The sequence below is a fragment of the Sphingomonas flavalba genome (genome assembly GCF_004796535.1).
Lineage (GTDB): Bacteria > Pseudomonadota > Alphaproteobacteria > Sphingomonadales > Sphingomonadaceae > Sphingomonas_L > Sphingomonas_L flavalba.
On the sequence record NZ_SPHY01000012.1, the window covers coordinates 1 to 56,017 of the forward strand.

55 protein-coding genes (1 of these 55 cut by a window edge) are annotated in these 56,017 nt (G+C 68.2%); 27 read left to right on the forward strand and 28 right to left on the reverse strand.

The features are described 5' to 3' along the window. The 10 genes from coxB to E4A53_RS11325 all read left to right on the forward strand — a co-directional run. Positions 1-1,031: cytochrome c oxidase subunit II (gene coxB, locus E4A53_RS11285; protein ID WP_136163220.1), on the forward strand; the 1,031-nt coding region annotated here is incomplete at its 5' end. 2 nt (positions 1,032-1,033) lie between these two features. After that, positions 1,034-2,722, forward strand: coding sequence for a cytochrome c oxidase subunit I (gene ctaD / locus E4A53_RS11290; protein WP_136163221.1), 1,689 nt, complete (start codon positions 1,034-1,036; stop codon positions 2,720-2,722). 54 nt (positions 2,723-2,776) lie between these two features. Continuing rightward, positions 2,777-3,694, forward strand: a complete 918-nt coding sequence (locus E4A53_RS11295; RefSeq protein ID WP_136163222.1) for a heme o synthase — start codon at positions 2,777-2,779, stop codon at positions 3,692-3,694. Continuing rightward, positions 3,691-3,822 (forward strand): hypothetical protein, encoded by a 132-nt coding sequence (locus E4A53_RS15015; RefSeq protein ID WP_275401804.1) that lies wholly within the window; start codon positions 3,691-3,693, stop codon positions 3,820-3,822. Before E4A53_RS11295 ends, E4A53_RS15015 begins: the two co-directional genes overlap by 4 nt. Next, a complete protein-coding gene (locus E4A53_RS11300; protein WP_136163223.1) occupies positions 3,819-4,373 on the forward strand; it encodes a cytochrome c oxidase assembly protein in 555 nt (184 codons plus the stop codon). Before E4A53_RS15015 ends, E4A53_RS11300 begins: the two co-directional genes overlap by 4 nt. 35 nt (positions 4,374-4,408) lie before the next feature. Then, positions 4,409-5,230: a cytochrome c oxidase subunit 3 gene (locus tag E4A53_RS11305; protein ID WP_136163224.1), complete on the forward strand. Its 822-nt coding sequence runs from the start codon at positions 4,409-4,411 to the stop codon at positions 5,228-5,230. Then, entirely contained in the window at positions 5,190-5,591 is a 402-nt protein-coding gene (locus tag E4A53_RS11310) for a DUF983 domain-containing protein (protein WP_136163225.1), read from the forward strand. The genes E4A53_RS11305 and E4A53_RS11310 overlap by 41 nt, the downstream gene beginning before the upstream one ends. Further along, positions 5,588-6,157 (forward strand): SURF1 family protein, encoded by a 570-nt coding sequence (locus E4A53_RS11315; protein WP_136163226.1) that lies wholly within the window; start codon positions 5,588-5,590, stop codon positions 6,155-6,157. Before E4A53_RS11310 ends, E4A53_RS11315 begins: the two co-directional genes overlap by 4 nt. Positions 6,158-6,218: 61 nt before the next feature. Then, positions 6,219-7,616: a threonine synthase gene (thrC, locus tag E4A53_RS11320; protein WP_136163227.1), complete on the forward strand. Its 1,398-nt coding sequence runs from the start codon at positions 6,219-6,221 to the stop codon at positions 7,614-7,616. Further along, positions 7,613-8,485, forward strand: coding sequence for a class I SAM-dependent methyltransferase (locus E4A53_RS11325; protein WP_136163228.1), 873 nt, complete (start codon positions 7,613-7,615; stop codon positions 8,483-8,485). The genes thrC and E4A53_RS11325 overlap by 4 nt, the downstream gene beginning before the upstream one ends. 350 nt (positions 8,486-8,835) lie before the next feature. Here E4A53_RS11325 and E4A53_RS11330 read toward each other — a convergent pair whose 3' ends face one another. Together E4A53_RS11330 and E4A53_RS11335 are read right to left on the reverse strand one after the other, a co-directional pair. Further along, positions 8,836-9,354, reverse strand: coding sequence for a Ros/MucR family transcriptional regulator (locus tag E4A53_RS11330; RefSeq protein WP_136163229.1), 519 nt, complete (start codon positions 9,352-9,354; stop codon positions 8,836-8,838). A gap of 303 nt (positions 9,355-9,657) precedes the next feature. Continuing rightward, positions 9,658-12,639, reverse strand: coding sequence for a TonB-dependent receptor (locus E4A53_RS11335; protein ID WP_136163230.1), 2,982 nt, complete (start codon positions 12,637-12,639; stop codon positions 9,658-9,660). 362 nt (positions 12,640-13,001) lie between these two features. Here E4A53_RS11335 and folE point away from each other — a divergent pair, with 362 nt between their 5' ends. Further along, on the forward strand, positions 13,002-13,601 hold the full coding sequence (gene folE / locus E4A53_RS11340; RefSeq protein ID WP_420822624.1) for a GTP cyclohydrolase I FolE: 600 nt from the start codon (positions 13,002-13,004) through the stop codon (positions 13,599-13,601). A gap of 25 nt (positions 13,602-13,626) precedes the next feature. Here folE and E4A53_RS11345 read toward each other — a convergent pair whose 3' ends face one another. The 3 genes from E4A53_RS11345 to E4A53_RS11355 are packed head-to-tail and all read right to left on the reverse strand — an operon-like array spanning position 13,627 to position 15,487. Beyond that, a complete protein-coding gene (locus E4A53_RS11345) occupies positions 13,627-14,208 on the reverse strand; it encodes a GNAT family N-acetyltransferase (protein ID WP_136163232.1) in 582 nt (193 codons plus the stop codon). Further along, positions 14,199-15,041, reverse strand: a complete 843-nt coding sequence (gene hemF, locus E4A53_RS11350) for an oxygen-dependent coproporphyrinogen oxidase (protein WP_136163233.1) — start codon at positions 15,039-15,041, stop codon at positions 14,199-14,201. Before hemF ends, E4A53_RS11345 begins: the two co-directional genes overlap by 10 nt. Beyond that, complete coding sequence (locus E4A53_RS11355; RefSeq protein WP_136163234.1) at positions 15,038-15,487, reverse strand: tRNA (cytidine(34)-2'-O)-methyltransferase; 450 nt, start codon at positions 15,485-15,487, stop codon at positions 15,038-15,040. Before E4A53_RS11355 ends, hemF begins: the two co-directional genes overlap by 4 nt. A 220-nt stretch (positions 15,488-15,707) precedes the next feature. Here E4A53_RS11355 and petA point away from each other — a divergent pair, with 220 nt between their 5' ends. The 5 genes from petA (at position 15,708) to E4A53_RS11380 (ending at position 20,730) form a co-directional block, all read left to right on the forward strand. After that, entirely contained in the window at positions 15,708-16,283 is a 576-nt protein-coding gene (gene petA, locus E4A53_RS11360) for a ubiquinol-cytochrome c reductase iron-sulfur subunit (protein ID WP_136163235.1), read from the forward strand. Continuing rightward, on the forward strand, positions 16,280-17,581 hold the full coding sequence (locus E4A53_RS11365) for a cytochrome b (protein ID WP_136163236.1): 1,302 nt from the start codon (positions 16,280-16,282) through the stop codon (positions 17,579-17,581). The genes petA and E4A53_RS11365 overlap by 4 nt, the downstream gene beginning before the upstream one ends. Before the next feature lie 16 nt (positions 17,582-17,597). After that, positions 17,598-18,437, forward strand: coding sequence for a cytochrome c1 (locus tag E4A53_RS11370; protein ID WP_136163237.1), 840 nt, complete (start codon positions 17,598-17,600; stop codon positions 18,435-18,437). A 4-nt stretch (positions 18,438-18,441) separates the two neighbouring features. Next, the gene (locus E4A53_RS11375) at positions 18,442-18,978 is read left to right on the forward strand and encodes an adenine phosphoribosyltransferase (RefSeq protein ID WP_136163238.1); all 537 of its coding nucleotides are present in this window, start codon (positions 18,442-18,444) and stop codon (positions 18,976-18,978) included. Between the two features lie 69 nt (positions 18,979-19,047). Further along, positions 19,048-20,730 carry a sensor domain-containing diguanylate cyclase gene (locus E4A53_RS11380; RefSeq protein WP_168694372.1) on the forward strand — a complete coding sequence of 561 codons (1,683 nt, stop codon included), beginning with the start codon at positions 19,048-19,050 and terminating at the stop codon, positions 20,728-20,730. Between the two features lie 153 nt (positions 20,731-20,883). Here E4A53_RS11380 and E4A53_RS11385 read toward each other — a convergent pair whose 3' ends face one another. Both E4A53_RS11385 and E4A53_RS11390 read right to left on the reverse strand, forming a co-directional pair. Next, complete coding sequence (locus E4A53_RS11385) at positions 20,884-21,327, reverse strand: MaoC family dehydratase (RefSeq protein ID WP_136163291.1); 444 nt, start codon at positions 21,325-21,327, stop codon at positions 20,884-20,886. Beyond that, entirely contained in the window at positions 21,327-22,310 is a 984-nt protein-coding gene (locus E4A53_RS11390) for an alpha/beta hydrolase (RefSeq protein WP_136163240.1), read from the reverse strand. The genes E4A53_RS11385 and E4A53_RS11390 overlap by 1 nt, the downstream gene beginning before the upstream one ends. 211 nt (positions 22,311-22,521) lie before the next feature. Here E4A53_RS11390 and E4A53_RS11395 point away from each other — a divergent pair, with 211 nt between their 5' ends. The 4 genes from E4A53_RS11395 (at position 22,522) to E4A53_RS11410 (ending at position 27,970) form a co-directional block, all read left to right on the forward strand. Continuing rightward, a complete protein-coding gene (locus tag E4A53_RS11395; protein ID WP_136163241.1) occupies positions 22,522-24,396 on the forward strand; it encodes a 2-oxoacid:acceptor oxidoreductase subunit alpha in 1,875 nt (624 codons plus the stop codon). Further along, complete coding sequence (locus E4A53_RS11400; protein WP_136163242.1) at positions 24,393-25,427, forward strand: 2-oxoacid:ferredoxin oxidoreductase subunit beta; 1,035 nt, start codon at positions 24,393-24,395, stop codon at positions 25,425-25,427. The genes E4A53_RS11395 and E4A53_RS11400 overlap by 4 nt, the downstream gene beginning before the upstream one ends. 72 nt (positions 25,428-25,499) lie before the next feature. Beyond that, positions 25,500-26,780, forward strand: a complete 1,281-nt coding sequence (locus tag E4A53_RS11405; protein ID WP_136163243.1) for an SAM-dependent methyltransferase — start codon at positions 25,500-25,502, stop codon at positions 26,778-26,780. Further along, a complete protein-coding gene (locus E4A53_RS11410) occupies positions 26,780-27,970 on the forward strand; it encodes a serine hydrolase domain-containing protein (RefSeq protein ID WP_239018273.1) in 1,191 nt (396 codons plus the stop codon). Before E4A53_RS11405 ends, E4A53_RS11410 begins: the two co-directional genes overlap by 1 nt. Here E4A53_RS11410 and E4A53_RS11415 read toward each other — a convergent pair. Together E4A53_RS11415 and E4A53_RS11420 are read right to left on the reverse strand one after the other, a co-directional pair. Continuing rightward, the gene (locus E4A53_RS11415; RefSeq protein WP_168694373.1) at positions 27,942-28,913 is read right to left on the reverse strand and encodes a FecR family protein; all 972 of its coding nucleotides are present in this window, start codon (positions 28,911-28,913) and stop codon (positions 27,942-27,944) included. The genes E4A53_RS11410 and E4A53_RS11415 overlap by 29 nt on opposite strands. Then, positions 28,913-29,446 (reverse strand): RNA polymerase sigma factor, encoded by a 534-nt coding sequence (locus tag E4A53_RS11420; RefSeq protein ID WP_239018274.1) that lies wholly within the window; start codon positions 29,444-29,446, stop codon positions 28,913-28,915. Before E4A53_RS11420 ends, E4A53_RS11415 begins: the two co-directional genes overlap by 1 nt. 179 nt (positions 29,447-29,625) lie before the next feature. Between E4A53_RS11420 and E4A53_RS11425 the strand changes: the two genes are divergently transcribed. Genes E4A53_RS11425 through E4A53_RS11435 form a run of 3 tightly spaced genes read left to right on the forward strand, consistent with a single transcriptional unit; the run spans position 29,626 to position 36,253 of the window. Continuing rightward, on the forward strand, positions 29,626-33,003 hold the full coding sequence (locus E4A53_RS11425) for a TonB-dependent receptor (RefSeq protein WP_136163246.1): 3,378 nt from the start codon (positions 29,626-29,628) through the stop codon (positions 33,001-33,003). Between the two features lie 13 nt (positions 33,004-33,016). Continuing rightward, positions 33,017-34,744, forward strand: coding sequence for a gamma-glutamyltransferase (gene ggt / locus E4A53_RS11430; protein WP_239018275.1), 1,728 nt, complete (start codon positions 33,017-33,019; stop codon positions 34,742-34,744). Between the two features lie 60 nt (positions 34,745-34,804). After that, entirely contained in the window at positions 34,805-36,253 is a 1,449-nt protein-coding gene (locus E4A53_RS11435; RefSeq protein WP_136163248.1) for an amidohydrolase, read from the forward strand. Positions 36,254-36,284: 31 nt separating this feature from the next. Here E4A53_RS11435 and E4A53_RS11440 read toward each other — a convergent pair whose 3' ends face one another. The 14 genes from E4A53_RS11440 to E4A53_RS11505 form a co-directional block, all read right to left on the reverse strand. Next, positions 36,285-37,631 (reverse strand): PQQ-dependent sugar dehydrogenase, encoded by a 1,347-nt coding sequence (locus E4A53_RS11440; RefSeq protein WP_136163249.1) that lies wholly within the window; start codon positions 37,629-37,631, stop codon positions 36,285-36,287. Between the two features lie 152 nt (positions 37,632-37,783). Beyond that, complete coding sequence (locus tag E4A53_RS11445) at positions 37,784-38,689, reverse strand: hemolysin family protein (RefSeq protein WP_136163250.1); 906 nt, start codon at positions 38,687-38,689, stop codon at positions 37,784-37,786. A 12-nt stretch (positions 38,690-38,701) separates the two neighbouring features. After that, the gene (gene ybeY / locus E4A53_RS11450; protein ID WP_136163251.1) at positions 38,702-39,214 is read right to left on the reverse strand and encodes an rRNA maturation RNase YbeY; all 513 of its coding nucleotides are present in this window, start codon (positions 39,212-39,214) and stop codon (positions 38,702-38,704) included. Between the two features lie 204 nt (positions 39,215-39,418). Beyond that, complete coding sequence (locus E4A53_RS11455) at positions 39,419-40,414, reverse strand: PhoH family protein (protein ID WP_136163252.1); 996 nt, start codon at positions 40,412-40,414, stop codon at positions 39,419-39,421. Positions 40,415-40,547: 133 nt separating this feature from the next. Then, a complete protein-coding gene (gene miaB / locus E4A53_RS11460) occupies positions 40,548-41,867 on the reverse strand; it encodes a tRNA (N6-isopentenyl adenosine(37)-C2)-methylthiotransferase MiaB (protein ID WP_136163253.1) in 1,320 nt (439 codons plus the stop codon). An 8-nt stretch (positions 41,868-41,875) separates the two neighbouring features. Next, the gene (locus E4A53_RS11465) at positions 41,876-42,655 is read right to left on the reverse strand and encodes a lysophospholipid acyltransferase family protein (RefSeq protein ID WP_136163254.1); all 780 of its coding nucleotides are present in this window, start codon (positions 42,653-42,655) and stop codon (positions 41,876-41,878) included. After that, on the reverse strand, positions 42,627-43,049 hold the full coding sequence (locus tag E4A53_RS11470; RefSeq protein WP_136163255.1) for a Fur family transcriptional regulator: 423 nt from the start codon (positions 43,047-43,049) through the stop codon (positions 42,627-42,629). The genes E4A53_RS11465 and E4A53_RS11470 overlap by 29 nt, the downstream gene beginning before the upstream one ends. 71 nt (positions 43,050-43,120) lie before the next feature. Then, entirely contained in the window at positions 43,121-43,534 is a 414-nt protein-coding gene (locus E4A53_RS11475) for a Ros/MucR family transcriptional regulator (protein ID WP_136163256.1), read from the reverse strand. A 119-nt stretch (positions 43,535-43,653) separates the two neighbouring features. Next, complete coding sequence (locus E4A53_RS11480) at positions 43,654-44,073, reverse strand: GNAT family N-acetyltransferase (RefSeq protein WP_239018276.1); 420 nt, start codon at positions 44,071-44,073, stop codon at positions 43,654-43,656. A 60-nt stretch (positions 44,074-44,133) separates the two neighbouring features. Next, positions 44,134-44,766 (reverse strand): tRNA (adenosine(37)-N6)-threonylcarbamoyltransferase complex dimerization subunit type 1 TsaB, encoded by a 633-nt coding sequence (gene tsaB, locus E4A53_RS11485; protein ID WP_136163258.1) that lies wholly within the window; start codon positions 44,764-44,766, stop codon positions 44,134-44,136. Between the two features lie 4 nt (positions 44,767-44,770). After that, positions 44,771-45,364 carry a malonic semialdehyde reductase gene (locus tag E4A53_RS11490; RefSeq protein ID WP_136163259.1) on the reverse strand — a complete coding sequence of 198 codons (594 nt, stop codon included), beginning with the start codon at positions 45,362-45,364 and terminating at the stop codon, positions 44,771-44,773. A 33-nt stretch (positions 45,365-45,397) separates the two neighbouring features. Next, on the reverse strand, positions 45,398-45,973 hold the full coding sequence (locus tag E4A53_RS11495) for a NifU family protein (protein ID WP_136163260.1): 576 nt from the start codon (positions 45,971-45,973) through the stop codon (positions 45,398-45,400). 76 nt (positions 45,974-46,049) lie between these two features. After that, positions 46,050-47,348 carry a M20/M25/M40 family metallo-hydrolase gene (locus E4A53_RS11500; protein WP_136163261.1) on the reverse strand — a complete coding sequence of 433 codons (1,299 nt, stop codon included), beginning with the start codon at positions 47,346-47,348 and terminating at the stop codon, positions 46,050-46,052. A 67-nt stretch (positions 47,349-47,415) separates the two neighbouring features. Beyond that, on the reverse strand, positions 47,416-48,162 hold the full coding sequence (locus E4A53_RS11505; protein WP_239018277.1) for an aspartyl/asparaginyl beta-hydroxylase domain-containing protein: 747 nt from the start codon (positions 48,160-48,162) through the stop codon (positions 47,416-47,418). Between the two features lie 267 nt (positions 48,163-48,429). Here E4A53_RS11505 and E4A53_RS11510 point away from each other — a divergent pair, with 267 nt between their 5' ends. Further along, positions 48,430-49,737 carry a DEAD/DEAH box helicase gene (locus E4A53_RS11510; protein ID WP_136163263.1) on the forward strand — a complete coding sequence of 436 codons (1,308 nt, stop codon included), beginning with the start codon at positions 48,430-48,432 and terminating at the stop codon, positions 49,735-49,737. Here E4A53_RS11510 and E4A53_RS11515 read toward each other — a convergent pair. The 3 genes from E4A53_RS11515 to pdxH are packed head-to-tail and all read right to left on the reverse strand — an operon-like array spanning position 49,721 to position 52,031. Continuing rightward, positions 49,721-50,533 (reverse strand): PhzF family phenazine biosynthesis protein, encoded by an 813-nt coding sequence (locus tag E4A53_RS11515; protein WP_136163264.1) that lies wholly within the window; start codon positions 50,531-50,533, stop codon positions 49,721-49,723. The two genes, E4A53_RS11510 and E4A53_RS11515, sit on opposite strands and share 17 nt — an antisense overlap. Continuing rightward, positions 50,530-51,456: a cation diffusion facilitator family transporter gene (locus E4A53_RS11520; RefSeq protein ID WP_136163265.1), complete on the reverse strand. Its 927-nt coding sequence runs from the start codon at positions 51,454-51,456 to the stop codon at positions 50,530-50,532. Before E4A53_RS11520 ends, E4A53_RS11515 begins: the two co-directional genes overlap by 4 nt. Continuing rightward, a complete protein-coding gene (gene pdxH / locus E4A53_RS11525; protein ID WP_136163266.1) occupies positions 51,453-52,031 on the reverse strand; it encodes a pyridoxamine 5'-phosphate oxidase in 579 nt (192 codons plus the stop codon). The genes E4A53_RS11520 and pdxH overlap by 4 nt, the downstream gene beginning before the upstream one ends. Positions 52,032-52,146: 115 nt before the next feature. Here pdxH and E4A53_RS11530 point away from each other — a divergent pair, with 115 nt between their 5' ends. Genes E4A53_RS11530 through fabI form a run of 3 tightly spaced genes read left to right on the forward strand, consistent with a single transcriptional unit; the run spans position 52,147 to position 54,804 of the window. Continuing rightward, a complete protein-coding gene (locus E4A53_RS11530) occupies positions 52,147-53,061 on the forward strand; it encodes a DnaJ C-terminal domain-containing protein (RefSeq protein ID WP_136163267.1) in 915 nt (304 codons plus the stop codon). A 4-nt stretch (positions 53,062-53,065) separates the two neighbouring features. Continuing rightward, entirely contained in the window at positions 53,066-53,998 is a 933-nt protein-coding gene (locus E4A53_RS11535) for a YihY/virulence factor BrkB family protein (RefSeq protein ID WP_420822625.1), read from the forward strand. 2 nt (positions 53,999-54,000) lie between these two features. Beyond that, positions 54,001-54,804: an enoyl-ACP reductase FabI gene (fabI, locus tag E4A53_RS11540; protein ID WP_136163293.1), complete on the forward strand. Its 804-nt coding sequence runs from the start codon at positions 54,001-54,003 to the stop codon at positions 54,802-54,804. A 123-nt stretch (positions 54,805-54,927) separates the two neighbouring features. Here fabI and E4A53_RS11545 read toward each other — a convergent pair whose 3' ends face one another. Both E4A53_RS11545 and E4A53_RS11550 read right to left on the reverse strand, forming a co-directional pair. Beyond that, positions 54,928-55,689 carry an ABC transporter permease gene (locus tag E4A53_RS11545; protein ID WP_136163269.1) on the reverse strand — a complete coding sequence of 254 codons (762 nt, stop codon included), beginning with the start codon at positions 55,687-55,689 and terminating at the stop codon, positions 54,928-54,930. Further along, a protein-coding gene (locus E4A53_RS11550) for an ABC transporter ATP-binding protein (RefSeq protein WP_136163270.1) crosses the window boundary here: on the reverse strand, positions 55,686-56,017 show its 3' portion. Its footprint extends 601 nt past the window's final position; only the last 332 of its 933 coding nucleotides appear in the window; the start codon falls outside the window, past its right edge — the gene reads right to left on this strand; the stop codon is at positions 55,686-55,688. Before E4A53_RS11550 ends, E4A53_RS11545 begins: the two co-directional genes overlap by 4 nt.

Consider the following 56,017-nt stretch of genomic DNA (forward strand, 5'->3'; position numbering starts at 1 on the left):
CCCAGCCGGCCCCAGCGCCGGCCCCGGTCGCGCCCGCCACGGTCGCCGCGCCGGCGCCGATCACGCCGGTTGCCGCCGCGACCCCGGCGGCCGCAGAGGCGCCGGCCGCCGCCGAATCGCAGGCGGTGGAAGCGCCGGCCCCGTTGCTGCCCGACCCCAATGTGGGCATGCCGCAGGCCGGGTCGATGCAGGTCGAGCATCAGGTGACGCCGAACGGCCAGGAGGCGCTGTGGATCCATGACGGCGTGCTGATGCCGGTCATCCTCGGCATATCGCTGCTGGTGCTGGTGCTGCTGATATGGGTGATGATCCGCTACCGTGCCGCCGCCAACCCGGTGCCGTCGCGCACGGCGCACCACACCGTCATCGAGGTGATCTGGACGCTGGTGCCGGTGTTCATCCTGCTGGCGATCGCGGTGCCGTCGATCGGCCTGCTCGCCGCGCAGTTCAAGCCGGCGGCGAAGGACGCGCTGACCATCAAGGCGGTCGGCAACCAGTGGTACTGGACCTACGAATACCCCGACAACGGCGGTTTCGAAGTCATTTCGAACATGCTGAAGGACGACGCCGGGCCGAACGAGCGCAAGCGCACCGACGCCGACGGGCCGCCGCTGCTCGCCGTGGACAACCGCATCGTCATGCCGGTCGGCCGGCAGATCAAGATGATCGTCACCTCCAACGACGTGATCCACAGTTGGGCGGTCCCCGCATTCTGGACCAAGATGGACGCCGTCCCCGGCCGCCTGAACGAAGTGCAGTTCACGGTCGAGAAGGAAGGCCTCTATTTCGGCCAGTGCTCCGAGCTGTGCGGCGCCCGCCACGGCTTCATGCCGATCGCGGTCGAGGTGGTCAGCCCAGAGCGTTTCGCCCAGTGGGTCCGCTCCAAGGGCGGCACGATGCCGGAGGACGCGCCGGCCGCTGCCGAGACGCCGGCCGCCGAGGCGCCCGCCACCGTCGCCGCCGCTGCTGCTACGGCCGAGGCGCCCGCCGCTGCTCCTTCTCAGGCCGCAACGGCCAATTCGGGTAACTGACAATGACAGACATCGCCGCAACCCCCAGCGCTTTTCACGCCCATGAGGACGACCACGCGCACGACGCCGACCACAAGCCCGGTTTCTTCGCGCGCTGGTTCATGTCGACCAACCACAAGGACATCGGCACCCTCTATCTGATCTTCGCGATCACCGCCGGCATCATCGGCGGCGCCGTATCGGGCCTGATGCGCGCGGAACTGATGCACCCGGGCATCCAGTATCTGCAGACCTGGGCCAGCTATCACAACGCCATCGTCGGCGGCGGGCCGGCGACGATGGACGAGGCGTACCATCTGTGGAACGTGCTGATCACCTGCCACGGGCTGATCATGGTGTTCTTCATGGTCATGCCGGCGATGATGGGCGGGTTCGGCAACTGGTTCATACCGCTGATGATCGGCGCGCCGGACATGGCCTTCCCGCGGATGAACAACATCAGCTTCTGGCTGCTGATCCCGGCATTCGTGCTGCTGCTCGGCTCCACCTTCTTCCCCGGCGGCACCGGCCTTGGGCCGGGTACAGGCTGGACTATCTACGCGCCGCTCGCGACCAGCGGGTCGGCCGGGCCGTCGGTCGACCTGGTGATCCTGTCGATCCACCTCGCCGGCGTCAGCTCGATCCTGGGCGCGATCAATATCATCACCACCATCTTCAACATGCGCGCGCCGGGCATGACCATCCACAAGATGCCACTGTTCGCCTGGGCGACCCTGGTCACCGCGTTCATGCTGCTGCTGGCGCTGCCGGTACTGGCAGCCGCGCTGACCATGCTGCTGACCGACCGCAATTTCGGCACCGCGTTCTTCGACCCGGCCGGCGGCGGCGATCCGGTGCTGTACCAGCACCTGTTCTGGTTCTTCGGCCACCCGGAAGTGTACATCATGATCCTGCCGGGCTTCGGCATGATCAGCCACATCGTCTCGACCTTCTCGAAGAAGCCGGTGTTCGGCTACCTCGGCATGGCCTACGCGATGGTTGCGATCGCGACGGTGGGCTTCATCGTCTGGGCGCACCACATGTTCACCACCGGCATGAGCGTGAACGTCAAGATGTACTTCACCGCCGCGACGATGGTGATCGCGGTGCCGACCGGCATCAAGATCTTCTCGTGGATCGCGACGATGTGGGGCGGCTCGCTGACCTTCAAGACGCCGATGGTATGGGCGCTCGGCTTCATCTTCATGTTCACCGTCGGCGGCGTGACCGGCGTCGTGCTCGCCAACGGCGGCATCGACGACTACATGCACGACACCTATTACGTCGTCGCCCACTTCCACTACGTGCTGTCGCTGGGCGCGGTGTTCTCGCTGTTCGCCGGCTTCTACTACTGGTTCCCGAAGATGTCGGGCCGGATGTACAACGAGCTGCTCGGCCAGTTGCACTTCTGGACCTTCTTCGTCGGCGTGAACGTGCTGTTCTTCCCGATGCACTTCCTGGGCATCGAGGGCATGCCGCGCCGCATTCCGGACTATACCCCGGCCTATTCCGGTTGGAACGAGATGGCGAGCACCGGCTACATGATCATGGCCGGCAGCATGATCTTCTTCTTCATCAACCTGTTCTGGTCGCTGGCCGCGGGCCGGAAGGCGGAGGGTAATCCGTGGGGCGAGGGCGCGACGACGCTTGAGTGGACGCTGCCCAGCCCGCCACCCTACCACCAGTTCACGACCTTGCCGCGGATCGACTGAACCAAGACAGGATGAAGCCGCCCGGCATGACCGCCGGGCGGCACGGGATTTGAGATGAGCAGCACGTCAGCGTTGAACACGGCGGATCTGTCGCCCGTTGCCGATTGGCGCGACTTCCTCGCGCTGACCAAGCCGCGGGTGATGACGCTCGTCGTCTTCACCGGGCTGTGCGGGCTGCTCGCGGCGCCGGGGCACTTGCCCTTCGCGATCGCGTTCACCGCGATATTGTGCATCGCGGTCGGCGCCGGCGCGGCAGGCGCGCTGAACCAGTGGTTCGAGGCGGACGTCGACGCGCGGATGAAGCGCACCCGCGACCGGCCGCTGCCCGCGGGGCGGATGGACCGCCAGTCGGCGCTGCATTTCGGCATCGGCCTGTCCTTCTTCTCGGTGCTGCTGCTCGGCCTGGCGACCAATTGGTTCGCCGCGGCGATCCTGGCGGTGTCGATCCTGTTCTACGTCGTCGTCTACACGATGTGGCTGAAGCCGAGGACGTCGCAGAACATCGTCATCGGTGGCGCCGCCGGGGCGTTTCCGCCGCTGCTCGGCTGGGCGGCAGTAACCGGCGACGTGACGCTGCTGCCGGTGCTGCTGTTCGCGCTGATCTTCTTGTGGACGCCGCCGCATTTCTGGGCGCTGGCGTTGTTCGTCCGCTCCGACTACGCCGCCGCCGGCTTTCCGATGCTGCCGGTCGTCGCCGGCGAGCGGGTCACCCGCCGCCAGATCCTGCTCTACAGCGTGGCGATGAGCGCGGTCGCGGTGCTGCCCTGGGCGCTCGGCCTGACCGGCGCGCTGTACGGGGCGACGGCGGTGGCGCTGAGCGCGGCGTTCACGCTGCTGGCGCTGCGCGTCGGCCTGTCGCGGGTCGTCGATCCGGCGGCGATGCGGGCGGAGCGGGCGCTGTTCAAATTCTCGATCGCCTATCTGTTCCTGCTGTTCGGGGCGCTGGTCTTCGACCGGCTGCTGCTGGCATGACTGAGCCGGACGACACCGACCGGATCCGGGCGCGGCAGCGGTCGCGGGCGCTGGTCACTGCGCTGTTGCTCGGCGGGCTGGTCGTGCTGTTCTATTTCATCGCCATGGCCAAGATGAGCGGGTCATGACCGATCTAACCGTCCGCAACCGCCGCAGCGCGATCGCCGCCGCCGTGCTTGTCGTCGGCATGCTCGGCCTCGGCTATGCCAGCGTGCCGCTGTACCGCCTGTTCTGCCAGGTCACCGGTTTCCAGGGGACGACGCAGCGCGCCGCCGCTGCCCCGGCGACCAGCGCGGTGTCGACCCGGATGGTCCGCGTCCGCTTCGATTCCAACACCGCGCCGAACCTGCCGTGGGAGTTCAAGCCGGAGCGCGAGACCGACGACATCGCCATCGGCGCGCGCGACATGGCGTTCTTCGTCGCCCGCAACACGTCCAGCCACGAAGTGACCGGGACGGCGACGTTCAACGTGTCGCCCAGCACGGCTGGCAAATATTTCACCAAAATCCAGTGCTTCTGCTTCACCCAGCAGACGCTGAAGCCCGGTGAGACCGTACGGATGCCGGTGATCTTCTTCGTCGACCCGAAGATCCTCGACGATCGGGACGCGGACGATATTCAGGAAATCACGCTCAGCTACACGTTCTTCCCGGTGGACCCGGCGAAGGCCGGAAGCTAGAGCGGGTCGGAATCAACAAAGGGGTCTTCAGACAGATGGCCGGCGCCAAGAACCACGACTACCATATCCTGCCTCCCAGCCCGTGGCCGCTGATGGGCTCTTTCTCGGCGCTGGCCATGGCGGTGGGCGCGGTGATGTGGATGCATTCCGCCGCCCATGGCGGAAGCATTTTCCTGCTGGGCGTCGCCGGCGTGCTCGCCACCATGTATCTGTGGTGGGCGGACGTGGTGCGCGAAGCCAATGCCGGCGATCATACCCCGGTGGTGTCGCTGCACCTGCGCTACGGCATGATCCTGTTCATCGCGTCGGAAGTGATGTTCTTCGTCGGCTGGTTCTGGGCGTGGTTCGACTTCGCGCTGTTCCCGGCGGCGGTCGAGTCGGTCGGCGGCGTCTGGCCGCCCAAGGGCATCGAGGTGATCGATCCGTTCGCATTCCCGCTGCTCAACACGCTGATCCTGCTGTGTTCGGGCACCACCATCACCTGGGCGCACCATTCGCTGATCCACGGTGACCGCGAAGGGCTGAAGAAGGGTCTGTGGCTGACCATCCTGCTCGGCGCGCTGTTCAGCAGCATCCAGGTGTTCGAGTACATCCACGCGCCGTTCCCGTTCAAGGGGCTGAACTACAGCGCGGCCTTCTACATGGCGACCGGGTTCCACGGCTTCCACGTGCTGGTCGGCACGATCTTCCTGATCGTCTGCCTGATCCGCACCTACAAGGGCGATTTCACCCCGCGCCAGCATTTCGGGTTCGAGGCGGCGGCCTGGTACTGGCACTTCGTCGACGTCGTCTGGCTGTTCCTGTTCATCACCATCTATGTCTGGGGCAGCGCCGGCGCACCGATCCACGGCGGCTGATACGCTTCCCGGTCTCGCCCGAGCATCGTTGCGGGGGCTATGCCCCCGCTGCGGCGCCAAGACGCTGTTCGCCGGCGTCGTCGGCTTCGCGCCGCGCTGCCGGCCGTGCGGGCTGGACTATTCGGCGTTCAACGTCGGTGACGGACCGGCGGCACTGCTGACCCTGTTCCTTGGCGGGTTGGTCGTTGGCCTGGCGATCGCGCTGGAGCTGATCTTCGGCCCGCCCTTCTGGGTGCACGCGCTGCTGTGGGTGCCGATAACCGCCGCGCTGGTCGTCGGCGCGCTGCGGGTGTCGAAGGCGGCATTGCTCTATTCCGAATATCACAACGACGCCGGCGAGGGGCGACAGGGCGGGGCATGAAGCGGCTGCCGCTCATCCCGACGATCGTCGTCGCGCTGGCGGTGGCGTTGATGATCGGCCTCGGCATCTGGCAGTTGCAGCGGGCGCAGTGGAAGGCGGGGCTGCTCGCCAGCTACGCCGCCGCGCACGACAAGCCGCCGGTCGCCTACCCCACCGTGCCCGACCCGCGCGACGCGCCGCTGTTCCGGCGGAGTAGCGCGATGTGCGTTGCGGTCGTCGGCTGGCGGTCGACCAGCGGGCGCAACCTGGCCGGGGCGCCCGGCTGGTCGCACATCGCCCAGTGCCGGCGCGGGGCGGAAGGGCCGGGGTTCCAGGCGGTGATGGGCTGGTCCGACCGGCCCGACGACCCGGCGTGGACGGGCGGACTGGTTTCCGGCGTCATCGCCCCCGACAGCCGGCATGTCATCCGGCTGGTCGCGAGCGAACCGGCGCCGGGCCTGCAAGCCTCCGCGCCGCCGTCGCCCGACGACATTCCCAACAACCACCTGTCCTATGCCGTCCAATGGTTCCTGTTCGCCGGTGTCGCGACCGTCATCTACGTGCTGGCGCTGCGCCGGCGGGGCTGAGGCGGCGGCGGCGCGGCGCAGCGGCGTTGCGATGTGCGGCCAGCCCGGCTAAGCGCCCGCCATGCGCTATATCAGCACCAGGGGGGCCGCGCCGCCGCTCGACTTCGAACAGGTGACGCTGGCAGGGCTCGCGCCCGACGGCGGCCTGTACCTGCCGGAACGCTGGCCGGCCTTTTCGGCCGACGCGATCGCGGGGCTGGCCGGCCTGTCCTATGTCGACACCGCCGTCGCGGTGATGAAGCCGTTCGTCGGCGATGCGCTGGACGAGGCGGCGCTGCGCGCGCTGTGCGAGCAGGCTTACGGCCGCTTCTCGCATGCCGCCGTCACCCCGCTGGTCCAGCTTGACGAGCGGCAGTGGCTGCTGGAGCTGTTCCACGGCCCGACGCTGGCGTTCAAGGACGTTGCGCTGCAACTGCTCGGCCTGCTGTTCGAGCGCTTCCTGTCCAGCCGCGACACCCACCTGACCATTGTCGGCGCGACCAGCGGCGATACCGGATCGGCGGCAATCGACGCGATCGCCGGGCGTGCCAAGGTTGACATCTTCATGCTCCACCCGGAAGGCCGGGTATCCGACGTGCAGCGCCGCCAGATGACGACGGTGTTCGCGCCCAATGTCCACAACATCGCGATCGACGGCAGCTTCGACGATGCGCAGGCGCTGGTGAAGGCGATGTTCGCCGACCGCGATTTTGCCGGGCGCTTCGCCCTGTCGGCGGTCAATTCGATCAACTGGGCGCGGTTGATGGCGCAGGTCGTCTATTATTTCTACGCCGCCGTCCGGCTCGGCGCGCCGGGGCGACCGGTCGCCTTCTCGGTGCCGACCGGCAATTTCGGCGACGTGTTCGCCGGCTATGTCGCGGCGAAGATGGGCCTGCCGATCGCCCGGCTGATCGTCGCGACCAACGTCAACGATATCCTTCACCGCGCGCTGTCCAGCGGCGACTATTCGACCGGCACGGTGACCGCGACGGCGACGCCGTCGATGGACATCCAGGTCAGCTCCAATTTCGAGCGCCTGCTGTTCGACCTGGGCGGGCGCGACGGCCAGGCGATGGCGGCGCAGATGCACGGGTTCGAGGCGACGAAAGCGATGCGGCTGACCGACGCGCAGTTGAGCGGCGCCGCCGGCCTGTTCGCCAGCGCGCGGATCGACGCCGACGACATGGCGCTGGCGATGCGCTGGGCGAACGAGGCGGCCGGGCAGGTGATCGACCCGCACAGCGCCGTCGGCCTCGCCGCCGCCCGCGCCGCCGATCTCGATCCGGCGATCCCGCTGGTCACGTTGGCCACCGCGCATGCCGCCAAGTTCCGCGACGCGGTTGAGCGCGCGACCGGCAGCCGGCCGACATTGCCGGCGCGGGTCGGCGACCTGTTCGCTCGCGCCGAGCGCTGCGTGTCGCTGCCGGCCGATCTTGGCGCGGTCACCGCCCATATCGCGGCGCACGCCACGCCGCGGTGACGCTCACCACCCTCATCGGCGAGCCGTGGGCCGACTACGGCCTGGTCGACAGCGGGCATGGCCGCAAGCTGGAACGCTATGGCCGGTTCCGCTTCATCCGGCCGGAACCGCAGGCGCTGTGGCCGCCCGCCGCATCCGACTGGCGGGCGGATGGCGCGTTCATCCCCGGATCGGACGAGGACGGCGGCGGGCGCTGGCAGTTGACCGGGCCGGTGCCGGACGAAGGCTGGCCGCTTGGCTGGAACGAGGTGCGTTTCCAGGCCAACTGCACGCCGTTCCGCCACCTCGGCTTCTTTCCCGACATGGCGCCGGTGTGGACGTGGATGCGCGAGCGGATCGCCGGGCGGGCGCCGTCGTCGGTGATGAATCTGTTCGGCTATACCGGCGTCGGCACGCTGGCGCTGGCGGCGGCGGGGGCGCACATGGTCCATGTCGACGCGTCGCGCAAATCGGTGGACGCGGCGCGGGCCAACGCCATCCTGTCCGGTCAGGCGGCGGCGCCGATCCGCTGGCTAGTCGACGACGCGGCCAAGTTCGTCGCCCGCGAGGTGCGGCGCGGCCACCGTTACGACGGCATCATCCTCGACCCGCCGAAATATGGCCGTGGCCCGGCGGGGGAGGTGTGGCGGCTGGAAGAAGGGCTGCCCGGCCTGATCGCCGATTGCCGCCGGCTGCTCGACGCCGAATCGCGTTTCCTGTTCCTGACCGTCTACGCTGTCAGGATGTCGGCGCTGGCAATCGGCGAATTGCTGGCACAGGCCTTTGCCGACCTGCCCGGCCGGGTCGAGGCCGGCGAGCTGGCGGTGCGCGAGGAAGCGCGCGGGCTGCTGCTGCCCACCGCCATCTTCGCGCGCTGGACGGCCGACTGAGCCACGAGCGGACGGCGTTCCGCCGTCGCCGCCGCAAGCCGGATCGTGGCGATGCCGTTCCTACTGCCCGCTAAAATGGTGCTAGGCCGGTATGATAGGCGTGGACAAGCCTCATCCTTTCGTCGCATAGTCAAGCCAGTTCGCTGCGTTCCCTTCGCGGCGATTTCTGGCGGGTTCCGTTCAAAGGGGGGAACTGGGAACGGAACCCGCTTTTTTCGACGGTCGACGTTCGACGGCTGTGCGCCGTAGCTACGCGTTCTCTCGGCACGGCGTTCAGGCGGGAAGGCGCGGGCCAGCGCCAAGCCCGGAATCCGTGGCGTCGAGGCCGAACGGAAAGGCGTGACGACGGATCAGCCGGCGGTGTCGGCGGTCTTGCGCCGGCTGGCGGGCTTCTTCACCGTGGCGCCGGCCTTGGCGCGGGGGGCCTTGGCCGGGGCGGATGCGGCCTTTGCCTTTGCGGCGGCGGGGCGCTTGCGGCCGAGACCCAGCTTCTGCGCGACGAGGCGGCGCTGTTCCGAATAGGCAGGCGCGACCATCGGATAGCTGCTCGGCAGGTTGTAGCGCTGGCGGTATTCCGCTGGCGTCAGGCCATGGCGGGCGAGATGTCTCTTCAAGGTCTTGTATGGTTTGCCGTCGATCAGGCTAAGAATATAATCGCGTGATCCCAGGCTCTTGCGGACCGTGACTGCCGGCTGGACTTCCGGTGCATCAGGTTCGGTGGAGGCCGGCGCATTGATGTCGGTCAATGCCGCATGCGTCGCCTTGATCAGTGCGGCCAGTTCGGCGCTCGGCACCGAATTGTTGGTGACATAGGCACTCAACAAGTCGACGGTCAGCATGGTGAGATCTGTCTGTTCGGTGTCGGCCATTATTTTCTACTCCGTATTCAGGGGCGGCACAGCACGGGATACTCCATAGGTCAGTCGAAAGGGGACGACCGACCAATATCGCCTGCCGATGCTTGCATGAAAATGCCGTATCTGTCGACCCGATCCGGCCGGATATATCGGAAAGACGGTGTATTCGGCGGCGAAGCATTGGTGAACCGGTGTCGAAGCGAACACCGCGAGTAGTCTTCGCTGGTGTTTATGAGTAGGCGCCGTCATCGATAGCTGCGCGGTCGCCGCCGGCCTTGCGGCCTACACCGGCGACTGCCGACGCGCGGCAGCCGGTCAGAAGCGGAAGCCGGCGGCGACCCCGTAGCGGCGCGGTTCCAGCGTGAAGATGTTGGTGAACAGCCCGGTTGACTGGTCGGTCACATACTGGCCGGTGATCGCGCTGTTATTGGCGAGATTCTGGATGAAACCGCGCACGAACCAGCGGTCTTCGGCGCCATTCAGCTGCACCTGCGCGTTCATGATCGCATAGCCCTGCATCCGGTCGATCTGGCCGTTGAAGATGCCGGCGTAGGACTCGCCGGTGTAGGTGATGTCGAAGCGGGGCACGAACGACATGCCGTTGGCGAAATCGGCGGTGTACTGGATGCCTGCCGAGAATTTGTAGCGCGGCGCCTGCGGCAACTGGTTGCCGCGGATGTTGACCTCCACCCCGCTGTCGGCGACCTGGAAGGCATTGGCCCCGAACAGACCGTCGACCACCGGCTGCAACGCCAGCAGTTGCGATCCGTTGGGCAGGGTGCTGGTGGCAAGCTGCTTAAGTGTTTCGCACAACGAGAAGGCGCCGGTCGCGCCCAGTCCGGGAATTGGCCCCGGCGCCTGCAGGCCAAACGCCTGGGTATTGACCAAGCCGACGAACATGTTGGCGCCGGCACTGTTGCCGGCCACCGTCGGCACCACCGCGCAGTTGGCGGCAGTCGCCAGATCCTTGATGATGACGACGTCGGACCGACCGCCGGACGGATCGCGGGTGTTGACCAGATATTTGTCGCCTGAAACCTTGGTGTGCAAATAGCTGAAGTTCAGGTTGACCAGCAGCCGGCGCACCGGGCTGACGATGGCTTCCGCTTCCAACCCGTAAATATTGGCGCTGACATTGTCGTTTACTGAAGTGCGTGAAACGATGCGGCTGAGCTGTAAATTCTTGTACTTGTAGTAGAATCCGGTGAGGTTCAGGCGCAGTGTGCCATTGAGGAACGTGTTTTTCGACCCGATTTCGAATGCATCGACCGTTTCAGGGCCGAATGTTTCCGACACGGTATCATCGGATAGTGGCGGATTGATACCGCCGGACTTGTAGCCGCGAGAATAGGACAAATAGAGTAAATTGTCGGATGTGATCTTATAGTCTATGACTGCGCGCCCAGTCATTCGGCTAAACCCCACGCGATTGACGGCAAATTCTTGTGTCCCCGGTGTTTTGGGATCGAAGTCGAGTGCCGCATAGTTCAATGCGTCTTTGAAGTCGGCTGCTCCGAAGGGGACTATCGCAAAGCGATTTGATCCCGACGCATCCTGCAGCAGGGTGGTGCGGGCGCGGTACAGCTTCTTGTCGTTGTTGTAGCGCGCGCCGAGGGTCAGTTTCAGCTTGTCGGAGAATTCCAGATAGGCTTCGCCGAACACGCCGTAGGATTTCAGCCGGAACAGGTCCGAATGATTGCGGTAGGTCGGCGTGCCGAAATAGCTGAGCGGCACCCCGAGCGGCGCCATCTGCGCCGACGTCGCCGCGCCGAGCAGGCCGGACGCGTAATCGATGCCGAACGAGCTGATATAGTAGCTGTTGTCGCGGGTCTTGCTGTCCAAGTACAGGCCGCCGATCAGGAAGTTGAACATGCCGTCCAGCTTGCTGTCGATATGCGCCTCCACCGAATATTGCCGGGTCGTCTGCTTTGACCGGTCGAAGTCGAGGCTGGTGTCGAAGCAGCCGATGCTGTGGCCGCCGTAGACGCCGGTGCCGGTCGGTTCCAGGTCCGACTGGCAGATGCCGCCGGCCGGGCCGTTGGGGATCAGCGCCTGGCGGACGGGGTCGAGGAATGGCGCAAGGCTGCCCGTCCGGCCATAAGCGTTCAGCGCCAGCAGGCCGGGGTTGGCGGCCAGCGAGTTCTGCACCGCGAGATTATAGTCGGAGCGCGAATCCACCTCGTTCTTGGCATAGCCGCCGGTGACGGTCAGGCTGAACGCGTCGCCGAGCTGCTGGTGGAACTTGCCCATGACCTGAATTTCGCGGGCATAATAGGTCGGCTTGAAATCCGTGTTGACGGTGCGCACCCCGGCCGGGTTGACCGCATTGGAGAACACGTCCGGCCCATAGACGCTGCCCAGGCCGAACGGGGTGAGCGCGCCGCCGGACTGGATGGCGAGGAATTCGTTCGACACCAGCGTTGCCGGGAAGGTGGAATTGCCGTTCAGCGTTTCGTTCGCCAGCTTGTCCGGCAGGCAGCCGAGCACGCCGGTTGGGTCGCGGTGGCACAGCTGCTTCTGGATGCGCGAGCGGTCGTCTTTCTCGCGGAAGTAATAGCCCATCAGGTCAAGGGTGGTGTCGGGGCTGGGTTCCCAGCGGATCGAGCCTCGCAGCGCATAGAGGTCGCGGCCATCGATCCGGCTGTCGTCGTAGAGGTTATGGGTATAGCCGTCGCGGTTCAGATAATAGCCGGCGACGCGGACGCCGAGCGTCTCGCCGACCGGCAGGTTGACCATGCCGTTGACCTTGACCGAGTCGTAATTGCCGTATTCGACCGACCCGCTGGCGCCGAACGCGGACAGGCTGGGCCGCGCGGTGATGAAATTGACGACGCCCGACGTCGCGTTGCGGCCGAACAGCGTGCCCTGCGGGCCGCGCAGCACCTCCACCCGTTCCAGATCGAAATATTCGGTTTCGAACAGCCGGGTCGACAGCAGTGGCATATCGTTGACGTGGATCGCGGTGGCGGAATCGCAGGTGATGCCGACGCACAGGTCGCCGATGCCGCGAATGTTGAAGCTGGACGAGGTGAAGTTGGTCTTGGTGAAGGTGACGTTGGGCAGCGACAGTTGCAGGTCGGTGGCGTTGCGGATCTGCTGCTTCTCGAGCGTTTCCGCCGAGAAGGCGGAGACGGCGATCGGCACGTCCTGAAGCCGTTCCGACTGGCGCTGGGCGGTGACGACGATATCGGCGAGGCCGGTATCCGGTTCGCCGGCTGCCGGCGCGGACTGTGCCATGACCGGCGCCGCGACCAGCAAAGCGAACATGCTTGCGCCCAGAAGATCGAGTTTCCTCATCAGACCATCCTCCCCAATGGCGCCGGTCTCCCGGCCATCGCGCCTGGCACGTTATGCTGCAACATGTTGCGTGTAGATTGCGTTACGGTCAATGGGCGAGCCGCCGCCAAGTCATAGGGTTTCTGCGGAATTGCCGTTGGATAGCCACAATCGCGGCGGCGGGCCGGCGGATGCCGTAACGGCATTGCCTTGCTGCGCAAGAAAATGGGCCGGGCGACGAGATGCGGGCACTTCGGCGAACCGCGCCCGTCCAATCCGCGCGTGCGGGGCCGGATATGCGTCCGGAACGGGGCCGGCGTTCGGCGGCTTCGATTTCGGCGATTGCGGTGCTAGGCGCGAGGCAGAACAGGCAAGGAGTGATCGTGGGCGATCGACAGAAGGATGACGCGGCGCGGCCGCCGGTGCCGGCCGACGTGCTGGCGGCGGTGCGGACGCTGATCGAATGGGCGGGCGACGACCCGGCCCGCGAAGGGCTGGCCGACACCCCGGCGCGGGTGGCGCGGGCGTGGAAGGAATATTGCCGCGGCTATGACGAGGACCCCGGCCTGCACCTCAGCCGCACCTTCGAGGAAGTCGGCGGTTATGACGAGATCGTGCTGCTGAAGGACATCCCGTTCCATTCGCATTGCGAACACCACATGGCGCCGATCATCGGCAAGGCGCACATCGCCTATCTGCCGCGCGACCGTGTCGTCGGCATTTCGAAGCTGGCGCGGGTGCTCCACGGCTATGCGCGGCGGTTGCAGGTGCAGGAAAGGCTGACGGCGGAAGTCGCCAACTGCATCTGGGACAATCTGCACCCCCACGGCGTCGCGGTGGTGATCGAGGCGAGCCATGCCTGCATGACCGCGCGGGGCGTGCGGACCCCCGGTGTCGGCATGGTGACCAGCCGGATGATGGGCGTGTTCCGCGACGACGAGCGCAGCCGCAAGGAGGTGCTGGCGCTGATCGGGCGCTGCTGAGGGCGCGTTTCGCGACGCCCCCCAATTAAAGCAGCGGTACGTGCGGGGCCGAATCGATCGGCAGGTGGCCGGCGCGGCGCGGGTCGTCGAAGGTTTCGACCGCCCGCGCGATCGGCGCGAAGCCCTGGGCGCGGTAGAAGCCGAGCGCCGACGGGTGGTCTAGCGAGCAGGTCCGCACCCACAGCCGCTCCACGCCCGGCGCCCAGGCGCGGGTCATCGCCTGCGCCATCAGCCAGCGGCCGAGCCCGCCCCCGGCCAGTTCCGGCACCAGCCCGAAATAGACGATCTCGCAGGCGCCCGGCTGGCGGAAATCCAGTTCCAGCATGCCGACCTCGATGCCGTGGCGGTCGATCGCCGCGCAGACATGGACGGCGGGGTCGGCGAGGATCGCATCGAGCGCCGCGTCGGCGAGGATGAGGCGCGAGAACCACAGCCACGGCTCGCCGACCCGGCGGAACAGCGCGCGATAGCGTTCGCGCTCCGGCGCCGGCCAGCGGACCAGCCGCAGCGGCGAATCCGGCATCGGCCGGGGGCGCGGCCGCTCGCGCATTTCGAGGGTCGTGACGACCGCGGCGACCTGGCCGGCGGGAAGTGGCGTCAGTCCCACGTCGCCATCGGCGGCAGGCTCATCAGGATCGCGTCAACATTGCCGCCGGTCTTCAGCCCGAACAGCGTACCGCGATCGTAGAGCAGGTTGAATTCGGCGTAGCGACCGCGCCAGGCGCGCTGGCGGGCAAGGTCGGCATCGTCCCAGGCGGTGCCCATTCGCCGCCGGACGATCGGCGGGAAGGCGGCGAGGAACGCTTCGCCGACCGCGCGGGTGAACGCGAAATTGGCGGTGAAATCGCCTTCGAGATGATCGTAGAATATGCCGCCGACGCCGCGGTGGACCTTGCGGTGGGGCAGGTAGAAATAGTCGTCCGCCCACGCCTTGAAACGCGGATAGTGATCGGGGTCGTGCGCGTCGCACGCCGCCTGCAGCGCGGCATGGAAGTCTGCGGTGTCTTTCGCATAGGGGATCGGCGGGTTGAGGTCTGCGCCGCCGCCGAACCAGCGCTTCGTCGTCGTCAGGAAGCGGGTGTTCATGTGGACCGCCGGCACATGTGGATTCGCCATGTGGGCGACGAGGCTGATGCCGGTGGCGAAGAAGCGCGGATCGTCCGCCGCGCCGTGGATCGAGCGGGCGAATTCGCCATCGAAGGTGCCGCCGACGGTGGAGACGTTGACCCCGACCTTTTCGAACACCCGGCCCTTCATCAGCCCCTGCACGCCGCTGCCGCCGGGCGCGCCGGTCGAGTCAGTCCGGTCCCAGGGACGGTAGGCGAAGGCGGCGTCGCTGCCCGCTTCGCGCTCGATCGACTCGAATTCGGCGCAGATCCGGTCGCGGAGTTGCTCGAACCAGGCGCGGGCGGTCTGCTGTTCGTCGTCAAGGGCGATCATTCCGGAAATCCTTCTGTCTGCCGTAACGCCTCGGCGAGGGCGATGCCCGCGGACACGGCGAGATTCAAGGATCGAAGGCCGGGCCGCATCGGAATCCGCACGCGCAGCGCCGCCGCGTCGTGGACCAGATCCGGCGCGCCGCCGCTTTCGGACCCCATCAGCACGATGTCGTCGGCGGCGAAGCGCGTGGCGTGCAGCGGAGTCGCGCCATGCGCGGTGAGCAGCACCAGCCGCCCCGGCTGCGCCCGGCGGAATGCCGCCCAGTCGGCATGGCGGGTCATGTCGGCATGGGCGAGATAGTCCATGCCCGCCCGCCGCATCCGCGCGTCGGAGAACACGAATCCACAGGGTTCGACGATGTCGACCGGGACGCCGAAGCAGGCGCCGATGCGCAGAACCGCGCCGACGTTGCCGGCGATGTCGGGCTGATAAAGGGCGATACGCATCGGGAACCTTCGTGGCGTTGGGGTGCGGTTGCGGGGTGTAGCCGGTTAGCCGGTCAGAAATCTTGTTGGCAAATGCCTTGCGGCTTGGCTATCAGGCCCGCGACTGCCGGGGGTACAGGCGGCGGCGTAACAAGATGCGGCAACGCGGTTGCCGTGTCTTCGGCCGTCCTCCTGCCATGGCAGCACGCGTGATAAGGGGTCATGGCGCAAGGGCTGGTGAATGGCGACGCTTGAACAGATTGAACCGGGCGACATCGCCCAAGAAGACGGCGTCCGCCGACGCGACTTCCTGAATGTGGCGGCGGTCAGCTTCGCCGGGGTCGGCGCGGCCGCGGTCGTCGTGCCGCTGGTCACCCAGATGAACCCGTCCGCCGACGTGCTGGCGCAGGCGTCGACCGAAGTCGACATCTCCGCGATCCAGCCGGGGCAGGCGATCAAGACGGTGTTCCGCAAGCAGCCGCTGTTCGTGCGGCACCTGACGCCGAAGGAGATCGCCGAGGCCGACGCGGTGCCGGCGAGTTCGCTGCGCGACCCGCAGTCGCTCGAGGACCGGACCAAGCCGGGCAAGACCCAGTGGCTGATCACGATGGGTGTCTGCACCCACCTCGGCTGCGTGCCGCTCGGGGCCGGCGAGGGTGAGAATCGCGGTGAGTTCGGCGGGTATTTCTGCCCGTGCCACGGCTCGCACTACGACACTGCCGCCCGTATCCGCAAAGGCCCGGCGCCGAAGAATCTCGTCGTGCCCGATTACGTCTTCCGGTCGGACACCGTCGTCGAAGTTGGAGCAAAGGCATGAGCTTCCCTTGGGCCAAGCAATACGCCCCCACCAACCCGGTGATGAAGTGGGTCGATGACCGGCTGCCGCTTCCGCGTCTGGTCTACAACGCCGTCGGCGCCGGCTATCCGGTGCCGCGCAACCTGAATTATTTCTGGAACTTCGGTGTTCTCGCCGGGGTCGCGCTGACCATCCAGATCGTCACCGGCATCGTGCTGGCGATGCATTACGCCGCCAATGCCGGTGTCGCGTTCGATTCCGTCGAGCACATCATGCGCGACGTCAATTCCGGCTGGCTGCTGCGCTACGCGCACGCCAACGGGGCGTCCTTCTTCTTCATCGTCGTCTACATCCACATCTTCCGCGGGCTGTATTTCGGTTCGTACAAGGCGCCGCGCGAGATGGTCTGGCTGCTCGGCCTGGTCATCTTCCTGCTGATGATGGCGACGGCGTTCATGGGCTATGTGCTGCCCTGGGGCCAGATGAGCTTCTGGGGCGCGCAGGTCATCACCGGCCTGTTCTCGGCAATCCCGCTGGTCGGCGAGACGATCCACACCTGGCTGCTCGGCGGGTTTGCGCCGGACAACGCCGCGCTCAACCGCTTCTTCTCGCTGCACTATCTGCTGCCGTTCGTGATCGCCGGCGTCATCGTCCTCCACATCTGGGCGCTGCACATTCCCGGGTCGAGCAACCCGACCGGCGTCGAGGTGAAGGACGAGCAGGACACGGTGCCGTTCCACCCATATTACACCGCCAAGGACGGCTTCGGCGTCGCGATCTTCATGACGCTGTTCGCGATCATGCTGTTCTTCGCGCCGAACGCGCTCGGCCACCCGGACAACTACATCCCGGCCAACCCGCTTTCGACGCCGGCGCACATCGTCCCCGAATGGTATTTCTGGCCGTTCTACGCGATCCTGCGCGCCTTCACGGTCGACTTCATCCTGCCGGCCAAGCTGTGGGGCGTGCTGGCGATGTTCGCCGCGATCCTGCTGCTGTTCTTCCTGCCGTGGATCGACAAGTCGCCGGTTCGCTCGGCGACCTACCGGCCGCTGTACAAGAAGTTCTTCTGGGTGCTGGTCATCGACGTGCTGATCCTCGGCTATTGCGGCGGCGCGCCGGCGGAAGAGCCGTTCGTGATGCTGAGCCAGATCGCGTCGATCTACTATTTCGCGCATTTCCTGATCGTGCTGCCGTTCGTCGCCAGCATCGAGCGGACGCTGCCGTTGCCCGCTTCGATCACGGAGGCGGTGCTCGCCAAGCACGGGACCACGGTATCTGACGCCGACGGCACTGCCGCCGCAGCGCCGGCTGAATAAGGGGGCATCAGCACCTATGCTTCGTATCATTCTTGGAGCCATCGGCGCCGCATTCTGCGGTGTCCTGCTGATCGCCTTCGGCACCGGCGCCTACAACCACCTGACCGAGCCGGCCGCGGCGACGGTCGAGCAGGAGTTCCACCTGCAGCCCAAGGCGCTGCACCTGGCCAGCGACGGGCCGTTCGGCAAGTTCGACCGCCGTCAGCTCCAGCGCGGCTTCCAGGTCTACAAGGAAGTCTGCTCGGCCTGTCACTCGCTGCGCTTGGTGGCGTTCCGCGACCTGCAGGCGCTCGGCTACACCGAGGCCGAGATCAAGGCGATCGCCGACCAGTGGGCGATCCAGCAGCCGGCGATCGACCCGGAGACCGGCGAGGCGACGACCCGCAAGTCGATCTCGTCCGATCACTTCCCGCTGCCGTTCCCGAACGAGGTCGCGGCGCGGGCCGCCAACAACAACGCGCTGCCGCCCGACCAGTCGCTGATGACCAAGACGCATCACGGCGGCGCCGCCTATGTCTATTCGATCCTGACCGGCTATCAGGATCAGCCGCCGGAGCTGCTGAAGAAGTTCCCGGATGCCAAGACCGGGTCCGGGCTGCACTACAACCCGTATTTCGCCAACCTGAACCTGGCGATGGCGCCGCCGCTGAACGACGGGCAGGTCACCTATACGGACGGCACCGCGTCGACCGTCGACCAGATGGCGCAGGACGTGTCGGCCTTCCTGGTGTGGACGGCGGAGCCGAAGCTGGAGAACCGGCACAGCGCCGGCATCGCGACGGTGGCGTTCCTGATCGTCTTTTCGGTGCTGACTTTCCTGTCGTACCGGAACATCTGGGCGGGCAAGCCGCATTGATCGGATGACCCGCGCCGAATTGCAGGCGCTGGTCCGGACGATCCCCGACTTTCCGAAGCCGGGGATCCTGTTCCGCGACATCACGACGCTGTTGATCGACGGTCGCGGCTTTGCCGCCGCCGTCGATCGGATGGTCGCGCTCGCCCGGCCGCATCGGGTCGACGTGGTCGCGGCTATCGAGGCGCGCGGCTTCCTGTTCGGCGCCGCCGTCGCGCGCGCGCTCGGTGCCGGCGTGCTGCCGGTGCGCAAGGCCGGCAAGCTGCCGGGGCCGCGCATCGGCATCGACTATGCGCTGGAATACGGCACCGATCGGCTGGAAATCCACGAAGGCGCATTGCTGCCCGGCCATCGCGTGCTGTTGCTCGACGATCTGATCGCGACCGGCGGCACCGCGCTGGCCACCGTCCGCCTGCTGCGCGACGCGGGGGCGACGGTGCCGGCGGCGCTGTTCGCGATCGACCTGCCCGAATTGGGCGGTGCCGGTCGGCTGCGCGCGGACGGGCTGGCCGTCGACGCGCTGATGGCTTTCCCAGGCCATTGAGCGACAAGGCTTAATTCATCCTTAGCCCGGAACGGCTATCGCGGCGGCAATATGGTCGCCGATCTTTCGATGACGCTTGCGCGATGGCTGGCCGCGGCGGCGATGCTGCTGCTGGCGGCGCCTGCTACCGCGCAGGGCGGGGGCGGGGAGATCGTGCCAACTTGCCGGATCGCGACGGCGGCCGACACCGGCGTGGCGGAGATGCTGCGCCGTCCGGCTGGGCCCTGCGCGCCGCTGGCGCGGGCGACGCGCGGCACGGTGTGGCTGGATTTCGGCGCGCCGCCGCAGCTTCGCGATGACCATGACCTGCACCGGCTGCTGATCGACAACCACCGCGTCCACCAGATCGACCTCTATCTCGCCCGTGGCGACGGCAGCGTGACGCACGAACGATACGACCCCGACACCGCGCTGCGCGGCTGGCGGACCGGCGGCTACCTGAGCATGATCGTACCCCCCAGCGCGCCGGTGACGCGGATGCTGGTGCGACTCGGGGATGTCGAGCTGATCACTTTCTCGCGCCCCACCCGGCTGATGCCGCTCTATGTGGATTTCCGGAGCGAGCGCCGCGACGCCGCGCTGTATGGGCTGGCGCTCGGCGTGCTCGCGCTGACCATCCTCGTCCATCTGGCGCTGTTCCCGGCGATCCGCCAGCGGTTCCAGTTGTTCTACGTCGCCCACGCCACCGTGCTGTTCGCCTATGCCGCCGCCTATTCGGGCCTGCTGCTGCTGGTCGCGCCGGGGCTTTCGGCCGATGGCGTGTCGCGGTTGATCTCGGCGATGCTGTCCGCCGCCACGGCGACCGGCCTGCTGTTCTCCACCGATTTCATCGAGCAGCGCTATGTCCCGCGCGGGCTGCGCTTCTACGCCATTGTCAGCGCCGCGGCCTCGGTCGTCTGCGCGCTGCTGCTGCTGCTCGGCCCCGATGCGCTGACCGCGCCGGTCTACGGCGCCGCCAACCTGGTCGGGATGAACGGGCTGGCGCTGGTCGTGCTGGTGCTGGCGGTCGGCGCGGCGCGGGGCAGCCGCACCGCCCGTGTCCTGGCCCTCGGCTGGGCGGTGCCGATTGCGATCGGCGTCACCTATCCGCTTCGCATCCTGGGGGTGGTGCCCGACGGGCTGGTCGACGACGGCGCGATGGTCGCGGCGGTGACGGTCGAATGCCTGATCCTGTCGCTGCCGGTGGTTGCGCGGATCAAGGCGATGCGGCTCGACCATGAACGGGTGCGCGAGCGTCAGTTGGTGCTGGAACGCCAGGCGGCGACCGACGCGCTGACCGGCCTCGCCAACCGGCGTGGCTTCGTCGCGGCGATCGAGCGCGCATTGCAGATCGGCGGCCCATCCAGCCCGGTGGCGCTGCTGATGATCGACATCGACCATTTCAAGGCGGTCAACGACCGTTACGGCCATGTCCGCGCCGATACGGTGCTGGCCGATCTCGGCATGCTGGTCGCCCGTGCCGCCGGGCCCGGGGCGATCGTTGCCCGCTATGGTGGCGAGGAGTTCGTCGTCGTGCTGATGGAGCTGGACCTGAAGCGGGCGCACACCATTGCCGAACGGATCAGGGCCGGGGTCTGTGCCGCCGGTGCGGACCTGCTCGATGTGACGGTCAGCATCGGCCTCGCTTGCGGGCGCTGCGACGCGATCGACCGGCTGATGGTCGATGCCGACCTCGCGCTCTACGATGCCAAGCGCGGCGGCCGGAACCGAGTCGAGATGGCGTCCGCGGCCAAGGCGTCGATCGCGGCGTAGAAGGTGTCCGTCGCGCGGGCCGGCGCTGTCCTAGGGTTTGTCCGCTTGAAGCGGAAACGGCACCGGCCCGCTCCCCCACCCGGCCTCCCAACGGCAGCATCATGTGGGAGGTCGGGTGGGGAGCGGGCTGGTGCCGCCTAAAGCGGACAGGCCCTAGGGCCGTCGGCGGACCAGCGCGATCGAGGTGAAGCGCATCACCGGCTCGTCATGCTGGTTGAACATGGTGACGCGCGAGCGGAACGAGCCCATGTCCGGCCGGCTGCGCGACGGTGTCACCTCGACCAGCTCGTTTTCCAGCCGCAGCGTGTCGCCGGGATAGACCGGCTTCAGCCAGCGCAGCTCGTCGACGCCCGGCGAGCCGAGCCCGGCATGCTCATGCGCCTTCAGGTCCTCGACGATCATCGCCATCGCCATCGCGCAGCTATGCCAGCCGCTGGCCGACAGCCGGCCGAAATGGGTCTTGGCCGCTGCTTCGTCCGACAGGTGGAACGGTTGCGGGTCGTATTTGGCGGCGAAGGCGATCACCTCCTCGCGGGTGACGTGGTACTGGCCGAAGCCGCGCTTCGTGCCGACGACCATATCCTCAAGATATTCCATCATGCCTGCCCCTTCGCCGCGCCTGCCGCCTGCGCCATCACCCGGTTCGCTTCCGCCTCCGCGACGATGTCCTTCAGGATGCACAGGCAGGCGGCCACGTCGCCCTGCGCGGAAGGGACCGCCTTGCGCAGGTTGATGAAGCCGTGGATGCTGCCCGCCGCCTCGCGGAACACGGTCGGCACCCCGGCGGCGACGAGCGCCGCGGCATAGGCGCGGCCCTGATCGCGCAACGGGTCCAGCCCGGCGGTGACGACCAGTGTCGGCGGCGTGCCGGCCTGGTCGGCGTGCAGCACGCCGTTGCGCCGGTCGCCCGGCACCGGGGCGTAATGGGTGCCGAACCAGCGCATCGCGTCGCCGGTCAGCAGGTAGCCGTCGGCGAAATCGGTGAGCGAGGGATAGTCCTCCGCCTCGTCGACGACCGGGTAGATCGGCCATTGCGCGATGACCGGCGCCGCCGCCGGCCGGTCGCGCAGCGCCTGCGTGGTGCCGATGGCGAGGTTGCCGCCGGCGCTGTCCCCGGCGAGGACCAGCGCGGTCACGCCGACGCCCAGCGCCGCCGGGCTGCCCGCCACCCAGCGCGCCGCCGCCTCGCAATCGTCGGGCGCCGCCGGGAACGGGTGTTCCGGCGCCAGCCGGTAGGCGACGGCGACGACCGGCAGGTCGAGCAGCCGCGCCGCTTCCGCGCAGAAGCTGTCATGCGACTCGAGATCGCCGATCACGAAGCCGCCGCCGTGGAAGAACAGCAGCACCGGCCCCGGCGTCCGGCTTTCGCGCGCGTCGTAGAGGCGCAGGCCGATGCCGTCCGGCGTCGCCAAGTCGCGGCGGACGGCAAGCGGCTCCGCCGGCGCCTCGGCGACCGCGATCATCGCGTTGAACGCCAGCCGCGCCGCCGGTGGGTCCAGCTCATGCATCTTCGGGCCGGGCACCGAGTCGAGCAGGGTCAGGAACGCACGGACATCGGGCCGGACGAAAGGCTGGGACATCGGCTTGTCACTCTCGGTTATCGGGCGGCCAGCCTAGGCGGGCGGCAGCGGCCCGTCCATCCGCCTGGAGTTTGTTCGCGTTATGCGGAACAAGCTCCGGCGCAACGCCGCCGAAACAAGGTCGATTGCGACTCTCCCCAGTTTTTCTAAATAGGCTATAGCCGTGCCGGGGCCTAAGAGGCCCAGGCTTGAATTGCAGGACGTATAGCCAATGGCTTCAGCCGTACATCAGGTGACCCGCGCAGAGGCCGCCGACACTCCTCCTCCCGAAGCGGTGGTGGTGCGCTTTGCCGGGGACAGCGGCGATGGCATGCAGCTGACCGGCGGTCAGTTCACCCTGTCGACCGCGCTGGCCGGCAACGACCTGTCGACCTTCCCGGATTTTCCGGCCGAGATTCGCGCGCCGCAGGGCACGACCTTCGGCGTCTCCGCCTTCCAGATCAATTTCGGATCGCGCGCGATCGACACCGCCGGCGACCAGCCGGACGTGCTGGTGGCGATGAACCCGGCGGCGTTGAAAACCAATGTCGGCGCGCTGAAGGACGGCGGGCTGGTCATTGTCGACACCGGCGAGTTCGGCCCGCGCAACCTGGCCAAGGCCGGGTATGAGGCGAGCCCGCTCGACGACGGGTCGCTGGCGCGCTGGCAGGTGCTGGCCTTCGACATTTCCGCGCTGACGCTTGAATCGGTGAAGCCGTTCGGCCTTGGCAACAAGGAAGCGCTGCGCTGCAAGAACATGTGGACGCTAGGCCTGGCGCTGTGGATGTTCGACCGCGACCGGCAGCCGATCGTCGACTGGCTGAAATCGAAATTCGCCAAGGCGCCGGAGCTGGCGGAGGCGAATATCGCCGCGTTGAACGCCGGCCATGCCTATGGTGAGACGGCCGAACTGACCGGGCCGATGAAGCAGCACCGGATCGCCGCCGCCCCGGCCGCGCCCGGCCTGTACCGGACGATCACCGGCGGCGAGGCGATCTCGCTCGGGCTGGTCGCCGGCGCGCAGCTGGCCGATCTGCCGATGTTCTTCGGCGGCTATCCGATCACCCCGGCGTCGGCGATCCTCCACCACCTGTCGCGGTTGAAGGAATATGGCGTCACCACCTTCCAGGCGGAGGACGAGATCGCGGCGGTCTGTTCCGCGATCGGCGCCTCCTATGCCGGCAAGCTGGGCGTCACGTCGTCGTCCGGCCCCGGCATCGCGCTGAAGACCGAGGCGATCGGGCTGGCGATCATGACCGAGCTGCCGCTGGTCATCGTCAACTCGCAGCGCGGCGGCCCGTCGACCGGCCTGCCGACCAAGACCGAGCAGTCCGACCTGTATCAGGCGGTCTACGGCCGCAACGGCGACGCGCCGTTGCCGGTCATCGCCGCGCGATCTCCGGCCGACGCGTTCGACTGCGCGATCGAGGCCTGCCGCCTTGCCACCCGGTTCATGACCCCGGTGATGCTGCTGACCGACGGCTATATCGCCAACGCGGCGGAGCCGTGGAAGGTGCCGGACATGAGCGGCTACGCACCGTTCCCGGTCGCCTTCCTCGACCATGTGCCGGACGGCGGGTTCAAGCCCTATGCACGCGACGAGAATCTGGCGCGGCCGTGGGCGCGGCCGGGCACGCCGGGCCTGCTCCACCGCATCGGCGGGATCGAGAAGCAGGACGGATCCGGCAACATCGACTATGCGCCGGCCAACCACCAGGCGATGACCAACCTGCGCAAGGCGAAGATCGACGGCATCGCCGCCCACATTCCCGAACAGACGGTGACGCTGGGCGACGGTGAGGGGCGGCTTGCCGTCGTCGGCTGGGGCTCGACCTTCGGGCCGATCCACCAGGCGGTGCGCCGGGCGCGCGAGCGCGGCCTGTCGGTCGACCATGTCCACGTTCGCCACATCTGGCCGTTGCCGACCAATCTGGGCGATCTGCTGCGCCGCTACGAGCGGATCATCGTGCCGGAAATGAACGCCGGCCAGTTCAAGACGGTGCTGCGCGACCAGTATCTGGTCGACGCCCGGTCGCTGGCCAAGGTGTCGGGTCAACCCTTCCGTATCGCGGAAATCGCGGCGGCTATCGAAAGTGCGCTCTCATGAACGAGATGACCTCCGTCAAGACGACGGTGAAGGATTGGGAAACCGACCAGGAAGTGCGCTGGTGCCCCGGCTGCGGCGACTATGCGATCCTGAAGGCGGTGCAGCGCACCCTGCCCGACATCGGCGCCCGGCCGGAAAACACCGTGTTCGTCAGCGGCATCGGTTGCTCGTCGCGCTTTCCCTATTACATGGCGACCTACGGCTTCCACACCATCCACGGCCGCGCGCCGGCGATCGCCACCGGCGTCAAGCTGGCCAATCCCGATCTCGACGTGTGGGTGATCACCGGCGACGGCGACGCGCTGTCGATCGGCGGCAACCACACCATGCACCTGCTGCGCCGCAACCTCGATTGCCAGATCCTGCTGTTCAACAACGAGATCTACGGCCTGACTAAGGGGCAGTATTCGCCGACGTCGCGGGTCGGCACGCGCAGCCCGTCGACGCCCTACGGCTCGGTTGACCGGCCGGCCAGCCCGTGCAGCTTCGCGCTCGGGTCCGGCGCGCGCTTCGTCGCGCGCGGCATCGATGTGCACAAGAACCTGCCGTCGGTGCTGAAGGCCGCCTATTACCACAAGGGCGCCAGCTTCATCGAAATCTTCCAGAACTGCATCGTCTACAATGACGACGTGTTCGCGCCGTTCACCGCCAAGGCCAACGCGGCGGCCGGGCAGGTCTGGCTGGAGGACGGCCAGCCGATGCTGTTCGCCGGCGGCACCCGCGGCCTCGCCCTCGACCCGAAGGCGCTGCGGCTGGAGATGGTCGACGTCGTCGACGGCGATTGGCAGGCGGCGGGCGTCATCGTCCACGACCAGACCAACAAGGGCATCGCCCAGATGCTGATCGACATGGACAACAGCGCCGGCTTCCCGGTGGCGCTGGGCGTCATCTTCAACCACCCGCGCCCCAGCTACGAGCGCGAGGTCGTCGCTCAGAACGAGGCGGCGGCGAAGGGCAAGGCGCCGGACCTGCAGAAGCTGGTCGCCCAGGGCCAGACCTGGATGGTCGACAAGGAGCCGCGCGCCGAATAGCCGGGCGGTTTCGCCTAAAGCGGACAAACGCTAAACGCTGGACCGCATGATCCGGTCGCGTAAGATGCCGTCATGAATGCGCAGCAGCCCGATCGGGACGGTCAGTTCCTGCCCAGAAGGCGCGGCGGCGCGGTCGGCTGGCGGCTGTGGTCGGCGCTGGTTGCGGCGCCGTTCCACCGCATGCTCGACCGCATCGACGCCGGGCTGGAAGCGGGTGCGATCGAAGCCTGGCTGCCCGACGGCTCGTACCGCATCCTCGGCGGCCGCGCGCCCGGCCCGGTGGCGGAGGTGCGGCTGAACAGCTGGCGGGCGCTGTTGCGGCTGGCCGGCGACGGGTCGTTCGGCTGGTACCGCGCCTGGGACAGGGGAGAATGGGCCAGCCCCGATCCGGTGCCGCTGTTCGCGCTGTTCATGCGCAACGCCCCGTCGCTCGACCGGGTGGCGCGGGCGCGGGGGCTTGGCCGATTGTTCGGCCGCCTGCGCCACTGGCTGCGCCGCAACAGCCGGAACGGATCGCGCCGCAACATCGCCTTCCACTACGACTTGGGCAACGCGTTCTACGCCGCCTGGCTCGACGAGACGATGACCTATTCGGCGGCGCTGTTCCAGGAGCCGATCCGCCCGGACGAGGAACTGGCCTATGCCCAGTTGAACAAGGTCCGCGCGCTGCTCGACCGGCTGGACCTGAAACCGGACCAGCATCTGCTGGAGATCGGCTGCGGCTGGGGCACGCTGGCCGAGATCGCGGCCGACGAATATGGCGTCGGCGTCACCGGCATCACCCTGTCGGCGGAGCAGCGGGCGCATGCGCTGGCGCTCAACCGCGCCAACGTCAACGCTGGGCGGGTGCGGATCGAGCTGACCGATTATCGTGACGTCGCCGGGACGTTCGACGCGATCGCCAGCGTGGAGATGGTGGAGGCGGTCGGCCAGGCTTATTGGGGCACCTATGCCGAGGCGCTGGCCCGCTGCCTGAAGCCGGGCGGGCGCGCCGCGATCCAGTTCATCGCGATCGACGACGCGATTTTCGACCGCTACGCCACCGGGGCGGACTTCATCCAGACCTGCATCTTTCCCGGCGGCATGCTGCTGTCGGAAAGCGCGTTCCGGGCGCTGTGCGAGCAGGCCGGCCTTGCCTGGCGCGATCGTCGCGGCTTCGGCCTGCACTATGCGGAAACGCTGCGCCGCTGGCGCGAGCGCTTCGACGCGGCGATCGAGGCGGGGCGGCTGCCGCCCGGCTTCGACGAACGCTTCGTGCGGCTGTGGCGTTATTATCTGATGTATTGCGAAGGGGGCTTTCGCGGCGGCGGCATCGACGTCGCGCAGGTGACGCTGGTCAAGGAGGGGGGATGATGCGGACCTGGCTGGGGGCGGCGCTGGCCGCCGGGCTGCTGGTGCTGCCGGCGGCGGGGATGGCGAAGGACGGCGTCCGGCTTACGCCAGACAAGGCCGCGAAGCTGCGCAACGCCGGCGCGGAGGTGCTGTTCTGGAGCCAGGCGGAGCGCGACGCCAACTTCCCGAACATGGAGCGGCTGTTCCCCGGCGATACGGTGGCGGCGTCGGACCACCCGCGCCCGTTGCCGGACGGGAAGCCGCTCGCCCTGGGGCCGGGGGACCCGGCCGGGGCGTATATGGTGGCGAACAACGTCGCCGGGCTGCTGGTCCTCCAGCATGGCAAGGTCCGGCTGGAGCGCTATGCGCGCGGCTTTTCGCGCACCGGGCGCTGGACCAGCTTCTCTGTCGCCAAGTCGCTGACCTCGACGCTGGTCGGCGCGGCGATCGCCGACGGATATATCGCTTCGGTCGACGACCCGGTCAGCCGCTACATCCCGGAGTTGACCGGTGCCGGCTATGACGGCGTGACCATCCGCCAGGTGCTGACGATGACGTCGGGCGTGCGCTGGAACGAGGACTATACCGACCCGAAATCGGATGTCGCGCGGATGCTGACCGAGCCGCCGCCGGCCGGGGTTGACCAGACCGTCGCTTATATGCGCGCCCTGCCGCGCGAGGCGGAGCCGGGGACGAAATGGGTCTACAAGACCGGCGAGACCAACCTGATCGGCGTGCTGGTCGCGCGCGCCACGGGTAAATCGCTCGCCGCCTATGCGGCCGAGAAGATCTGGCAGCCCTATGGCATGGAACAGCCGCTATTCTGGATGGTCGACAGCGGTGGCGGCAATATCGGCGGCTGCTGCCTGTCCGCGTCGCTGCGCGACTATGCAAGGATCGGCCAGTTCGTGCTCGACGGCGGCGTCGCCGCGGGGCGGAAAGTGGTGGCGGACGGGTGGTTCGCCGCCGCGACCCATGGCCAGGCCGATACCGGCGCGCCCGGCTACGGCTATGGCTATCAATGGTGGACCGAACCCGACGCCAGCTTCGATGCGCGCGGCATCTTCGGCCAGATGATCCATATCGACCCGGCGCGCGGGCTGGTGGTGGCGATGGTCAGCGCGTGGCCGAGGGCGACCGACCCGGCGTTGAGCGAAGCGCGCCGGGTGTTCGTCACCCGGATCAGCGCGGCGCTGGACGCTGGCCGCTGAGCCCGCCGGCGCGCGCCTTGCTGATCGAGATCATGCGCGGATCGTGCACCAGCTCGCGTAGTGCAGAGGTGTCGCCCTGATCGATCACGCCGTAGATCGGCAGGGCGGCGTTGCGCGGATCGGTGACGACGACCGTGTCGTGGGTATAGCGGTTGACCGTCGCTACCACCTGCGCCAGCGGCTCGCCCCGGAACACCAGAACCCCGCGCGTCCAGGCGGTCGCCTGGTCGACATTGGCTTCCTTCGTCTGCGAAATGAAGCCGACGCTTTCGCCGCCGTCGTTCAGCATGCCGAAGCGGACCTGTTCGCCCTTGCGCGCGCTCTTGACCACGGTGTCGCCGCGGGCGCCGTCGACCGACGGGCCGCGCAGCGCGATGCGGACGACGCCGCTGACCACTGTCACCGCCGCCTGATGCGGCGCGACCCTTACGTCGAAGGCGGTGCCGACCGCGCGAATCTCGCCATGCGCGACCTCGACGATGAACGGCCGGCGGCTGTCATGGGCGACGTTGAACAGCGCTTCGCCTTCAGTCAGGCGGATGCGGCGTTCGGCCGGGGTGTAGGCGAGGGCGACGCGGCTGGCGCCGCCCAGCGTCACCACCGATCCGTCGTTCAGCCGTAGCACCCGCCGTTCGGCGCGGTCAGCGGCGTATTCGGCGCCGCGCGGCGCTGGGGCGCTGACGTCCCGCGTCGACAGCCAGGCGCCGGCGCCGACCGCCCCCACCAGCACCGCCGCCAGGCCGGCTGCCAGCGGCCAGCGGCGCCGGGCAGCCGGTTCGGCGGCATGCTCGCCGGGATGCTGGAACCGGCCGAGCCACGCCCAGAACGCCTCCGCCTCGGCGCGGTCGTCGGGGTGAAGCGAATCCGCCCGCCCGGCGAGGACGCCGTCGAACACCGCGTCCGCGCGCGGGCCCAAGCGGTTGACTGGCGGTTCGTCGCGCATCATCGGTCCGTTCGCAGGGCGGCGAGCCGCTGATAGAGATGGGCGACGGCGTGGACCAGATGCTTCTGGACCATGCGGGGGCTGATCCGCAGCGCCTTGGCGATGTCCGCCGTCGACATTTCGTCGAAGCGGCGCATGACGAACACCCGCCGGCAGGGCGGCGACAGTTCGGCCAGCGCCGCGTCGAGCAGATGCTGCAGATCATCCAGGGTGCGGCCGTCCTCCTGCGCGGCGCGGACCGGCGGCGCCAGCGCTTCGTCGAACGGCTCGGCGGGGGCCGGGCGGCGGCCGCGATCGGCGATCAGGTTGGCGGCGATGCGGAACAGATAGGCTTGCGGCCGTTCGACCGGATGGGTGCGCCCGGCCTGGATCAGCCGTACGCAGGCTTCCTGCACCAGATCCTCCGCCTCCGTCGGATCGCTGACCCGCCGCGCGACGAAGGCGCGCAGCGCGGCGCGGCTGGACTCCAGCAACTCGGCCTCGATGCCGCTTGCACGGAGTGAATCGATCCGTTGCTGTGGCCTGCTCGCCATGCCTTGCATCCCCTGTCGTCAATGATGACGCTGGAGCCAGGGCGAAGCGAACTGTTTTTCGGCAACAGCGAAAATAAATCGCGCCACCGGGCGGCACGGCGGTTCGTAAACGCGCCCGCCGAACGTCATATCTAGACCGGGCCAAGGGGAAAGGGCCGGGCAGACGAAGGGGGAATCGCGTGAAATCAGGATATTTGCTGTCGGCCGCCCTGTGCGCCATCGCTTCTCCGGCCCTGTCGGCCGAGGCGCGCTATGCCATCGACCTGCCGGCGCAGACGCTCGATGCTTCGCTGTATCAGGTCGCGCGGGCGACCGGCGTCCAACTGATCTTCACCGACGAACAGATCACCCACCTGCACGCGCCGCGCGTCGCCGGACGCTATACGCTGGCGCAGGCGCTGAGCGCGGTGCTTGCCCGCAGCGGCTATACCTATCGCGTCACCGGCGAGAACAGTGTCCGCATCATCCGCGCCGACACGCCGCGGGTGACGCCGATTGCCTATCGGCAGGATGGCGAACCGGCGCCGACGGCGGCCGTTCCCGCCGCCGCTGACGCGCCGGCGCGCAACTCCACGCAGGAAGCGATCGCCGCGACCACCGGTGACGCGGATGCCGCCGCCGACATCGTCGTCGTCGGGTCGCGGATCGCCGGCAGCAAGGTGACGGCGGCGCTGCCGGTCACCATCGTCGACGCGCAGTCGATCTCGGCGACCGGCTCGCTGTCGGGCGACGAGCTGTTCCGCTCGATCCCGCAGATGGGCGACGTCAGCTTCAACAGCGCCTATCTGCCGAACAGCTCCAATTCGGCGCGCGGCGATGTCGGCTCGGTCAACCTGCGCAACCTGGGCGTCGGCAACACGCTGGTGCTGCTGAACGGCCGCCGGGTGGTCAACCACCCGACCAGCCGCGCCGACGACAATCTGGTGCCGACGCTGACCTACAACACCAACGCGATTCCGGTGTTCGGGCTCGAACGGCTGGAGGTGCTGCGCGACGGCGCGGCGGCGATCTACGGGTCGGACGCCGTCGCCGGCGTGGTCAACACCGTGCTGCGCACCAACTATAACGGGGTAATGGCCGAGACCCAGGTCGGCTATGCCGAAGACACCAGCATGGTCGAGCTCAACGCCAATCTGCTGGCCGGCACCGATCTGGGCGGGCGCGGCAACGTCACGCTGTTCGCCAGCTACGACCACCGCACCTCGCTCGACGCGCGGGACCAGGATTATACCGCGTCGGCCGACAAGCGGCCGCTGTTCGACGGCACCCCGTTCGAGGGGCTGAACGGACTGGACGGGCGCAGCACGATCACCCCGTGGGGTTCGTTCCAGACCTATGGCAACGTCCGGGTGCGGCAGGGCGCGACCAACCTGACCAACGCGTCCGGCCAGTTCCATATCCAGCCGGACAGCAACAGCGGCTGCCAGACGGCGTTGGCGGGCGGGCTGTGCATCGACGACGGCACGATCAGCGGCGCCGCCGACCGCAACCTGCGCTTCGACGCGGCCCACGCGTTCAACACCAGCGTGATCCCGGCGGTCAAGCGGCTGAACCTGTTCCTGAACGGCCATTACGACCTGACCGACAACCTCGAATTCTTCGGCGAGGCCGGGTATTATCGCGCCACCACCCGCAGCATCCAGGCGTCGACCGGCACGCTGAGTTCCGGGCCGCTCGTCATCCCGACGAGCAACTATTACAACCCGTTCGGTCCGACGACATTGCCGGACGGATCGCCCAACCCCAACCGCCTGCCGGGCATCGACGCGCCGGCGGACGGGCAGGCGATCACCCTCAGCAGCTATAATTTCGCCGATGTCGGCCCCAATGTCGTGAACGTGAAGAACGAGCAGTTCCGCCTGCTCGGCGGCCTCCGCTTCGAGGCGCTCGGTTTCAAGTGGGAAAGCGCGCTGGTCTATTCGGAGGCGACGGTCCGCGACCGGTCCGACGGCCTCAGCCAGACGCTGCTCCAGAAGCAGTTGGCGCTGGCCACGCCGGACGCCTACAACCCGTTCAGCGGCGGCACGATTGCCGATCCGGCCGGCGCCGACGCGACGCCGAGCCGCCAGGCGGCGATCGACGCGATCAAGATCACCACCACCCGCTTCAACAAGGCGACGCTGGCGATGGCCGACCTGCGCGGCAGCCGCGCTGATCTGCTGACCCTGCCGGGCGGCGATGTCGGCTTTGCCTTTGGCGGCGAGATTCGGCGCGAGACGCAGATCGACAACCGCGACCCGCATGTCGACGGCACGATCCAGTTCGTTGACGCGGTCAGCGGCTTCGTCAACGCCAGCGACCTGATCGGGTCCAGCCCGTCGCCGGACACCCGCGGCCGCCGCACCGTTGCCGCCGCCTATGCCGAGCTGGCGATCCCGCTGGTGTCGCCGGACATGGGGGTGCCGCTCGTCTACCGTGCCGAATTGCAGGTCGCCGGGCGCTACGAGCATTACAGCGACGTCGGGTCGGTGGCGAAGCCGAAGGTTGCCGGCGCGTGGGACATCGTCCCGGGCCTCAGGCTGCGCGGCTCCTATGCCCAGGGCTTCAAGGCGCCGAACCTGGAGCAGATCAACGCGACGGTGGTCACCCGGTCCAACACCCGCACCGACTATATCCGCTGCGAGGCGGACCTGCGCGCCGGGCGGATCGCCAGCTTCGCCGATTGCAGCCAGGGCTTCGCCACCTCCGCCCAGCGCTCCGGCAACCCGGACCTGAAGCCGGAAACCTCGACCACCTGGGGCGCCGGCGTTGTGCTGGAGCCGCGCTTCCTGGAGGACCGGTTGGGCCGGATGACCTTCACCGTCGATTACTGGAACATCCGGCAGAAGGGCATCGTCGGCCTGTTCGGCGAAGGCAACGCGCTGATCAACGACTATCTGGAGCGGGTTGGCGGCGGTGAGGACGCCAACGTCATCCGCGCCGCTCCGACCGCCGACGACATCGCGCTGTTCGCCGGCACCGGCCTGACCCCGGCCGGGCGGGTGCTGTTCGTCCGCGACAAATATGTGAACCTGCTGCCGCAGACGGTGTCGGGCGTCGACTTCGGCTTCTTCTGGAAGCTGCCCGATTTCGGCATCGGCACGTTCCAGCTCAGCGCCAACGCCGCCTATCTGCGCAAGTTCTTCCTGCAGCCGTCGCCGCCGATCCAGACGCTGATCGACGCCCGCGCCGCCGGCACGATCAACCCCGGCACGATCATCGCCGAGGCCGGCGACCGCATCCGACAGAGCGGCAAGCCGCGGTGGAAGGGCTCCGGCTCGCTGACCTGGACCTATGACCGGTTCCAGATCGGCGCCTACACCCAATATACCGGGTCGGTGGAGGATACCGGCCTGCTCGACCCGGCCGGCGTGCCGTGGGTCATCGACGATCAGATGACCTTCAACCTTTATGCGCAAGTCGAGGTCGGCGGCGACAGCACCGGCCGCTACCGGTTGCGGATCGGCGTGCGCAACCTGACCGACGCGAAGCCGCCGCTGTCGTCGGACGGCTATCTCGCCAGCCTCTACAACCCCTATGCGCGTTACTGGTACGCCAATTTCCGTGCGTCCTTCTAAGCGGGGCGCCGGGGTGCGGCGCGGTTTCCGCTGCCTTGCCGGGCTGCTGGCGATCACGCTGGCGGTCCCGGCCGGGCTCGTCGCCCAGACCGGGCCGTCGGGCGGCGACATCGTCGGCTATGGCGAGATCCACCATCCGACGATCGGCCGCGACGGCATGGTGGTCAGCCAGAACGCCATCGCCACCCGCGTTGGCGTCGAAATACTGCGCAAGGGCGGCAACGCGGTCGACGCGGCGGTGGCCACCGCCTTCGCGCTGGCGGTGACGCTGCCGCGCGCCGGCAATATCGGCGGCGGCGGCTATATGCTGATCCATATGGCGGCGACGCCCGACCGCCCGGCCCAGACGATCGCGATCGATTATTATGGCCAGGCGCCGCATGCGACGACGCCGGACCTGCTGCTCGACGCCGCCGGCCGCTTCGACCGGGAAAAGGGCTATTCGATGAAGGGCGTCGCCATCCCCGGCACCGTCGCCGGGCTGTGGGAGGCGCACCAGCGGTTCGGCAAGCTGCGCTGGGGCACGCTGATCGCCCCGGCGATCGCGCTCGCCCGCAACGGCGTGGTGCTGAGCGACGACGAAGCGAAGGCGACCGCCGAGCAGGCGAAGGCGATGGCCGACGATCCCGGCGCGATGGCCGCGTTCTTCAAACCCGGCGGCGCGCCTTACCAGCCGGGCGAGTTGTTCCGCCAGCCCGATCTGGCCTGGTCGCTGAAGCAGATCGCGGCGCGCGGCCGCGACGGATTCTACAAGGGGCCGGTGGCCGAACGGCTGGTCGCCGGGATCAAGGCCGGCGGCGGCATCATCGATGCGGCCGACCTCGCCGATTACCGTGCGATCGTCAGCCAGCCGATCTGGTCCGACTATCGTGGGCAGCGCATCGCCTACATGCCGCCGACCGCATCGGGCGTCACCGTCGCCGAGGCGATGAACATCCTGGAACATTTCCCACTGGCCGAAACCGGCTGGGGCAGCGCCGCGACGCTGCACACGGTGGCGGAGGCGGTGAAGATCGCCTGGTCCGACCGCCGGCTGGTCGGCGGCGCCCCCGACTGGAACACGCCGACCACCGGCCTGGCCAGCAAGGGCTTTGCCGCCGAGCGTGCGAAGCTGATCCAGCCCGACAAGACGCTTGGCGCGGCAACGCTGCCGGACGGCAATCCTTATCCGTACGAAAGCCGCGACACGACGCATTTCTCCGTCGCCGATGCGGCGGGCAATGCGGTGACCAACACCTATACCCTGTCCGCCTCCTATGGCGCGCATGTGGTGGCGCCGGGCACCGGCTTCCTGCTCAACAACTCGTTCGGCAACCTGGCCTGGGGGCTGCGCGGCGCCGGGCGCGAGGCGACGAAGCCGGTGCCGGGCAAGCGGGTCGGATCGACGATCACCCCGATCATCGTGTTCCGCGACGACAAGCCCTGGCTGCTGACCGGCACGCCCGGCGGCGGCTATATCATCGCGACGATGGTGCAGCTGCTGTCCAACGTCATCGACCACCGCCTGAACGTCGCGGAAGCGGCGCAGCGCCCGCGCATCAACCAGAGCGGGCCGGGCGCGCCGATCGAGCTTGAACCCGGTTTTTCGCCCGACATCGTACCGCTGCTGGAGGCAAGAGGGCATGCGGTGAAGTCCTCGGCGACGATGGGCAGCACCCAGTCGATCATGGTGACGAACGGGCTGTTCCTGGGCGCCGCCGACACCCGCCGCCCGGATGCGCTGGCGCTTGGCGTGCGCTAGGAAGGATCGGCGGCGCGGAGCGGATTCGGCCTCCGGCGCCGCCGCAACGAAGGAGCTGTGATGACCCGTCTTGCCCTGTCCGCCTGCCTGCTGATCGGCGCCTCTCCGCTGGCCGCCGCGCCGCTCCCCCCGGCCGAGAACGCCGCGATCACCGCCGATGTCGACGGGCGAGCCGGCGCTCTTGCCGACACCGCCAAGGCGATCTGGACCTATGCCGAGGTTGGCTATCAGGAGGTGAAAAGCTCTGCCCTGCTCCAGCAGGATCTGCGCAAGGCCGGCTTCACCGTCACCGCTGGGGTGGCGGGCATGCCGACCGCCTTCGTCGCCATCTTCAAGAACGGGGCCGGGCCGGTCATCGCCATCCTCGCCGAGTTCGACGCGCTGCCCGGTCTCGCCCAGACGACCGATCCGGTGGCGACGCCGATCGCCGGGCAGGCGGCGGGCCATGGTTGCGGCCACAATGTGTTCGGCGCTGCATCGATTACCGCGGCGATGGCGGTCAAGGACTGGATGGTCCGCAACAAGGTGGCGGGCGAGCTGCGCGTCTACGGCACCCCGGCGGAGGAAGGCGGATCGGGCAAGGTCTACATGGTCCGATCGGGCCTGTTCGACGATGTTGCGGCGACGCTGCACTGGCACCCCGGCGACGGCAACGCGGTCAGCGTCGGCAAGAGCCAGGCGAATATCAGCGGCAAGTTCCGCTTCCGCGGCGTCTCCGCCCACGCCTCTGCCGCGCCGGACAAGGGACGGTCGGCGCTCGACGGCGTCGAGATCATGGATGTCGCGACCAATTTCCTGCGCGAGCACGTTCCGCAGGGCACGCGCATCCACTACGTCATCACCGAAGGCGGCAAGGCGCCCAACGTCGTCCCCGATTTCGCCGAGGTCTATTACTACGTCCGGCACACCGACCCGGCGATCGTCAAGGCGGTGTGGCAGCGGGTGAACGACGCGGCACAGGGCGCCGCCCTCGCCTCCGGCACCAAGGTGGAGGTGGAGATCACCGGCGGCGTCTATTCGATGCTGGGCAACGACACGCTGGCGGCGGTGATGCAGCGCAATCTGGAGGCGGTCGGCGGCCCGGCATGGACGGCGGCGGAGCGCGGCTGGGCGGAAAAGCTTCAGCCGTCGCTGCCGACGAAGAAGGATCTGGCGTCGGCGGCGCAGATCCAGCCGCTCCACCGCCAGGATTCCGGCGGCTCGACCGACGTGTCGGACATCAGCTGGGTGTCGCCGACCGTCGGCCTGTCGACCGCGACCTGGGTGCCCGGAACCCCGGCGCATAGCTGGCAGGCCGTCGCTGCCAGCGGCGGGTCGATCGGCGCAAAAGGCGGCGTTGTCGCCGCCAAGGCGCTGGCGTTGAGCGCCGCCGAACTGTTCCGCAGCCCGGACACGCTCGCCGCCGCCCGCGCCGAGCTGGACAAGGCGCGCGGCGCCGATTTCAAATATCAGGCGATGGTCGGCGACCGTACCCCGCCGCTCGACTACCGCAAGCCGGCCGGAAATTAGGCGCGCGGAACAAAGGCCGCCCCGGCTGGGCTTACTTCGCGGGCGCCTGCGCTTCTGCCGCGCTGACTCGCCAGATGCGATCGCCGACGTCGTCGGCGACAAGCAGCGCGCCGGTCTTGTCGACGATGACGCCGACCGGCCGGCCCTGGGCGCGGCCCTTGGCATCGAGGAAGCCGGTCAGCAGGTCGACGGGCTTTACGCCCTTCACCGGATAGCCGTTGTCGCCGAACGGGACGTAGACGACCTTGTAGCCGGACGGCGGCTTGCGGTTCCATGATCCGTGCTCGCCGACGAAGGCGCCGTTGGCGAAGCGCGACCCGAGCTTGGCGTCGGTGGCGAAGGCCAGGCCGAGCGCGGCGACGTGCGCGCCGAGCGCGTAGTCCGGGCGTTTGGCATATTCCTGCAGGTCCGGCCTCTCCGGCTGTACCCGCCGATCGAGATAGCCGCCCCAATAGGTGTGGGGCCAGCCGTAGAAAGCAGCGAATTCGACACGGGTCAGATAGTCGGGCGACAGGTCGCCGCCCATCATGTCGCGTTCGTTGACGACGGTCCACAGCGCCCCGGTCTTCGGCTCGTAGGCGAGGCCGACCGGGTTGCGCAGGCCGGAGGCGAAGATGTTGTAGCGGCCGCTGGCGATGTCGACCTGCAGAATATTGGCGCGGTGGGTTTCCAGCTCCAGCCCCTTTTCGCCGATATTGCTGGCCGATCCGACGGCGACGAACAGCGATTTGCCGTCCGGCGCCGGGATCAGGTTGCGCGACCAGTGGTTGCCGCCGCCGGGCAGGCTGGCGATCTTCTGCGGCTTGGCGGTGATCTTGGTCTGGCCGACCTTGAACGGGTAGGCGACGATCGCGTCGGTGTTGCCGATGAACAGCCGGTCGCCGACCAGCGCCATGCCGAACGGCGAGTTGAGGCCGGTCAGCAGCACCGAGCGCGCCTCCGGCCGCCCGTCGCCGTCGGCGTCGCGCAGCAGGGTGATGCGGTTGGCGGAAGGGACGGCGGCGCCGGCGCGGCCGAGCAGCAGATTCATGACGAAGCCGGTGACGCCGCCGCCCTTGCGCGGCGGCGAATTGGTTTCGGCGACCAGCACGTCGCCGTTGGGCAGCAGCGTCATCCAGCGCGGATGGTCAAGGTCGCCGGCATATTCGCTGACCGTCAGTCCTGCCGCCGCCACCGGCCGGGCATTGCCCTGCCAGCCGATCGGCTTGGCGATATTGACTGTTGGGATCAGCTCGTTGCGCGGCGGCGAGATGGTCGGGCGCTGGCCGACGACCGCGTCGAACGCCAGCTTGACGTTGTCGCGGCGGCTGAGCAGCGCGACCGCGGCGGCCGCCGCCACGATCACGATCAGGATGAAGATCAGCAGCCTGCGGCTCATCGCGTTCGCTCCTTCCGGCCCGGGGGGCGCGGTGATGATAATGCGGTCGGGTTCAACGCCGCGTCGCCGGGACTTTAGAGTCTGATCGGCGTGTGGGGAAGCGGCTCCTGCCCCGGTCTCAATCCGGCCGACAGAGAGCGGCGATCAGCGTTTCACTCCTCCGGCAGCCGTTCGGCCCCCGGCGGGTGGAGGCGCAGCCGCGTCACCCGCCGCGCGTCGCCATCGACCACCTCGATGCGCCAGCCACTCGGATGGGTGACGATCTCGCCGCACTGGGGAATCCGCCCGGCGAGCACGAAGGTCAGCCCGCCCAGCGTGTCGACATCCTCGTCGACCTCCGCCAGCCGCACGTCGACGGTCTCGCCGACCTCCTCCAGCGTGGCGCGCGCGTCCGCTTCCCACTGGCCATTCTCGCCGTGGACCAGCGCCTCCGGCGCGTGCTCGTCATATTCGTCCTCGATCTCGCCGACGATCTCCTCGACCAGATCCTCGATGGTGACGAGGCCGTCGGTGCCGGAATATTCGTCGAGCACGATCGCCAGATGGGTGCGCGTCGCCCGCATCTCGGCCAGCAGGTCGAGCACCCGCATCGACTGCGGCACGTAGCGCGGCTGGCGCATCAGCGTGGCGATCGCCGCCGGGCGCTCCGCGCCGGTCGCCAGGATCGAGAACACGTCCTTGACGTGGATCATGCCGATCACCGTGTCCAGGCTGCCGCGGTAGACCGGCAGGCGGCTGTGGCTCGCCTCCGCGAACAGGGCGACCAGCGTGTCGAAGCTGGCGGTTTCCGACACGGCGACGATGTCGCCGCGCGGCACCGCGACATGGCCTGCGGTGCGCTCGCCGAAATGCAGCAGGTTGCGGACCATCTGCCGTTCGATCGGCGACAGGTCGCCGGCCGCGTCTGGCTCCGGGTCCCCTTCATGCTCCTCGATCGCTTCTTCGATCTGGTCGCGAAGGGTGGGCTCGCCCTCATTGCCGAACAGGCGCCCGAAAAGCCCATTGAACAGGCCACCCGTTTGCGCCGGATGGCCGCTGCTACTGGAATCGTCTGGCATCTAGCGAGCCGGTCAGCCCCCCTCGTCGGTGTCGTCATAAGGATCGTGCAGGCCGAGTTTCGCCATGGTTTCGCGCTCCATCGCCTCCATCGCCCCGGCCTCCTCCGTGCCCTGGTGGTCGTAACCTAGCAAATGATAGGTGCCGTGGACAATCAGATGTATCGCATGGGCGTCAATATCGACGCCGCGCGCCGCCGCTTCCGCCGCGCAGACCCCGTGCGCCAGCACGATGTCGCCGAGCAGTACCTCGCCGTCGTCGGTATTGGCGAGGGTGGCGAGCATGTCCGGCTCGACCATCGGGAAGGACAGGACGTTGGTCGGCTTGTCCTTCCCCCGATATTGCGCGTTCAGCGTGCGGACTTCGTCGTCGTCGGTCAGCCGAACGGCGACCTCGACGGAGAAATCGGCATCGGCGAGCGCGACGAATGGGCTGTTGCGGATCGCCGCCGTGACGGCGCGCGCGGCCGCGCCATCCCAGTCGGCGGCGGGCCATGCGGGTTCGGCCTGGACGGCTATGTCAAGCATTCGGGGCCTTCTCTGTGTCCTTCACGTGCGGCCGGGCGGGGCAGTCCCTCGACTGCGCTCGGGATGGACGGGGTTGAGAGTGCGCGCCGATGGCCGGAAGGCGACGCGTGATCGTGCCTGAAGCGCCTGACCAGCTTTCAGGGTTACGAATGAAACCGTCCATCCCGAGCGCAGTCGAGGGACGCACCGAAACCCCGCACCGCATCATTCATCCGGTCCCTCATAGGCCTGGACGATCCGCCCGACGATCGGGTGGCGCACCACATCGGCGGCGCCGAAGCGGACGACGGCGATGCCGTCGATCCCTTCCAGCCGCCCGACCGCGTCGGCAAGGCCGGACTTGCCGATGTCCGGCAGGTCGACCTGGCGCGGGTCGCCGCACACCACCATCCGGCTGTTCTGGCCGAAACGGGTCAGGAACATCTTCATCTGCGCCGGGGTCGTGTTCTGCGCCTCGTCGAGGATGATGAACGCGTCGGACAGGGTGCGCCCGCGCATGAAGGCGATCGGCGCGATCTCGATCTCGCCGCTGGTGATCCGCCGCTCGACCTGCTCGTTGGGCAGCATGTCGTAGAGCGCGTCGTAGAGCGGGCGCAGATAGGGGTCGACCTTCTCCTTCATGTCGCCGGGCAGGAAGCCCAGCCGCTCGCCCGCCTCGACCGCCGGGCGCGACAGGATCAGCCGGGTGACCGAACCCTGGATCAGTTGCTGCACCGCCTGGGCCACCGCCAGATAGGTCTTGCCGGTGCCCGCCGGGCCGAGCGCGAAGATCACATCGTCGTGCCCCAGCGCCTCCATGTAGCGGATTTGCGTGGCGGAGCGCGGGACGATCGTCTTCTTGCGGGTACGAATCATCACGCTCGGCGGCTGCGACACGTCGGCGCGGATGATCCCGTCCAGCGTCGGCTCGGTCGACATCTGGATCACCGCGTCGACGGTGCCGGTATCGATAGGCTCGCCCTGAACGATGCGGTTGTAGAGGCCGGTCAGCACGTCGCGCGCCCGCGCCGCCGCTTCCGCCTCTCCCTCGATCTGCAGCTTGTTGCCGCGCGCGGCGATGTAGACGCCGAGCCGGTTCTCGATGGCCACCAGATTCTGGTCGTAATGGCCGAACAACTGGCCGAGAAGCTGGGGACGGTCGAACACCACCTCCAGCCGGGCACGCTCCCCCGCCTGGGCGGGCACTGGCTTACGGCTCATCCGGACCTTTCATTGGCACGAGTCACGATCCGCAAAATGGGGCGGCGCAGCCTGAAAATCCAGCGCCATCGCGCGCGCCGCGCATAATCGGCCGGCCGCCCGATGCGGCCGGGCCACAGTTGCGGGCCGCCGATCAGGCGCGCGGCAGGGTGCCGCACGCTTCGCCGCTCAGGCTGTTCGGCCCCGCCGCAACGATATCGACCTCGACCAGATCGCCGATCGTGCCGCCGATCAGGTGCACCGATTGCAGCCAGGGCGATTTGCCGATCCACTGGCCGGGGAGCTTGCCCTTGCGTTCCAGCAGCACGCTGGTCCGCCGCCCGACGGTTGCTTCGTTGAACGCCATCTGGCGGGCGTTGATCGCCGCCTGCAGCCGGCGCAGCCGCTCGTCCATCACCTCGGGCGCGATCTGGTCGGCCATGGTTGCCGCCGGGGTGCCGGGGCGGGGGGAATATTTGAAGCTGTAGGCCTGTGCGTAGTCGGCGCGGTCGACGATATCCAGCGTCGCCGCGAACTCGGCCTCGGTCTCGCCCGGGAAGCCGACGATGAAGTCGCCGGACAGGGCGATGTCTGGGCGCGCTGCCCGCACCCGGTCGATGACCCGCAGGTAGCTGGCGGTGTCGTGGCTGCGGTTCATCGCCTTCAGCACCCGGTCGCTGCCCGACTGCACCGGCAGATGGAGGAACGGCATCAGCTTGGCGATGTCGCGGTGCGCGGCGATCAGCCCGTCGCTCATGTCGTTGGGGTGGCTGGTGGTGTAGCGGATGCGGGCGATGCCGGGGATCAGCGCGATCGCCTCGATCAGGTCGTGCAGCCCGCGCCCGGCTTCGTCGGCCCAGGCGTTGACGTTCTGGCCGAGCAGGGTGATTTCCTTCGCGCCGGCGTCGGCCAGCGCCTTCGCCTCGTCGACGATCGCCGCCCACGGCCGGCTTATCTCCGCCCCGCGGGTGTAGGGGACGACGCAATAGGTGCAGAATTTGTCGCAGCCCTCCTGCACGGTCAGGAAGGCGCTGGGGCCGCTGCGGCGTCGGGCGGGCAGGGCGCCGAACTTCGAATCGGCCGGCATGTCGGTGTCGACCGCGCTTTCGCCGCGCGCCGCCCGCGCGACCAAGCCGGGCAGATGGTGGTAGGCCTGCGGGCCGACGACGATGTCGACATCGCGGGTCCGGCGCACCACTTCCTCCCCCTCCGCCTGGGCGACGCAGCCGGCGAGAGCGACCATCGGCCGGCTGCCGTCTTCCCGGCGCAGGCGGCCGATGTCGGAATAGACCTTGTCGACCGCCTTCTCGCGGATGTGGCAGGTGTTGAGCACCACCAGATCGGCGTCGTCGGCACCGGCCGCCGGCGTCATCCCCTCGGCGGTGAGCAGTTCGGTCATCCGCTCGCCGTCATAGACGTTCATCTGGCAACCGAACGACTTGACGTGGAAGCGGCGGGGAAGCGGGCGGTCCATCGGCGGCGCTATAGGCCCGCCTTGCCGCCCTGGGAAGCCGACAGCGCCGTGCGGATCCGCTCGCGCGCTTCATGAGCAATCGCCTTGCGGTCGCCGATCGGCGCCGGGTCGAATGGCTCCAGCCAGCGGATCGTTACCGCGAAGCCGCCGGGCCGGGCGAGCAGCCGCCGGGCATTGTCCAGCCCCGGTTCGTCGCCGACCCAGGCGACGGCGGCGCTGTCCGGCCCGAAATCGAGCAGCACTGGCTGGATGCGCATCGGCCGGGGCGGCGGCGCCATCACCGCGAACAGCGCCGGCTTGAACGGCAGCAGGCCATGGCCGTCGGTGGTCGTCCCTTCCGGGAAGATCGCAATTGGCTGGCGCGCGTCCAGCGCGGCGCGGATCGCCGCCACCTGCGCGCCGACGTTCAGCCGATCGGCGCGGGCGACGAACACCGTGTTGTTCAGCCTGGCCAGCCAGCCGACGATGGGCGCCCGCGCCACTCCGTCGTGGGCGACGAACGCTGCGCCGCTCGCCCCGCCGAGGATGCAGATGTCGATCCAGCTCAGATGGTTGGCGACGTAGAATACGTCCGCTTCCACCCGCGCCCCGTTCGTCGCCACCCGCGCGCCGCAGATGCGGGCGACGGCGCCCAGGAACCGGCGCGGCCAGGGCGATGGCCGCCGCGCCAGCCGCCAGGCGAGGTGGAGCAGCAGGCAGAGGAAGATGAGGATGAGCAGAGCGGCGAGGCGCGCCAGCGCCCGGATGCCGCCCAGCGGGTCAGCCCTTGCGATCGAGGCTGACGCCATACAGCTCCATGCGGTGGTCGACGAGGCGATAGCCCAGCCGCTCGGCGATCAGCCGCTGCAACTGTTCGACTTCGGGGTCGACGAACTCGATGACCTTGCCGGTCTCGACGTCGATCAGATGGTCGTGATGCGCCTCCGGCGCCGCTTCGTAGCGGGCACGGCCGTCGCCGAAATCATGGCGTTCGAGGATGCCGGCTTCCTCGAACAGCCGGACCGTGCGGTAGACGGTGGCGATCGAGATGCCCGAATCGATCGCCGCCGCGCGGGCGTGCAGCTTCTCCACATCGGGATGGTCGTCGGACTCCGAAAGCACACGGGCGATGACGCGCCGCTGCTCGGTGATGCGGAGGCCCTTTTCGGCGCAAAGCGCTTCTACGTCGATGGTCCGGCTCATGGCGATTGTGTAGCCGCTTTCCTGCGGTTGGCAAAGCCGCCGGAAAGCGTCCGGCGGCTTCGCGGATCGATCTAGCGCTTGCGGCGCTGGGTGCCGAGGCCAATCTTCTTGGCCAGCGAGCGGCGCTGTTCGGCGTAATTCGGCGCAACCATCGGGTAATCAGACGGAAGGCCCCATTTGGCGCGGTACTGGTCCGGGGTCATCTGGTAATGGGTCATCAGATGCCGCTTCAGCATCTTCAGTTTCTTGCCGTCTTCCAGACAGACGATGTAATCCGGCTTGACCGAGGCGCGCACCGAGACCTTCGGCTCCTGCTTCACTTCCGGTTCTTCGGCGGCCTGCCCCAGACCAGCCAGCGCACCGTGCACATTCTGTATGAGCGCGGGAATGTCGGACACCGCGACGCTATTGTTGCTGACATGCGCGGCCACGATATCGGCGGTCAACGTGATGAGCGTTTCGCTCAGTTCGGATGCTTCGGACATGTCTGCGACTTTCTTCTGAAGGGACAGTCATTTCGACTGCGTCGGGTCTCATGTCCTGATGATAGAATAAATACAAGGGCCGCTACAGGAAAATCAGGGCGTTTTTCTATAATTCATCATTAAATGATTGGCAGGTTTCGTTTATAGGTTAGTGCATCGCGCGCGATTCCATCGCGGCCGCGATAATAGCCTGCGCGCCGGCCGACCTGGCGGAAGCCGTTGCGCTCGTAGAGCGCGATCGCCGGATTTCCTTCACGCACTTCCAGATGCAGCGCGGTTACGTTCAGTGCGCGGGCCTCGGCGACCACCCGGTCGAGCAGGGCGGTGCCGATGCCGCGCTGGCGGTGCTGCGGCCGGACCCCGATCAGCAGCAGTTCGCCCTCGCCGGCGATCGCTCGGCTCAGCGCAAAGCCGGCGGGCTCGCCGTCCGCGCGCGCGATCAGCAGCCAGCTCCCCATCATGCCCAGGATCCCGGCGCATTGCGGGTCGGTCCACGCTTCGCCGAAAGTCGGGTCGAAGCTGTCCGCCATCACCTGCATCACCGCCCCCAGATTGGCCGTGCTGCCGGCGGTGATCGTGACAGAGGCCACCATCGCCGGTCAGTGCACCGGCGCGGCGCCGGGCAGGCGTGCGTCCGGCCCGCGCCCGTAGATCGGGCTGGGGGTGAGCGCGGTGAAGCCGGCGGGGAGCAGGCATACGGCGCGGGCGTCCGGCGCCGCATCGCCCAGCGGCCGGTCGCCGCGCAGCGCCGCCAGCCGTGCCGCGGCGGATCCGACCAGCGGCAGCGCGCCGACCGCGGCGAGCGCGGCGTCGGGCGGCAGCGAGGCGAGCGGGGCGGTTTCGTGCATCGGGCCGGCGGCGAAGGGGTGGATGAAATATTCTCCATGCCCCCCGATCAGCACGACGGCAAGCATGTCCGGCGCATCCGGCGCGGCGAAGGCGCTGGCGGCGGCCAGCGCGGTCGACGAGAATCCGCCGACCGTCGCGCCCCAGCCGAGCGCCAGCGCGCGCGCCGCCGCCAGGCCGACGCGCACGCCGGTGAAGCTGCCTGGCCCGCAATCGACGAGGATATGATCGGCGCGTCCCCCGCCCGGCAGCGCCGCGATCATCGGCACCAGCCGTTCGGCATGGCCGCGCCCGACGCTTTCATGGCCGTGCGCGACCAGCCGGTCGTCGTCGTACAGGGCGACCGAGCAGGCCGTCGTCGCGGTCTCGATCGCCAGCGTGCGCAACGGGTCAGGCGATCCGGTTGAACCGTTCGAACGGCGGGCGCGGCAGCCGGTCGAAAATCGTCGACGGGTCACCGTGGCCAAGCGTCGCGATGAAATTGGATTTGACGGATGGCGTGTCGGCGAAGAACGCCGCGTCGACGGCCGCGTTGTCGAAGCCGGACATCGGCCCGGTGTCGAGGCCGAGGACGCGCGCGGCGATGATCAGATAGGCGCCCTGCAGCGAACTGTTGCGCATCGCATGTTCGCGGCGCAGCGCGTCCTTGCCGTCGAACCAGCTTTTCGCATCGGTGTGGGGGAAGAATTCGGGCAGATATTCGTGGAAATCCTGGTCCATGCCGATGATGACCGTCACCGGCGCCTTGCGGATCTTGGCGCCGTTGGTGCCGGATGCCAGCGCCGCCAGCCTGTCCTTCGCGTCCTGGCTGATGCACCAGACCAGCCGCGCCGGTAGCTGGTTGGCCGATGTCGGCCCCATCTTCATCAGCTCCCAGATCGCGCGGAGCTGGTCTTCGCCGACCGGTTCGTCGGTATAGCCGTTATAGGTCCGCGCGGTGCGGAAGATCTGGTCGAGTGCCTCGGGCGGCAGCGGTGCGGCCATGGTCGGTCCTTCTGCGGGGCTGGTACCGGGCGGTCAGATCGCGCGGACTTCGGTCACTTCCGGCACGTAGTGCTTGAGCAGCGTCTCGATCCCGCGCTTCAGCGTCGCGGTCGACGACGGGCAGCCGGAGCAGGCGCCCTGCATGTGCAGGCTGACGACGCCGTCGCTGAACCCGCGATAGAGGATGTCGCCGCCGTCATTGGCCACCGCCGGGCGGACCCGCGTCTCGATCAGTTCGCGGATCTGCGCGACGACGTCGGCATCTTCCGGCGCGTCGCCATAATCGGTGTCGTCCTCCTCGATCGCGATCGCCGCGGCGGAGCCGGTGCGGAACAGCGGCATGTCGCCGGCGAAATGGTCGAGCAACACGCCCAGGATCTGGGGCTTGGCGTCGCGCCAGGCAGCGCCGGATCCGATTGTCACCGATATGAAGTCGCGCCCGAAGAACACACCTTCGACATCGCCCAGCGAGAACAGCGCTTCGGCGAGCGGCGAGGCGTCCGCGTCTTCCGGCGTCGCGAAATCCCGGGTGCCGACCTCCATGACCGTGCGGCCGGGGAGGAACTTGACGGTTGCCGGGTTGGGGGTGGTTTCGGTCTCGATCAGCATGGCCGTCATGTGGGCCTGCCGGTGCGCGCGATCAACCCTGAAAGCCGGTCGGGGAAGGCCAAATTTCCATGCCGGTTCAGCGTGGCGTCGCGGCGAGCCGGCTCATCAGCACCGCGGCGCGCGTCGCCTGCCGCTCGAAACTGCCCAGGTCGACCGTCTCGCCCGGCGCGTGATCGCCTTCGCTCGACGGGCCGAGGCCGACCAGCCCGGCGACGTCGGCGGCGACGAAGGCGATGTCGCCGGCGCCGCGCTTCAGCGGGTCGAGCGGCGCCTGCTCCGGCAAACCGAGGTCGCGGTTGACGCCGTTCAACGTGGCGAGCAGCGCGCGGTTGCCGTCGGTCGGCGCCATCGCCGGATAGCCTTCCTCGAAGCGGATCGTCGCCTTCGCGCCGGCCAGCGGCTGGTCGACGATCGCCTGCATCCGGGCGCGGACGCGTTCGGTCTGCGCGTTGCTCAGCGTCCGCATGTCGCCGCGCGCGATCGCCTGTTCGGCGATGATGTTGCTCTTGCCGGCAGCGGTGCCGCGGATCCCCTGGCCGTCAAGCGCCGCCTGCGCGCCGCCCAGGACCAGCCCGACGTTGAAGGTCAGGTTCGGTTCCGGCAGCTCGCGCCGGAACGTGTCGATGATCCGCGCCATCTCATAGACGGCGCCGTTGCCGGCGGAGGTGCTGAAGATGCCGCTGGAATGGCCGCCGCGGGCGGTGACGGTCAGCGTCCAGCTCGTCGAGCTGCGCCGGGCGATGCTGCCCATGTCCTTGCCGTCGACCACCGAGAGCCCTTCGAAGTCGAGGGCGGCGTCGGCGCGCTTGCCGGCTTCGATCAGGTCGCGCCGCGCCAGCGGGATCGGATCGCCGACATCTTCCTCGTCGCCGGTCAGTACCACTTCGATGTCGGCGTTCTTCAACGTGCCCGCCGCCTTCATCGCGCGCAGCGCCGCGAGCATCACCACGACGCCGCCCTTGTCGTCCGACGCGCCGGGACCTTCGCCCTTGTCGCCCTTGCGGGTGAAGGTCTGGAACGGTGAATCCTTTTCGAACACCGTATCCAGATGGCCGATCAGCAGCAGCCGCTTGCCCCGTCCGTTGCCCTTGTGCACCGCGATCAGGTGTCCGGCGCGCTTGGCCTCCGCCATCGGCACCCAGCGCGTTTCGAAGCCGAGCGCGTCCAGCTCCGGCTTGACCATCGCGCCGACCTCGGTGACGCCGGGCAGGTTCAGCGTGCCCGAATTGACGTTGACCAGCTTTTCGAGCAGCGCGACGTTGCGCTCCTGTTCCGCTGCAACGATTGCGGCCATCTTCTTCTCGGCGGTGCTCGGCGCGGCATGGAGCGGCCCGGCGATCAGCGCGGCGGCGACGGCAAAAGGCAGCAATTTCATTCGGTCATCCTCTCTGCCCGCGTTTTTTGCAGAAGCAGGCGGGAAAGGAAAGCGCGGCGGCGGGTATTCAGCCTCGCGTCCGGTCGCCTGTCCGGTGCGCGGCGTTCCATGCCGACAGGTTGGCGACGCCTTCGCGCACGAACGGGCTGCGGCGTATGCCCCAGAGCAGCGCGTCGGCGACGACCGTGCCGGGGAAGCGCAACCGCCGCCGGGTCTGGATCAGCAGCACGACGCGGGTTTCCGGCGTGTCGTTCCACACCTCGTGCTCGAACGTGTCGTCGAAGGTCAGCGTCTCGCCATGGCCCCAGCGGACGATTTCGCTGCCGATCCGCATGCGGCAGCCGGCGCCGGCGGGGACGACCAGGCCCAGATGCGTCGTCACCAGCCCCTTGGTCACCCCGCGATGGGGCGGGATATGCGCGCCCGGCCTCAACACCGAGAAGAAAGCGGAATTAAGGTCGGGTATGGCGCCGATTAGCCGCGCCGTCTTTGGGCAGCGCGCCAGATTCTCGGCGATCGGCGTGCCGTAGCCGTGGAGGAAGAAGCTCTGCCATTCGGCGATCGGCGCGATCCGCCGATGATCCGGCGAAATCGCGGCGAGTGGCGGAATGCCGTCCGGGTTGGCCAGCACCGTTTCCGCCTCGTGGCGGATCATCAGCCAGCTTTCGCGCAGCATGCGGGTGAACGGGAAATCGGCAGGGTTCAACACCGGCGTGTCGGGGATTTCCGAATAGCGCGCGATCAGCCGGTCCAGTGACGGGCGGGCCTTCTTGACGGCCCGGTACAGCCACGGACGACGCGGATTGGTACTCATATCCATAACGGTCACAGCATTGCCGCAACAAACTCGCGGCGGGGCGGATGGTTGCCCGGCCTTGCTTTCGCCACTGTTTGCCGCGATAGGGCGTGCCGCGCACGGGGCAAACCCGCGGCGGCGGCAGCGTGAACAGCCCGGAAACGGGCCCGGCCGCCCCCCTTATGCGCCGACGCACAAGGCTTCCCTATCACGCGGGTCGTCAAGGACCCCTGGCATTAGCGGCCGCGCCATGCGCGCCGTGCGTTGCCGTACTGAAAGTTTTCCATGACCAGTTTTTCGCAGCTCGGCCTTGCCGAGCCGATCCTGAAGGCGCTGACCGCCAAGGGCTATGACACGCCGACGCCGATCCAGGCGCAGGCGATCCCGCCCGTGCTCGCCGGCCGCGACCTGTGCGGCATCGCCCAGACCGGCACCGGCAAGACGGCGGCGTTCGCCCTGCCCGCCCTCGACCATTTCGTTCGCCACCCGAAGCCGACGCCGATCCAGGGCTGCCGCATGCTGGTGCTGTCGCCGACGCGCGAGCTGGCGGCGCAGATCGCCGTCTCCTTTCGCGAATACAGCCGCTTCCTGCGCCTGTCGGTCGAAACCGTGTTCGGCGGCGTGCCGATCGGGCGCCAGATCAACAAGCTGCGCGCCGGCGTCGACATCCTCGTCGCCACGCCGGGCCGGCTGCTCGACCTGATCGACCAGCGCGCGCTGACCCTCCGCGACGTCGAGATCTTCGTTCTCGACGAGGCCGATCAGATGCTCGACCTCGGCTTCATTCACGCCCTGAAGCGGGTCGACAAGCTGCTGCCGCGCCAGCGCCATACCATGTTCTTCTCCGCGACGATGCCGAAGGCGATCGCCGAGCTGGGCGACCGTTTCCTGACCGATCCGGTCAAGGTGTCGGTCACGCCGGCCGCGACCACCGCCGAGCGGGTCGACCAGTTCGTCACCTTCGTCGGCAAGACGGAGAAGCAGGCGCTGCTGACGATGACGCTGGCGGAGACGGAGATCGACCGCGCGCTGGTCTTCACCCGCACCAAGCACGGCGCCGACCGGGTGGTGAAGCATCTGCTCGCCGCCGGCATCGGCTGCGCGGCGATCCACGGCAACAAGAGCCAGCCGCAACGGACCACCGCGTTGCAGGCGTTCCGCGACGGCCGCATCCGTATCCTCGTCGCGACCGACATCGCCGCGCGCGGCATTGACGTGTCCGGCGTCAGCCATGTGTTCAATTTCGAGCTGCCGAACGTGGCGGAACAATATGTCCACCGCATCGGCCGCACCGCGCGCGCCGGAGCGACCGGCATCGCGATCAGCTTCGTCGATGAGGAGGAGCGCGCCTATCTGCGCGGGATCGAGCGGCTGACCCGCGTCCGCCTGGAGCCGATGCCGCTGCCGGAGGATTTCAACCGGCGCAAGGCGGCGCTGCCCAAGCCCACTCAGGCGCCGCCGACCGCCCAGCGCCGCTTCAAGGACAGCCGCGCCGCGCCCGCCGCCGCAGACCGCCCGAAGCGCCCGTTCCGCCCGAACCGCTCGCGCAACGGCGTCGGCGCGCACAAGGGCGCCGTCACCCGCACCCGCTGACCTCTTCCCCTAAGCGGAAGCGACCCTCGATCACGGTGACGCAGCGGCCGCCGAGGACCACTTTATCGCCGTCGAGCGCGCAGTCGAGACGGCCGCCGCGCCGGCTGGCCTGAAAGGCGGTGAAGCGGGTCCGGCCGAGCCGCTTCGCCCACCACGGCACGATCACCGCATGGGCCGAGCCGGTCACCGGATCCTCGTCGATCCCGGCGCCGGGGGCGAAGGCGCGGCTGACGATGGCGGTGTCTTCGCCCGGCGCGGTGCAGATGGTCAGCAGGTCGCCTTCGCGGGCCAGCGCGGCGAAATCGGGCGCGACCGCCTTCACCGCCGCCGCCGTCTCGAGCACGACCACCGCATAGCCACCGGGGTGCCACAGCGTCTCGCCGGTCACGCCGAGCGCGGCGAGCACGCGCGGCAGCGGCTTCGGCGCCGGTGCCCAGGCGGGGAGGGTCAGCGCATAGCCGGCGTCCGCGCGGCCGACGGTCAGCAGGCCCGCCTCGCGCGTGCGGAAACGCACCCGGTCGCGCTCGCCGATCAGGACATGGCCGGCGGCCAGCGTCGCGTGGCCGCACAGCGCGACCTCCGTCGTCGGGGTGAACCAGCGCAAGGCGTAATCCGCATCCGCATCGCCGTCGGCGGGCACGGTGAAGGCGGTTTCCGACACATTATTCTCGGCCGCGATCGCCTGCAGCGTCGCATCCGGTAGCCAGGTATCGAGCGGCAGCACCGCCGCCGGGTTGCCGGCGAACGGGCGGTCGGCGAAAGCGTCGACCTGGGTGAAGGGCAGGTCCAGCGTCATTCCGGCGTCTCCCGCAGCGCTTCGAGCGCGCTGTCCGCGGTATCGATCTGGCCTTCCGGATCGACATGGATCAATACTTCGACGCCGGGGAATTCCGCCGCCAGCGCCGCTTCCGCCGCCTCGACCGCCCGGTGGGCGGCGGCCACCGTCATCGCCGGGTCGACCCAGACGTGGAACTGGATGAAGTCGTGGGTACCGGACCGACGGGTGCGCAGGTCGTGCATCCCCTTCAACGTCGGCTGGGCGTTGACGATCGTCGCGACGCGCCGGCGTTTGTCCTCCGGCCATTCCTTGTCCATCAGCTCGTCGATCGCCGCCGTCGCAGAGCGCCAGGCGCCATAGGCCAGCCACAGCGCGATGGCGATGCCGAACAGCGGGTCGGCACCTGACAGCCCGGCATATTGGTCGAGGACCAGCGCGGCGATCACCGCCAGGTTCAGCATCAGGTCGGACTGGTAATGCAGCCGGTCGGCGCCGATCGCCATCGATCCGGTGCGGGCGATCACCCGGCGCTGGTAGGCGGTCAGCAGCAATGTCGCGCCGATCGCCGCCACCGACACGGCGATACCCTCGCCAGCGGCACTGGTCGTCGCGCCGCTGGCGAGGCGGCCGACGGCGCCGGTCAGGATCGCGATCGCCGACGCGCTGATCAGCATTACCTGGAACAGCGCGGCCAGCGCCTCCGCCTTGCCATGGCCGAAGCGGTGCTCGGCATCGGCGGGCTGTGCCGCGTGGCGGACGGCATAGAGTGTGACGAGCGAGGCGACGAGGTCCAATCCGGTGTCGGCCAGCGAGCCGAGCATCGCCATCGATCCCGTCGCCCAGGTCGCATAGCCTTTCAGCGCCAGCAGGAACAATGCGGTGGCGACGCTGGCCAGCGCCGCACGGGTGGTCAGGCCGGGCAGGGGCCGATGGCCGCTCACGGGTAGAGCAGGCCCTCCCTCCAGCCGTCGCCGTCGCGGGTGAACAGGCGGCGGTGATGGAGGCGGTAGGGGCGGTCCTCCCAGAACTCGATACGGCTGGGGGTGACGCGATAGCCGGACCAGTGCGGCGGGCGCGGCACCTCCTGCCCCTCGTAACGGGCGCGGACCGCTTCGTAACGCAGTTCGAACTCGGCGCGCGATGGCAGCGGCCGCGACTGGTCGGATGCCCATGCGCCCAGCCGCGAGTCGCGGTGGCGGGTGGCGAAATAGGCATCGGCCAGCGCTGCGTCGACCGGCGTCACCGACCCTTCGATACGGACCTGCCGGCGCAGCGATTTCCAGTGGAACAGCAGCGCCGCATTGGGGTTGTCGGCGAGGTCGCCGGCCTTGCGGCTGTGCTGGTTGGTGTAGAAGACGAAGCCTTCCGGCCCATGCCCCTTCAGCAGCACCATCCGCACCGACGGGCGGCCTTCGGCATCGGCGGTGGCGAGGGCCATCGCGTTGGGGTCGTTCGGCTCGTTCGCCTGGGCGGCGGCCAGCCAGTCATCGAACAGGGCGAAGGGATTCTCTGACATGGACGGGGTTTAGGCGCCCCCCGCAAAGCTGTCACCCCCGGCCGGGCGTTGGAATCGCGCGGCGCCGCTCCCAATTAGTGGACGAGCAACAGAAACCACGTACATAGCGAGAGCCATGGCAGATCCTTACGCAACACTGGGCGTCGCGCGCACCGCCAGCGAGGCCGATATCAAGAAGGCGTATCGCAAGCTCGCCAAGGAATTGCACCCCGACCGGAACAAGGACAATCCGAAGGCGTCGGAACGCTTCTCGCAGGTGACGACCGCCTATGATCTGTTGAACGACAAGGACAAGCGCGCCCGCTTCGACCGTGGCGAGATCGACGGCGACGGCAACCCGACCTATGCCGGCTTCGGCGCGCGCGGCCCCGGTGCCGGCGGCTTTCGCCCCAATCAGGACCAGGGCTTCGCCGCCAGCGATTTCGGCGATATATTCGAGGGGATTTTCGGTGGCGGGCGGGGCGGCGGCTTCACCGGCGGTTTCGGCCGGCGCCAGGCGCCGCCGCCAAAGGGCGCCAATGTCGCCTATCGGCTGCGCGTGCCGTTCGAGGACGCGGCGGCGCGGCGCGACCAGCGCATCACGCTCGGCGACGGCAAGACGATCGACCTGAAACTGCCCGCCGGGCTGGAGAACGGCACCCAGATGCGGCTGGCCGGCAAGGGCGAGCCGGGGCCGGGCGGTGCAGGCGATGCGATCGTGACGATCGAGGTCGTGCCGCACCGTTTCTTCACCCGCGACGGCGACGATGTCCGCCTCGACCTGCCGATCACCGTGCCGGAAGCGGTGCTCGGCGGCCGGGTCCGCGTGCCGACGGTCGACGGGCCGGTCACCCTTACCATCCCCGCCGGTTCCACGTCCGGCCGGGTGCTGCGGCTGAAGGACAAGGGTTTCCACGGGCGGAACGGGCGGGGCAGCCAGTTGGTTACCTTGCTGGTCGACGTGCCGAAGGACGATCCGGACATGCGCGCAGTGGCGGAAAAGCTGAAGGATCGGGATCTCGGCAACCCGCGCGCCGCGCTCGGCGTCTAGGCGCTTGTCCGGCGACACGTCCCCGCTTTCGCCCGAAGCGCGCCGCCGCGCCGGCCGCCGTCCGTCGCGCCGCCGCATTTGGGCGGTGGTGAAGCGCGTCGCTGCCGGCACGTTCAACGAAGGCTTTCCGCACGCCGGCAACCTCGCCTACCTGTCACTCCTCACCCTGTTTCCGTTCTTCATCCTGCTCGCCGCGCTTGCCCAGTTGTTCGGGCAGACGGCGGACGGGCAGGCGGCGATCGTGCTGTTCCTGCGCACGGTGCCGCCCAGCGTGGCGGATGTTCTGCGCCAGCCGATCGCCGACGTGCTCGCCGCGCGATCCGGCATGCTGCTGTGGCTGGGCGCGCTGGTCGGGCTGTGGAGCACCGCCAGCTTCATCGAGACGATCCGCGACATCCTGCGCCGCGCCTACGGCGTCAAATACAATCGGCCGTTCTACGAATACCGGCTGATCTCGATGGGGATCATCATCGGCTCGGTGCTGCTGGCGCTGATCGCCTTCGCCGCGCAGGTGCTGCTGATCGGGGTCGAGCAATTCGTTTACCGGCTGGTGCCGATCGCCAGCGGAACCGCGCAGCTGATCAGCCTGTCGCGGTTGGTGCCGCCGGCGGTGCTGTTCGTCGCGCTCTACATCATCTTCTACAGCCTGACGCCGTCGCGCTACCGCCGCGCCCGCGGCTGCCCGAAATGGCCGGGCGCTTTGCTGGTCACGCTGTGGTGGCAGGCGACGACGGAATTGCTGCCGGTCGTCCTCGGCATGCTGGGGTCCTACAACCGCACCTACGGCAGCCTGGCCGGGGTGATCGTGTCGCTGCTGTTCTTCTTCGTCATCGGCCTGGGCGTCGTCGTCGGCGCGGAATTGAACGCGGCGCTGGCGGAGGGCGATGAACCAAGGCTAAAGAGCCGGGAAAGCGAAATGCACGCTGAAAGGGAATGAGTGTGAATGGCCTGATGAAGGGAAAACGCGGCCTGATCATGGGCTTGGCCAATGACCGGTCGCTGGCCTGGGGCATCGCCAAGAAATTGAGCGAGGCGGGTGCCGAGCTTGCCTTCGCCTACCAGGGGGAGGCGACCGAGAAGCGGGTGCGCCCGCTGGCGGAATCGCTTAGCTCCGACTTCCTGATCGAATGCGACGTGGCGGAAATGGCCGCGCTCGATACCGCCTTCGCAACGCTCGCCGCGCGCTGGCCGACGATCGACTTCGTCGTCCACGCCATCGGCTTTTCCGACAAGAACCAGTTGCGCGGGCGCTATTACGACACGACGCTCGACAATTTCCTGATGACGATGAACATCTCCGCCTACAGCCTGGTCGCGGTGACGCAGCGGGCGCGGGCGATGATGCCGAACGGCGGTGCGATCCTGACGCTGACCTATTACGGCGCGGAGAAGGTGGTGCCGCATTACAACGTCATGGGCGTGGCCAAGGCGGCGCTGGAAACCAGCGTCAAATATCTGGCGGTCGATCTGGGCGCCGACAACATCCGGATCAACGCCATCTCCGCCGGTCCGATCCAGACGCTGGCGGCGCGCGGCATCGGCGATTTCAACTATATCCTGAAATGGAACCAGCTGAACGCGCCGCTGCGCCGCAACGTGACGATCGAGGATGTCGGCGGCGCCGGCCTGTACATGCTGAGCGACCTGTCGTCGGGCGTCACCGGCGAGATCCACCATGTCGACGCCGGCTACAACGTCATCGGCATGAAGGCGGAGGATGCACCGGATATCGCGCTGGTTTAGGGTTTGCTCCGTTTGAGCTGCGCCGGCCCGCTCCCCCACCCGGCCTCCCAACGACAGTATCCTGAAATGGGAGGCCGGGTGGGGGAGCGGGCCGGCGCCGATTCCGCCTAACGCATACAAACGCTACGCCTTCAGCCGGTATCCGGTGCGGAAGATCCAGACGATCGCCGCCAGGCAGCCGAGCATGAACACCAGCGTCAGCGCCAGGCTGATGCCGACCGCCACGTCGCCCTGGCCATAGAAGCTCCAGCGAAAGCCGCTGATCAGATAGACCACCGGGTTGAATAGGCTGACGCTGCGCCAGAACGGCGGCAGCATGTCGATCGAATAGAAGGCGCCGCCGAGGAAGGTCAGCGGCGTCACCACCAGCATCGGCACGAAGCTCAGCTTCTCGAACCCGTCGGCCCAGACGCCGAGGATGAAGCCGAACAGGCTGAAGGTGATCGCGGTCAGCAGCAGGAAGGCGACCATCGCGCCGGGGTGGGCGATGTGGATCGGCATGAAACAGGCGGCGGTCGCCAGGATGATCAGGCCGAGCACGACCGACTTGGTCGCCGCCGCGCCGACATAGCCGACGACGATCTCCCACGCCGAAACCGGCGCCGACAGCAGTTCGTAGATCGTGCCGGTGAATTTCGGGAAATAGATGCCGATCGACGCGTTGGAAATGCTCTGGGTGAGCAGGGTCAGCATGATCAGGCCGGGGACGATGAACGCGCCATAGTCGACGCCGCCGACCTGCTGCATCCGCGAGCCGATCGCTCCGCCGAACACGATGAAATAGAGCGAGGTGGTCAGAACCGGCGCGACCAGGCTCTGCCACAGGGTCCGCAGCGCCCGCGCCATTTCGAAACGGTAGATCGCCAGGATGCCATGGCCGTTCATGCCGCCTCTCCCTGGCTGACCAGCCCGACGAAGATGTCTTCCAGCGTGCTGCGTGTCATGTCCATGTCGGTGACTGGTATGTCCAGATCGCCCATCCGCCGCAGCAGCGACGGGATGCCGGTATGGTCGGCCTTGGTGTCGAAGGTCAGGACGAGCTGGTGGCCGCCATCCTCCAGCGTCAGGTCCCATTCGCCAAGCGCCGCCGGCACCGTCGTCATCGGTTCTTGCAGGGTCAGCACCAGCCGCCGCTTGCCGAGCTTGGCCATCAGCGCCGCCTTGTCCTCGACAAGGATCAGCCGGCCCTTGTCGATTACCCCGACGCGGTCGG

Excerpts from the sequence above, each read along its gene's own strand:
- ctaD (WP_136163221.1), top strand. The coding sequence starts at position 1,034 with ATGACAGACATCGCCGCAACCCCCAGCGCTTTTCACGCCCATGAGGAC.
- E4A53_RS11455 (WP_136163252.1), bottom strand. The coding sequence starts at position 40,414 with ATGAGCCGTAAGCCAGTGCCCGCCCAGGCGGGGGAGCGTGCCCGGCTG.
- E4A53_RS11315 (WP_136163226.1), top strand. The coding sequence starts at position 5,588 with ATGAAGCGGCTGCCGCTCATCCCGACGATCGTCGTCGCGCTGGCGGTG.
- E4A53_RS11300 (WP_136163223.1), top strand. The coding sequence starts at position 3,819 with ATGACCGATCTAACCGTCCGCAACCGCCGCAGCGCGATCGCCGCCGCC.
- E4A53_RS11545 (WP_136163269.1), bottom strand. The coding sequence starts at position 55,689 with ATGAACGGCCATGGCATCCTGGCGATCTACCGTTTCGAAATGGCGCGG.
- E4A53_RS11405 (WP_136163243.1), top strand. The coding sequence starts at position 25,500 with ATGAATGCGCAGCAGCCCGATCGGGACGGTCAGTTCCTGCCCAGAAGG.
- E4A53_RS11465 (WP_136163254.1), bottom strand. The coding sequence starts at position 42,655 with ATGGCGTCAGCCTCGATCGCAAGGGCTGACCCGCTGGGCGGCATCCGG.
- E4A53_RS11385 (WP_136163291.1), bottom strand. The coding sequence starts at position 21,327 with ATGGAATATCTTGAGGATATGGTCGTCGGCACGAAGCGCGGCTTCGGC.
- E4A53_RS11490 (WP_136163259.1), bottom strand. The coding sequence starts at position 45,364 with ATGGCCGCACCGCTGCCGCCCGAGGCACTCGACCAGATCTTCCGCACC.
- E4A53_RS11435 (WP_136163248.1), top strand. The coding sequence starts at position 34,805 with ATGACCCGTCTTGCCCTGTCCGCCTGCCTGCTGATCGGCGCCTCTCCG.
- E4A53_RS11355 (WP_136163234.1), bottom strand. The coding sequence starts at position 15,487 with ATGCGTATCGCCCTTTATCAGCCCGACATCGCCGGCAACGTCGGCGCG.
- E4A53_RS11395 (WP_136163241.1), top strand. The coding sequence starts at position 22,522 with ATGGCTTCAGCCGTACATCAGGTGACCCGCGCAGAGGCCGCCGACACT.
- E4A53_RS11495 (WP_136163260.1), bottom strand. The coding sequence starts at position 45,973 with ATGCTGATCGAGACCGAAACCACCCCCAACCCGGCAACCGTCAAGTTC.
- E4A53_RS11400 (WP_136163242.1), top strand. The coding sequence starts at position 24,393 with ATGAACGAGATGACCTCCGTCAAGACGACGGTGAAGGATTGGGAAACC.
- E4A53_RS11445 (WP_136163250.1), bottom strand. The coding sequence starts at position 38,689 with ATGCCAGACGATTCCAGTAGCAGCGGCCATCCGGCGCAAACGGGTGGC.
- E4A53_RS11375 (WP_136163238.1), top strand. The coding sequence starts at position 18,442 with ATGACCCGCGCCGAATTGCAGGCGCTGGTCCGGACGATCCCCGACTTT.
- E4A53_RS11440 (WP_136163249.1), bottom strand. The coding sequence starts at position 37,631 with ATGAGCCGCAGGCTGCTGATCTTCATCCTGATCGTGATCGTGGCGGCG.
- hemF (WP_136163233.1), bottom strand. The coding sequence starts at position 15,041 with ATGATCGCCCTTGACGACGAACAGCAGACCGCCCGCGCCTGGTTCGAG.
- E4A53_RS11330 (WP_136163229.1), bottom strand. The coding sequence starts at position 9,354 with ATGGCCGACACCGAACAGACAGATCTCACCATGCTGACCGTCGACTTG.
- petA (WP_136163235.1), top strand. The coding sequence starts at position 15,708 with ATGGCGACGCTTGAACAGATTGAACCGGGCGACATCGCCCAAGAAGAC.
- E4A53_RS15015 (WP_275401804.1), top strand. The coding sequence starts at position 3,691 with ATGACTGAGCCGGACGACACCGACCGGATCCGGGCGCGGCAGCGGTCG.
- E4A53_RS11505 (WP_239018277.1), bottom strand. The coding sequence starts at position 48,162 with ATGAGTACCAATCCGCGTCGTCCGTGGCTGTACCGGGCCGTCAAGAAG.
- E4A53_RS11515 (WP_136163264.1), bottom strand. The coding sequence starts at position 50,533 with ATGACGCTGGACCTGCCCTTCACCCAGGTCGACGCTTTCGCCGACCGC.
- E4A53_RS11380 (WP_168694372.1), top strand. The coding sequence starts at position 19,048 with ATGACGCTTGCGCGATGGCTGGCCGCGGCGGCGATGCTGCTGCTGGCG.
- E4A53_RS11530 (WP_136163267.1), top strand. The coding sequence starts at position 52,147 with ATGGCAGATCCTTACGCAACACTGGGCGTCGCGCGCACCGCCAGCGAG.
- E4A53_RS11470 (WP_136163255.1), bottom strand. The coding sequence starts at position 43,049 with ATGAGCCGGACCATCGACGTAGAAGCGCTTTGCGCCGAAAAGGGCCTC.
- E4A53_RS11500 (WP_136163261.1), bottom strand. The coding sequence starts at position 47,348 with ATGAAATTGCTGCCTTTTGCCGTCGCCGCCGCGCTGATCGCCGGGCCG.
- E4A53_RS11475 (WP_136163256.1), bottom strand. The coding sequence starts at position 43,534 with ATGTCCGAAGCATCCGAACTGAGCGAAACGCTCATCACGTTGACCGCC.
- ybeY (WP_136163251.1), bottom strand. The coding sequence starts at position 39,214 with ATGCTTGACATAGCCGTCCAGGCCGAACCCGCATGGCCCGCCGCCGAC.
- E4A53_RS11420 (WP_239018274.1), bottom strand. The coding sequence starts at position 29,446 with ATGGCGAGCAGGCCACAGCAACGGATCGATTCACTCCGTGCAAGCGGC.
- miaB (WP_136163253.1), bottom strand. The coding sequence starts at position 41,867 with ATGGACCGCCCGCTTCCCCGCCGCTTCCACGTCAAGTCGTTCGGTTGC.
- pdxH (WP_136163266.1), bottom strand. The coding sequence starts at position 52,031 with ATGTCAGAGAATCCCTTCGCCCTGTTCGATGACTGGCTGGCCGCCGCC.
- E4A53_RS11510 (WP_136163263.1), top strand. The coding sequence starts at position 48,430 with ATGACCAGTTTTTCGCAGCTCGGCCTTGCCGAGCCGATCCTGAAGGCG.
- E4A53_RS11480 (WP_239018276.1), bottom strand. The coding sequence starts at position 44,073 with ATGCAGGTGATGGCGGACAGCTTCGACCCGACTTTCGGCGAAGCGTGG.
- E4A53_RS11295 (WP_136163222.1), top strand. The coding sequence starts at position 2,777 with ATGAGCAGCACGTCAGCGTTGAACACGGCGGATCTGTCGCCCGTTGCC.
- E4A53_RS11410 (WP_239018273.1), top strand. The coding sequence starts at position 26,780 with ATGCGGACCTGGCTGGGGGCGGCGCTGGCCGCCGGGCTGCTGGTGCTG.
- E4A53_RS11310 (WP_136163225.1), top strand. The coding sequence starts at position 5,190 with ATGTCTGGGGCAGCGCCGGCGCACCGATCCACGGCGGCTGATACGCTT.
- E4A53_RS11370 (WP_136163237.1), top strand. The coding sequence starts at position 17,598 with ATGCTTCGTATCATTCTTGGAGCCATCGGCGCCGCATTCTGCGGTGTC.
- E4A53_RS11335 (WP_136163230.1), bottom strand. The coding sequence starts at position 12,639 with ATGAGGAAACTCGATCTTCTGGGCGCAAGCATGTTCGCTTTGCTGGTC.
- E4A53_RS11305 (WP_136163224.1), top strand. The coding sequence starts at position 4,409 with ATGGCCGGCGCCAAGAACCACGACTACCATATCCTGCCTCCCAGCCCG.
- E4A53_RS11365 (WP_136163236.1), top strand. The coding sequence starts at position 16,280 with ATGAGCTTCCCTTGGGCCAAGCAATACGCCCCCACCAACCCGGTGATG.
- thrC (WP_136163227.1), top strand. The coding sequence starts at position 6,219 with ATGCGCTATATCAGCACCAGGGGGGCCGCGCCGCCGCTCGACTTCGAA.
- E4A53_RS11390 (WP_136163240.1), bottom strand. The coding sequence starts at position 22,310 with ATGTCCCAGCCTTTCGTCCGGCCCGATGTCCGTGCGTTCCTGACCCTG.
- E4A53_RS11415 (WP_168694373.1), bottom strand. The coding sequence starts at position 28,913 with ATGCGCGACGAACCGCCAGTCAACCGCTTGGGCCCGCGCGCGGACGCG.